The following is a 49,420-nucleotide window of genomic DNA, read 5'->3' as shown; positions in this document are numbered from 1 at the left end:
AGTTTGCCAAGTTAATTCATGCCAGTGCTTACGATGAAGCCAGCAGTATTGCCCGGAAACAAATCGAAGACGGAGCTTCTGTCATCGACATCAATATGGACGATGCCATGCTGGACAGCGCTAAAGAAATGGCTACTTTTATCCGTATCATCAGCAATGACCCTGACATTTCCAAAGCTGCCCTGATGATCGATTCTTCCGACTGGAATACTTTACTTGCCGGTTTAAAGAATGCACAAGGAAAATGTATTGTCAATTCGATCAGCTTAAAAGAAGGAGAAAAAGAATTTTTAAAAAAAGCTGCTGAAATCAAGCGACTGGGAGCTGCGGTGGTAGTCATGGCATTTGACGAAAAAGGCCAGGCCGTAACTTACGAACGCAAAATTGTAATCTGTCAAAGAGCTTATCACCTTCTGACGGAAAAAGCGGGGTTTACGCCTGAAAATATTATTTTCGATGTGAATATTCTGGCTGTCGGCACAGGTATGGAAGAACACAGCAATTATGCAGTCGACTTTCTCCGGGCAGTCGAATGGATAAAAAAACATCTTCCCGGCAGTTCTACTTCCGGAGGAGTTTCTAACCTTTCCTTCTCTTTCCGGGGAAACAATCCGGTCAGGGAAGCCATGCACTCCGTATTTCTATATCATGCAATTGCTGCCGGTCTGGATATGGCTATCGTCAATCCGGCCCTCTTACAGGTTTACGACGATATACCTCCACAGCTTCTCCAGGCCGTCGAAGATGTCATACTGAATAAAAATCCGGAAGCGACAGAACGCCTCATAGAGCTGGCGGAAAAGATGAAAGCTTACAAAGCTGAAGGGAAAACGGTCAAAAATGAAAGTTGGAGAGACCAGCCTTTGGAAGAGAGACTTATTTATGCACTGGTAAAAGGGATTAAAGACCATCTGACCGAAGACGTGACGGAAGCGCTGGAACATTACTCTTCCCCCGTAGAGATTATAGAAGGTCCCCTGATGAAGGGCATGGATAAAGTAGGCACATTGTTTGGAGAAGGCAAAATGTTTCTTCCCCAGGTTGTCAAATCAGCCCGCATCATGAAAGAAGCTGTTTCCGTTTTACAACCCGGGATAGAAAGCAGTAATTCCTTACCTCCCGGCTCCGTGCGGAAACATAAAATTGTTCTGGCCACAGCGAAAGGAGATGTACACGATATCGGAAAGAATATTGTCCATATTGTCCTCAGTTGTAATAATATGGAAGTAATCGATCTGGGAGTTATGGTTGACAATCAGCGGATACTTGAAGCTGCCCGGCAATACCAGGCTGATATCATTGGCGTAAGCGGTTTGATTACTCCTTCTTTAGCAGAAATGGAAGATCTATGCCGCTTGCTGGAAAAAGCCCAGCTAAAAATTCCTCTCTTTGTCGGAGGAGCCACCACCTCCGGAGTACATACGGCTGTAAAATTAGCCCCCCTTTACAGCGGCGGGGTGATTCACGGCGGAGATGCTTCGAGGACTGCCGGTCTGATCAAAAGGCTTTTACAAAAACCGGACAATTATTTGCAAGAGTTACAGAGGGAACAGGAAAAAATACGGCAACTATACTACGAGGCTCATACTCCTATAATTCCCTATCCGGAAGCACAGGCATCAGCTCCCCGGTTCGCTCCGGAAAGTTATCTTTTGCCCGGGACTTTCGGAGAGCACAATTTACGGGCTCATCATCTGGACCTTCGCGAACTGGCCGACCGGATTGACTGGACTCCATTTTTCCATTTCTGGGGATTCAAGGGTAAATTTCCGGAAATTCTCTATACCAACGAAGAAGCTGACCGTACCTATCAGGCCGCCTTGGAAATGTTGGGGCAGATTATCGCCGGAAATGAATTTGAAGCTTCGATTGTCGTCAAATTCTTCAATGCCCGTTCGGAAAATAACCAGATCCTATTGGAAAACGGATATCATTTCCCCATGCTGAGGCAGCAAATACGAAATACTGAATATCTGTCCCTAGCAGATTATATAAACCCGGATCCGGCATTTAAAAGTACGGTCGGAATTTTCTGCCTGAAAGTCTCGGATACACATACATGTACAAACTGCCACGATTTCGCCCAGCTTCTCCGGGAAAGCTTATGTGCCCGCTTTACAGAAGCATTGGCCGAATGGATGCAGGAACAATTATCGGAAGGAACGCATATGATCCGCCCGGCTTTCGGCTACCCCGCCTGCCCCGACCATTCGCTGAAAAAAGAAGCTTTTCAAATATTGAATGCGACAGCGGATATCGGAGTAGAATTGACTTCTTCGTATGCTATTATTCCCACGACCAGTCTTTGTGGAATGCTAATCGCACATCCACAAGCTCATTACTTTAATATCAGTAAAATCAGTGAGGAACAATTGGACGTCTATTGCCGTCAAAGGGGATTTACAAGGGAAGAAGGGAAACGCCTTTTAGGTCCTCTTATAGACCATTAATTTTTTTCAAACAACAGATCTTCTGAACCGAAAATACTGTAATTGCAATCTCATGAAAATAACCGATATATTAAACCGTAAAGAAAAACCATTTGCTACTTTTGAGCTTGTGCCACCGCTCAAAGGAAGCGATATCAATAAATTATACAAAGCCATCGATCCCTTGATGGATTTTACACCTCCATTTATAAATATCACATTCCACCGGGATGAAACTGAATTCCGTCAAAAAGAAAACGGTTCTTTTGAAAAAATAACAGTTACCAAACGTCCCGGTTCGGTTGCCATTGCAGCAGCTATTATGAAGCGTTACCAGATAGAGGTAGTCCCTCACCTTATATGCGGGGGAGCTTCAAAATACAAATTGGAAAACGACCTGATCGACTTGAATTTTCTGGATATATCCAACGTAATGGCCTTGAGGGGAGATGCCATTCCCGGTCAGAAATATTTTATCCCGGAACCAGACGGACACAAATACAGCTGCGATCTGGTGAGACAAATTCACAATATGAATCAGGGAAAATATTTGGACGAAACGCTGACAAACGCAATTGCGACCAATTTTTGTATCGGCGTTGCCGCTTATCCCGAAAAACATTACGAAGCTCCTAATCCGGAAACCGATATTTTGCATTTAAAACAGAAAGTAGATGCCGGAGCGGATTATATCGTCACCCAAATGTTTTTCGATAATAACCGCTTTTTCCACTTCGTCGATAATTGCCGTGCTGCCGGAATAACGATTCCTATTATTCCCGGTCTTAAACCGATATCGACGCCTGCCCATATCGAAATGCTCCCCCGGGCTTTCCGCATTGATTTACCCGAAGCGCTCATGAAAGAAATACGGAAATGCAAAGACAGTCAGGAAATATATCAGGTCGGAATTGAATGGTGCACGATGCAAAGCAAAGACTTACTGGCACATGGCGCTCCTGCCATTCACTATTATACCATGGGGAAAGCCGATAATATCCGGACAATTTTAAAACGAGTATTCTGATGGACATTTACGATTATATCATCCTGATTATTCTAGGATTCGCCGCCGGCTTTATCAACATCTTCGCCGGAGGAGGATCAATGCTGGTCGTCCCTTTTCTCATTTTTCTGGGACTTCCGGCAAATATCGCCAATGCAACGAACCGGATTGCCATTTTATTACAAAACACCGTATCTGTATTTACTTTCCAGCAAAAGAAAATTTTAAATCTGAGGACAGACTACAAACTTTTATTCCCTGTCCTGCTGGGAAGTATAGCCGGTGCTTTTGCAGCGGTAGATATCCAAAAAGAAATATTGGAAAAAATTATAGGAGGATTATTGATTGTTATGTTCTTTATGATATGGATAAACCCAAACGCCTGGATTCGGGCTAATGCCGAAAAAGCCCATAATAAACATCCCTTTTTGCGTTTTCTTATCTTTTTTGCCATCGGTTTCTACGGCGGTTTTATCCAGATCGGAGTGGGGTTTTTCCTTTTAGCCGGCCTGGTACTCGGATGCGGTTTCGATTTACTGAAAGCCAATGCCGTAAAAATATTTTTGGTTCTTTCCTATACTGTAATTGCTTTAATTATCTTTATTTTTTACGACCTGATTGACTGGAAAGCCGGCTTAATACTTGCCTGTGGCAATATGGGAGGAGCCTGGGTAGGTACCCGTCTCAGTATTAAATGGGGAGCCACCTACATCCGCTATATTTTATTGGCCGCCTTGCTTTTAGTCGCCCTGAAACTTTTCGGCTTATTTTAATATTTATTTTTCTTTGTTTTATATACAAACATCGTCCGGATAAACCTTTTAAAATTGATTTTAATCTTTCTCCATTGCTCAGCTCATTTTCCTGCACTTTCTGATTCAACCGCTATCCTAAAATTATTCTATTTTAATTTTTTCTATTTTTTTAATTTAATTTTAATTTATATTTTTGATAACCCATTTTTAAATCTCCTTATATGAGAATTGCGTTTTATTTATTGCTAAATTTATTTTTTTTCCCTGATCTTCTTTTGGGACAAGTCTATCTGGATCCGGAAAAGTCCATTGAAGAAAGAGTTGAAGACGCTTTGTCCCGCCTGACATTACCGGAAAAAGTAGCGATGTGTCATGCCCAGTCGAAATTCAGTTCTCCGGGGGTACCCCGTTTGGGTATTCCGGAAGTATGGACCAGCGACGGTCCGCACGGTATCCGGGCTGAAGTTTTTTGGGATGAATGGTACAATGCGGGATGGACAAACGATTCTTGTATTGCTTTCCCTGCCTTGACCTGTCTGGCAGCCACCTGGAATCCAGAAATGTCGGCTCTCTATGGGAAATCCATAGGAGAAGAAGCCCGTTACCGGAATAAAAATGTCCTTTTGGGACCGGGAGTCAACATTTACCGCACCCCTTTAAACGGCCGGAATTTTGAATACATGGGAGAGGATCCGTATCTGGCTTCTGTATTGGTAGTTCCTTATATCCAAGAAGTTCAGAAAAACGGAGTTGCTGCCTGTGTAAAACATTTTGCACTCAACAACCAGGAAAAAGACCGGGGGCATATTAATGTAAAAGTGGATGACAGGGCTTTACATGAAATTTATCTTCCAGCCTTTAAAGCAGCCGTACAAAAAGGGAAAGCCTGGGCTATCATGGGAGCTTATAATCAATACAAAAACCAACACTGTTGTCACAATCAATATCTCTTAAACGATATTTTAAAAGGAGAATGGGGATTCGACGGAGTCGTCATTTCAGATTGGGGAGGTGTTCACGATACCCGCCAAGCAATTGAAAACGGCCTGGATATGGAATTCGGGACCTGGACTGACGGGATGCAAGCGAATCTCAATAATGCCTATGATCTTTATTATTTGGCGCAGCCTTATCTGCACGCCTTGACTACCGGAGCGGGCAAGGAAGAAATCCTGAATGATAAAGTCAGACGGATCCTCCGGCTAATTTTCCGGACAACAATGGCTCCCAATCGTCCCTGGGGGAGCTTCGGAACAGCAGAACATGCTGCGGCCGGGCGTCGCATTGCCGAAGAAGGTATCGTTCTTTTAAAAAACGATAATTCACTCCTCCCCCTCTGTTTTGCCGAAGTACACAAAATTGCAGTGATCGGAGAAAATGCAGTAAAAAAAATGACAATCGGCGGAGGGAGTTCTTCCCTTAAAGTGAAATATGAAATTTCTCCTCTCCAGGGATTACAAAAACAAATCGGTACCCAAGCGGAGATTCATTTCAGCCTGGGATATGCCAGTCCCCGGAAAACCAGTAAAGATCCGATGGGGGAAATTCAACAGACCGAAACCGGAAGCAGCCCGGAAGAACTCCGACAACAAGCCATCGAAACAGCTAAAGAGGCCGATATCGTACTCTTTTTCGGAGGATTAAACAAAAACAGTTTTCAGGACAGTGAAGGCCGGGACCGTCAAAATTTATCCCTCCCTTACGGACAAGATACCCTTATCGCTGCTTTGGCTCAGGCAAATCCCCGTTTAGTAGTTATCCTGATCAGCGGAAATGCCGTTGCCATGCCCTGGGTAGAAACAGTACCGGCAATCGTTCAGGCCTGGTACGGGGGTACTGAAGCAGGAAATGCCATCTCGGCCATACTGACAGGAGAAGTTAATCCCTCGGGAAAATTACCCTTTACCTTTCCTGTCAGGCTTGAAGATAATGCAGCTCATGCCTGCGGAGAATATCCGGGTAACGGAAAAGATGTCGAATACAAAGAAAGTCTGTTCGTAGGATACCGCTATGCAGATAAACAAAAACGGCCTCCCTTATTTTCTTTCGGTCACGGACTCAGCTACACAACCTTCGGATATGGAAAAATGACGGCCGATAAAAAGATTATCCATCCTGAAGAAACCATCACGTTTTCAATAAAAATAAAAAATACGGGCGCACGTGCAGGTTCGGAGATCGTACAACTTTATATCAGCGATAAAAAATCCAGTTTACCACGCCCGAAGAAAGAATTGAAAGGTTTTCAAAAAGTACACCTGAATCCCGGAGAAGAAAAAACGCTGAGTTTTACCATCGACCAAGAAGCCCTCCGTTTTTATGACGATATTCAACAAAAGTGGATCACAGAGCCGGGGAAATTCGAAGCCCTGCTAGGAGCTTCTTCCACAGACATTAAAGACCGGCTGACATTTGAATTGAAACATTAAATGTTTGTAAAATATAATTATAAGGCTGCATAAACCTGAATCAGAAATATACAAAGCTCTATCCTTAAACAAAAAAGAATAAGCCGTTTAAAACAGATAAGAACAGCTGAATTCTATTGTTCGTTTATGTATGTCCCTGATTCGCTGAGGAAATGAACGGTATAAAAAGGGTATTGTCATAAAGAAATTTTTTAAACATACCATCTCCATTTTTTATATCCTCTATTTTTGCCTTAATCTTATTCATCCGGTAATAAAATCCGATCGTCTTTATAAGGATTTTGTTCCAATAAAAATACATCGTATGCTTCTTCATTTTTGATTAATCCGTATATATCAAAATGAAAACTAAACAAAATATAATAAATCCAATTCAGCATATCTTTCGAAAACCGGCAAATAACCCGATTTTCTAAATAACGAATCAGATTTTTTAGAAACCAGCCGTAATTACCACCATCATCTAAAATATTCAATTCCCTGGTAATAAAAGAATAAATGTATTTTATAGGGATCATACTTTTCCCGTTAATTATACATTCCCGGGTAAGATACTCTAAAGGATAAAGCAAAAGTCTATAGTTCTTATCCGTATAAGCCACTTCTCTCACCTCTTCCCCTCTCTTCAAAAGATACGTAACTTTCCCTAATTCACTGATAAAGAAAGGATGTTCGGGATCACAAATATCTATTGCTCTTACCTGATAACGGTAATAGAACATTAAAATACTCTTTGTCATAAATAAATTTCGGTTCAGGAAATAAGATCACACACAATCGTATTTCCTTTGTAATACACAAATCGTAACAAAGCTAGGGCTTATCTTTTAATATCCTTCCTTCTTTCATCCAATTTCTAAACAGCCTATATGTTAAAATACATTTCAATAAACAAATAAATATTAAAATAATCGCTATCTATTAAATAAATATTCTGTTTCACAGGAAAATGTACGGATATACTCAAGAGATATTTAGTTATAAATTCATTATTTTAATAAATTACGACTAAATTTGTTAGAAATCAACAATCCTAATTTCAATTGATAAAAATCATTCAGTACGGCTAAACTTTTTTGATTTCTATTACTACTTAAACCCAATTACTATGAAAAAATTATTTCTGTTCACACTGGTATTCGCATATTGTTTGCTGGCGGGCTCCTGTAAAGACGATGATTCTTCTGCAGATCCTCCTTTTACTCCCCAAAATTACCAATTTACAAAAGCGTATGGTGTTCTGCATCCTTCTTCGTCTACCGGGCAGCCAGAAAATTTACAACTTATCCTCTCCAATACCGGCGGTCATTCGATAGAAGACTACACCGGTCCGGGAGAATACCTTTCCCTTTATTTAATTGTGGCCGATGTAGCCGTATCCGATCAGCAAATACTGTTTCCTTCAGGCACTTATACCTTATCTGAAGATCCGGCGAAAGCGATGACGGTCTGGAAATCAGCAGCCAGTTTTTTTACTCTTTTGGATGCTTCCAACTACAAAACGTCTTATACCTTGACAGAGGGATCCGTCAGTATTACCGAAACGGCAGGCAGATATTCGGTAAGCGGTCGTTTTAAGGGATATGAAGCCCCGGAATTTACATTTAAATTTGAAGGTATTATATCCTCTTTTCCCCCAGAAACGACCACTCAAATGGAATTGACAGACGCTACTGCCGAATACAATAATAAATATGCGGACGAAGCAAAGTTTAATTATACCGTTACACTCAGTAATGCGAACGGACAGAAGGTAAATTTTGAAATCACAACTTCCCGTTCCGACTATTTCACTCATATACCGGACGGAGAATATAATTTCACGAAGACGCCTGATCAGGCAGGAGGCCTGATCCAATCTTCTAATAGTTACTATACCTTAACCCGTGACGGTATACCCTATTCGATCGAAGCAGGGAGTATCCGCATTACTTCAGTCACGAACGGTTATTCCGTCAGCGGAACCCTTAGCAATGAACAACAGGAAGAAATAAAATTTGAATATTCAGGAAAACTTCCCATAAACCGGGCTTCCCTTTCCTTTACGGACGGAGAGTTATTTATTGACGGACAATGTAACGGCTTAACCTATTACGATTATTATTTAATGATTAATCCGGGAGAATTCAAGTCTGCCGGAGAAAAAATGAACCTTTACTTTACTGGTGACATCGACTACTTTTACCAATATTTGCCGGTAAGAACAGGAGAATACACGGTTTATACAGGAAAATTACCTTTGTCCCCGGGCCAGGTAATAAATGATCTTGATCTCTCGGATACCGGAGTGATTTTCGGCGATCAGGAGGGTAATGAAACCCTGTATGCACTTACAGAAGGTAGTATGAAGGTCACCGCCTCGGAAATGGACGCACAGCAAAACATGACTCTGGTTTTCAATGCCCAATTCCAAGCACAATCCCAAACAGACAATGAAGTAATGGAAGTATCTGTTTCCTATACAGGACTTCTACATCCGCAGATTGACGGATCAGGTTATTGGTACGGCTATCTGGCCCATCCTTATTCAAAACTACAAAATGATCTGAATATGTCTAATTTTGCGGACGCAATATATAAAGATTTCGGTACCGGTTATTTTTATTACGAAGGACAACCCAAAAATGCCGGTTATGTACAAATATGGTTTAAAACCCCGGAAGCAGAGTTCGAAGAATGGTACGACGACTCAACTGATCCCAGCCATTATTTTATGACTATCGGCCTGAATCTATCAGGAGAACTGCCTGCAGAGGGAATTCCGACAGGTACTTATACCTACGATAAAGACTGGACATTCGCACCCGGAACTTTTATGCCCGGCAATAAGATTGAAGGGTATAGTAATAAATCCTATGGTTCGACTATTTTTAACGCTCCTTATACCGTGGATATAGCATTCGGTTGTGGTCCTGATAATGAAGGGGGTACAATCAAAATCGAAAAATCCGGAGAAATATACCAAATTACAGTAGACACTTACGATGACCAAGGTCCAGCAGCCCGGAAAATCCATGCTTCCTATACCGGCAAAATAATAAGCGAGAGCGAATGGTATGCAAATTCTGCTTCTCTGGGTTATAGGTTACCTCGGTTGGGATCCGGATCGCCCCTGCTCAAAGGAAATACAGGGAAAACAGGGAAAAAATTCCATTCGAAAACAGAATAAGATAGAAAATGCAAAAAAACCGCAGTTTGGCTGCGGTTTTTTATCTTTTAACCCTGAAAGTGTGCCCGAAACAAGATTTGAACTTGCACGGCCTAACGGCCACTACCCCCTCAAAGTAGCGTGTCTACCAATTCCACCATCCGGGCTTCTGATTTGCAATATTCCAACGTGCCCAAAACAGGACTCGAACCTGCACATCCGTAAGGACACTAGTCCCTGAAACTAGCGCGTCTACCAATTTCGCCATTTGGGCTTTTATTTTGCGATGCAAAGATACAAATATTTGCATTAACGCCAAATTTACCCCTACTGAAATTATAATTTTTTTAAAAGTTTATTTCACTCAGAATTCAAAAATCTGTAATAATCTCATTGGCAGCATCCAGGACATTATTTTCAAAACTATCCAGATAAATCTGGGTTGTTTTTTCAGAATCATGTCCCAATCCTTCACTGATAACAGCAATGGGTATTCCGGAACGTTTTGCTATAGAAGCCCAGGAATGGCGTGCAACATAAGTTGTCAACGGAAAATGAAAATGCAATGTATTTCCAATTAGTTTCAAACGGCGGTTTACTTCCCGGTAAGCATTTTTATATTGATGATATTCGTTTTTTCCGGGATACTGTATTAAAGGGAAAATATAACTCATCCGGTCGGATAAATCATTGTATTTACAAATGATTTCCCGGGCCTTTTCTGTTATTTTTATATTCAGTTTCTGCGCTGTTTTCTGGCGGGAATAATACAAACGATCCCCCAAAATATTAGATACCTTCAAAAAAGCAATGTCTTTAAAAGACATGCCCCGCATATAAAAACTGAACAAAAAAATATCCCGGGCTAATTCCAAACGGGAAGAAGCAGAAATATTTAACTTTCGGATAGCTGCTATTTCTTCTTTATAAATAGCCCGTTTCATGGTTTTTTCTTTCCGGATCGTTATTTTTTTAAAAGGGTAATATTCTTCAGCTACTATTCCATCCCGGATCGCCCGGTTATAAACCGAACGAATGGTACGAAGGTAAATGGAAACGGTGTTCACTTTACACCCTTTTTGCTGCAGGTAAATCTCAAAATTTTTTATAAAACTGTAATTTACTTCTTCAAAGGTAAGATCCTGTTTTTTATTAAAATGCTGAAGTACCCCCATTGTTCCCCTATAAACATTGGAATTTCCGTTTTTTCCTAATTTTTCCAAAGAATCGGCAATGTCCCGTATATAGTCGTATACATAGACGCCTGAACTAACATGCCGATACGATTTTACCACATCTTCCAAGGTATATTCCTGCCCCATAACAGTAAAATCCAACAAAATTTTTTTGACCTTTAAAACTTCGCTTTCTATATAAAAATTACATTTCTGCCGTTCTATCTCCTCTTCCACAGTTCCCCGTTTTTCATTCAGCAATGATTTTTTAAAATTCCAATCTTCCCATTTTACCTTGCGTGCCAGGGGAATAAAACAATGTTTACGTCCCCGTACAAGCTTTATGACAACAGGGCATTCACTCCTATAATTCATTTTCTGTCTATCCAGCATTACTTTTAATGTTACCATAAACACAATTTTACCAGGTTAAAACTCAAGTGTGACAGGGAAATTATTTTTACATTCCCTTTATTTCATATCATATAAAACATCCTTCCCCGCATACAGCTCACTGTCTACAAAAATAATCATAAAAATACATAAGAAATTTTTTCAGGGACGCCACCTACGGGAAAAACGCTGTCTCTTTACAAAAGCGCAGGATCTATTAAAGGAAAAAATGCTGAGAAAAGACCTTATTTTCCTGTCGTACGTATCCCCCGCACACCTAAAAGTATCCAATAAAAAAACCGCTGTATTACAGCGGTCCAGAGGAAATTTAACTTACATAAAAGTTGTCCCACCAGGATTCGAACCTGGACTGACAGAACCAAAATCTGCTGTGCTGCCATTACACAATGGGACAATCATTTTGTCAAAGACGGTGCAAATGTAAAACTTTTTCCATTTACAGCAAAAAAAAGCACAAAAATTCAATCAAAATAATTATTTTCGTGCTTCGTAATTTTGGTATAAAGTTTTCAGGGAAAAACAATAAACTATTTTATGTAAGGGAAAACAATTTAAATTATAAAAATCAATTTCTTGCAAATGTATAAAATCAAAAATCATCCTCATTTAAGTTTTCAGCTCGTAAACAATATTACAGGCTGGATTACATTTGTCATCGCCAGCATCACCTATATACTCACAGTGGAACCGACTGCCAGCTTATGGGATTGCGGCGAATTTATCACGACATCTGTGGGTTTACAGGTAGGGCATCCTCCCGGAGCTCCCCTCTTTATGATTATATCCCGCTTATTCGCAATATTCGCACCCAGCCCGGAAAAACAGGCTGTAATGATCAATTACATGTCGGCCTTAGCTTCCGGTTTTACAATTCTTTTCCTTTTCTGGACAATCAGCCATTTAGCCCGGAAACTCATCCTGAAAAAGGGTGAAGAATGTACGTTGGGCCAATTATTAGCCATCATGGGAGCTGCTTTAGTCGGTGCGCTTACTTATACTTATACGGATACATTCTGGTTTTCTGCGGTTGAAGGAGAAGTATACGCCCTTTCTTCCCTATTCACGGCGGTTGTTTTCTGGGCCATACTGAAATGGGAAAATATTGCTTTCGAGCCTTATGCCAACCGTTGGCTGATTTTAATTGCTTACCTGATCGGGCTTTCCATAGGGGTACATCTGTTAAATTTACTGGCTATTCCGGCTATTGTATTTGTATATTATTTCAAAAAATATACCCCTACCCGGGAAGGAATTATTAAAACCGGAATTTTATCCTTTATCATATTGGGATTTGTCAATTTCCTACTCATCCCGGGGGTAGTGAAAATTGCCGGCTGGTTTGAGCTTTTGTTTGTAAACGGCTTAAAACTGCCTTTCAATACAGGAGTCATTATCTATGCTCTCTTATTGATCGGAGGGCTGATATTCGGTATCCGCTATACTTTGAAGAAACAAAAAACTGTTTTAAATACAATCTTCACCTGTTTTATCGTTATGATGATCGGGTATTCTTCCTATGCGATGGTGGTTATCCGCTCCATCAGCAACCCACCGATCGATGAAAACAGTCCTGACAACGTATTTGCCCTTTTGTCCTACCTGAACCGGGATCAATACGGAGAAAATCCCCTGATCTACGGCCAGTATTACAACGCTCCGCTGATCGCAATTGAAGACGGGGCTCCGGTATATTATCAAAACAAGGCAACCGGACAATACGACAAAATACGCCATCAAGCCAAATACAAATACGATAGCCGTTTTTGTACCATATTTCCTCGTATGTACAGTGGACAGCGGCCATATTTCGCCCAGGAATACGAAGCCTGGGGAGGAAAACCCAGCGGACCTGTATATTATGTAAATAACGAACCGATTCAAAGACCCAGTTTTATAAACAATTTAAGGTATTTCTTTTCCTATCAGTTAGGACATATGTACTGGCGGTATTTTATGTGGAATTTTTCCGGTCGCCAGAATGACATCCAGGGATTCGGAGACCTGCGCTACGGAAACTGGATCACAGGCATCAAATTCTTAGACGAATTACGGCTTGGGAACCAATCGGATATACCGGATACATTAAAAGCCGAAAAAGCCTTGAATAAATATTATATGTTGCCGTTCTTATTGGGCTTACTGGGCATGTTTTACCAGTACCGGAAAGGGAAAGGAGGTAAACAAGATTTCTGGGTAGTGATGTTGTTATTTATCATGACCGGCATTGCGATTATTATTTTCCTGAACCAAACGCCCCGGGAACCCCGGGAACGGGACTATGCTTATGCCGGTTCCTTCTACGCTTATACCATTTGGATTGGACTGGGGGCACTGGCATTATGGGAATTTGCAAAAAAATATATGAAACCGGCCGGTGCAGCAGTATTAGTTACAGCGGTCTGCCTGGTAGCCGTCCCCGTCAATATGGCCGCGCAAAACTGGGATGATCACAGCCGGAGCGGCAGATATGCCACAATCGCACATGCAAAGAACTACCTGAATTCCTGTGCTCCTAATGCCATTCTCTTCACTTATGGAGATAATGATACTTTCCCGCTATGGTACGCGCAGGAAGTAGAAGGAGTAAGAAGAGATATCCGAATTGTAAACCTGAGTCTTCTGGCGGGAGGTTGGTATATTGACCAAATAGCCCGTAAAGCGTACGAAGGAGATCCTGTACCGATTTCGCTGACCAACGAACAATACCACGACGGGGTAAGGGACTGGATTTATATACAGGAGCAAATCAAATCGGCTAATATGAAAGATGTAATGTCTTTTGTCGGCAGTGATAATATAAACACCAAACTCAAAACTTCTTCCGGAGAAATACTGGATTACATCCCTACCCGTAATGTATTTTTTACTGTCGATTCCGCTCAGGTGATTGCTAACGGGACGGTGAAAGAAAAAGACGCGGACAAAATCGTCAAACAGTTGAACATCGACCTGAAAGGAAGTGCATTGAATAAATCCCAGCTCATGGTATTAGACATTCTGGCCACCAACAACTGGAAGCGTCCGATATATTTCGGAATTGGCATGGGACCCGAAAGTTATATGGGATTTGAAAAATACTTCCAGTTGGAAGGCGCTGCCTACCGGGTAGTCCCTATCGAAACCAATCCGGAAAACTATTACGATTACGGCAGAATTGATGCTGACATATTGTATGACAATATCATGAATAAATTCGAATGGGGAAATATAAAGGACCCGAAAGTCAATATCGACTATTTTCATGACAATACGATAGCAGTCATGAAATACAGATACACGTTCTTACGTCTGGCAGAAACCTTATTTGAAGAAGGACAGAACGAAAAGGCTATTGCCGTTCTGGACAAGAGTCTGGAAGAAATTCCTTTGTATCAGGTCCCACCCGACAATAGTCTGTTAAATTATGTTCCTCTTTATTACAATTTAGGGCAGACGGAAAAAGCCAATGCTTTAGCGAAAGAACTGGCTATCAATAATTATCAGACGCTGAAATACATTCATTCCCTCTCGCCGGAAGATGCACAGAGGGGAGAAATTTTGCAAGATGAAAAACTCAGTATGAATGTAATCCGTTTCTTATTAGCTTATATTACCCAGGCAGGCCAGACAGAACTGGCGCAGGAAATAAGCAATATGGTGGAAAGCATTTATAATCCGACTGCTATACATCCTTACCGACCCGAAGGTCAAAAAAGTATAGATACCAGCCGGTCGCAATCCTAAAAAATGAACAAAAAGGAGAGGCCGTTAAATAAAAGACGGCCTTCTTCTTTTATTTAATATCAATTAAAATTATGCCATGATTACAACAGATCATATAAAAGAGTTAAAAGAACGTGGTGACGCTCTGAGGAGGTACCTTTGACGTCGACCACAAAAAAATCCAATTAGAAGAAACAGAATTACGCACCCAGGCCCCGGAATTCTGGAACAATCCCAAAGAGGCTGAAAGCGTAATGAAAACGGTACGGGAGCTTAAAAAATGGATCAATGGTTGTGAAGAGGTTTCCCGGGCCGTAGACGACCTGGAAGTTCTTTTTGATTTTGCCAAAGAGGAAGAAGCCACAGAAGAAGAAGTAGAAAAGCAGTACCTCTCGGCCCTCCATCTCATTGAAGACCTGGAGTTAAAAAATATGTTGCGCCAGGAAGCCGATTCGATGAGTTGTGTACTAAAAATCAATTCGGGAGCAGGCGGAACAGAAAGCCAGGACTGGGCTTCCATGTTGATGCGCATGTATATGCGCTGGGCAGAAGCCAATGAATATAAGGTTACGGTCAGTAACTTACAGGAAGGGGACGAAGCGGGTATAAAAACAGTAACCCTGGAAGTAGAAGGAGATTACGCCTATGGTTATCTGAAAGGGGAAAACGGAGTACATCGTCTGGTCAGGGTATCTCCTTTTAATGCCCAAGGGAAACGGATGACTTCTTTTGCCTCTGTATTTGTGACTCCCCTGGTCGACGACAGTATTGAAGTCGAGATCAATCAAGCGGATATCTCCTGGGATACATTCCGTTCCGGAGGGGCCGGGGGGCAAAATGTAAACAAAGTTGAAACCGGAGTGCGGTTGAGATACAATTATAAAGATCCGGACACGGGAGAAACAAAGGAAATCCTCATCGAAAATACAGAAACCCGTTCCCAATTGGACAACCGCCAGAATGCAATGCGCCTTTTACGTTCGATGTTATATGATATGGCCTTGCAGAGGAGATTGGCAGAACAACACAAGATAGAAAGTAACAAAAAGAAAATCGAATGGGGATCTCAGATTCGCAGCTATGTTTTCGACGACCGGCGGGTAAAAGATCACCGGACCAACTATCAAACGTCCAATGTACAAGCTGTAATGGACGGAGAGATCAATGATTTCATCAAGGCATACCTGATGGAATTCGGAGGCAGTGAAAATTAGAAAGTTGAGGACACTGATTACGACGGGTAGCGGAAGGCGGAACACGACTCAAACCGATGAAAAGAACGGACGTTTCAGACGACAATCATTTGTCAATTCTCTGTATTTCTTCTCACGAGTGAGTCGCCGGAAAAGCATTCTATCAGATAAATTATATTAAAAGGAGAGGTTTTACCACTCTCCTTTTATTTCTTTTCGTTTACCAAAATTCCGTTCAATTTATCCCGGGGAATATACACTTGTGCATATCCGCATGAATAGGGACCCAATACATATTGCGGATAAGTGAAACAAATCGATTCAGGGGTAATATTTACAGCTGTAAATCCATTGGTCAAAGTCGGTTTTTCGGTAAAGCATCCCCCTTCATTTTTGAAATTTTCAGCCAACAAGTTATTAATTTCGCGGGCCTGCCTAAAATCCAGCATTTCTTGGGGAGATACGAAAGCATGCTTTTTCATATTATAATTCAGTGCATAAAAATCCGTCATTCCATGGGCACCTCCTGTAAAAGAATAAGCTGACAAACGGATACTGATATAATCCTCATTGGCCAGGAATACGGTATCCCTCACATATAATTCATAAGGGAAAAGAGGACGGTCCATTGTATCTCTCCCGAAAGTGGCAAAAAAGGTATCAGCCTGCACTTTTATATTCTGTTGTAAACTATCGATCAGGGACTGAACTTTTGCATTCACAGCTTCACAGCCTTTCTCTGCTTCAGCATTTGCGGAGGAGAAGTAGGCTTTTTCAACATTAATATTCCATTTTTGTGTCTGATCGACATATTTATCTGTTTGGGTGTCAATTTTAACCTGTTGTTTACAACCTCCCAGAAGGCCCAGCAACCCGAATAGTATACAATAAATTGTTTTCATAATTTCTTTTTTAAAAAGGTTATACGTACCTTTTTCTGAAAAGTTTATTTCTGACACATATTTACAAAATACCGATGAAAAGATGAATCTTCCGTCAATTCCGGATGAAAAGAAGTAACCAGCATATTCTGCTGACGGGCAGCAACAATATTCCCATCCAGAAGACACATTACGTTTACCCCTTCCCCGACTTTTTCAATATAGGGGGCCCGTATAAAGACAAGAGGGATTGGGTTTTCGCTGAGCCCGGGAATAACTACCTGCGTATCAAAGCTATCAATTTGTGTCCCGTAAGCATTTCTTCTTACAGCTATATCCATAACGGCCAGGTGGGTTACCGAATCATTTACCAGCTCTTTTGCCAATAAAATCATCCCTGCACAAGTTCCCCATACGGGAAACCCGGCTTCAATTTTTTTACGCAAAGGTTCCATCATTCCCGTACGTATCAACAACTTACCAATCGTTGTACTTTCTCCTCCCGGTAAAATTAACCCATTCAGGTCCTCCAATTGTTCTATATAACGTACATCTACGGCTTCCTGCCCGAGCTTATGTATATGCTGTTCGTGTTCTAAAAAAGCTCCCTGAAATCCTAATATACCAATTTTCATATTCAAAATCCTGTCATTAAAAAAAGAGTGCCGAAGCACTCTTTTTTACCATCCTCTTTCAGCGTATTTATCTTCAAGTGTTTTTATTTCCAAACCCGACATAGCTTCTCCCAAGTTTTCGGAAAGTTCAGCCAGTTTCACCGGATCATTAAAATACGTAACCGCCTGTACAATAGCCCTCGCTCTCTTCTCCGGATCACCTGATTTGAAAATACCGGACCCTACAAATACTCCTTCAGATCCCAATTGCATCATTAAAGCAGCATCTGCAGGAGTAGCTATACCACCAGCAGCAAAATTAACGACAGGCAATTTTCCATTTTCATGGACATACTTTATCAACTCATAAGGTGCTCCGAATTCTTTTGCCAGACTCATCAGTTCTTCTGCCGGAGCATTTTTTACCCTCCGCATTTCATCCGTAATCTGACGCATGTGGGTTACAGCCTCTACGACATTTCCCGTACCGGCTTCACCTTTCGTACGGATCATAGCAGCCCCTTCTCCAATACGTCTCAATGCTTCTCCCAGATTTCTGGCACCGCAGACAAAAGGTACTTTAAAAGCCGTTTTCTCTACGTGATAAAGCTCATCAGCAGGAGTCAAAACTTCACTCTCATCGATAAAATCGATACCAATCGCTTCCAATATCTGAGCTTCTACAAAATGTCCGATTCTTACTTTAGCCATCACCGGAATAGAAACCGCTTTCTGTATTTCTTTAATCATTTGTGGATCTGACATTCTGGCTACGCCTCCATCCCGGCGAATATCAGCCGGAACCCGTTCCAGAGCCATTACAGCACATGCCCCTGCCGCTTCGGCAATTTTTGCCTGTTCTGCATTTGTAACATCCATAATCACCCCTCCTTTTAACATCTGAGCGAGGTTTTTGTTCAATTCATACTTTCCCATGAGGTTATATTTTAATAAAATTAATATATAAACAGTAGCAAAGTCCGTCAATCATAAATAACAGACTTTCCTTTAAAATCAAATGCTCATCTGCCCTTTAAAATCAATCTAAACCTATTCTACGAAATTTTTACCCCGCTCTGATTTTAGCCCGGAACAGTTTTAAGATCAAAATACTTTGCTCTTTTTTACTTACACATTGTAAGATAAAAGTACTTAAATCCCAAAAATTGTTCACAAAGATATGAATTTACTTTAAGAAAAAAGAGAAAAGAAAGAAAAGTACGAAGTAAAGTGAAAAGAATTTATTAACAAAAAAAGGGGTTCTTATATTATTACTGTTCCCCAGCTACTTCCAGTAACCGGGGGAACAATATGAGCTTAACAGGAGAATTTATTTAAAATATTTTCTCCCCTCACGAATTCAATTTAACCTACGGGCTCCATCGCTGATTTTTACCGGATATATCTTCGGTTCCTTCCCGAATTTTTCCTTAAACTTAGCAATAGCCGTTTCGATAAAATGATCGTATTTGTCTTCGGGCACCAGGTTGATGGTACATCCTCCAAATCCGCCACCCATAATACGGGAACCAGTAACCCCGCATTCTTTGGCAACATCGTTCAGGAAATCCAATTCTACCGTACTCACTTCATACAATTTACTCATCCCCTGATGAGTAGCATATACATTTTTCCCCACTGTTTCGTAATCTCCTTCTTTCAAAGCTTCACAAGTGTCTACCAAACGCTGATTTTCCTGAATAGCATAAGTCGCACGCATATAATCTTCCTCGCTGATTTTGGTTTTCACCTCTTCCAGCATTTGCAGATCAGCATCTCCCAATAGTTTTACATGAGGATGATTTACGGCAATGGCTGCCGCTGCCCTTTCACAGGATTGACGGCGCTTATTGTAAGGAGAATCAACCAACTCGTGTTTTGTAACAGAATCAACCAGAACAACCTTATAACCCTTCGGATTAAAAGGCACATATTCATATTCCATGGTACTGCAGTCCAAGCGGATTAAATTTCCTTCTTTTCCGAAAATTGAAGCAAACTGGTCCATAATCCCACAATTTACACCACAATAATTATGCTCTGTCTTCTGCCCAATCAATACGAGTTCTTTTTTATCGAAACTGCAGTTGAATAATTCATTCAGCGCAAAACCGAAGGTACTTTCCAAAGCGGCAGAAGAAGAAAGCCCTGCTCCCAGAGGGACATCTCCTGAAAATACCGTATCAAAACCTCCCAGTCTCGCTCCCCTTTTCTGCATTTCGCGGCATACGCCAAAAATATAATGGGCCCAGGAAGCTGCCGGTTTATCTTCTTCGTTTAATCCGAATTCAGCATAGTCTTGTAAATCCAAAGCATAGGCCCTGACTTTATCGGTACCATTCGGTTTGATCTCAGCTAAAATTCCCTTATCGATAGCCCCAGGAAGCACACAGCCTCCGTTATAATCGGTATGTTCTCCAATCAGGTTAATCCGTCCCGGAGAAAAATATAACAAACCTTCTGTATTGAATTTTTCTTTAAATGTCTTTCTTACTGCTGCTGTGTCCATAATTTTATTTTTTCTTTAGTGTTATCAAATTTTATCATTCTACCGGAATATCCTTGTTTACATTCTTCGAACCGATTAATGCATAATACAACAGATATACCAAAGCCCCGAATATTACCCAATAACTGGTCATATAAGAAGTTTTGTCGGCAACGAACCCTTGTAGCAAAGGCAATAATCCGCCTCCACATACCATTACCATGAAAATACCAGAAGCCGCTTCCGTAAATTTACCCAAGCCTTCTACTGCCAGGTTAAAAATACCACCCCACATCACAGAGGTACATAAACCGCATAATACCAGAAACATAATACTCATCGGAATTTCTGCCATGCCAAAAGAAATATCTGCCTGGAATACCGGCATTTTTACGGTATAGGAGATCGGAATAAAGATGGCAATCAATGTCAAAACAATTCCTAAAATTGAAACAAAAGTAAGCATCGCCTTACTGGAAACCTTCGCACCAATGGAAGCCCCAATCAAACGGCCTACCAGCATCAGGAACCAATAGGTACCCACTACAGATCCGGCTGTCGTCGTATTTATACCCAAACCACCTTCTGCCGCACTACCTGTCATAAAAGGATTTATAAACATCTGAATACCCACTTCCACACCTACGTACAAAAAGATAGCTATCGCTCCCAAAACGAAGTGCCGAAAAGATAAAGCACTGTGTTCGCTCTTCTTTGCCACTTTTTCTCCAACCATCTGCCGGGGTTCCGGAATTTTCACCATTGAAAGTACAATGAAAGCTAAAGCAAAAATCCCCATAGCCAGGAATAAGGCCGGATTCGCATCCTGAATTGTAGCCTTCTCTACATTACTGCCGATCAGATATCCTACCAATACAGGTACAATAGTGGCATTCAAAGAATTAAAAGATCCTCCGACCTGTATCAACTGGTTTCCTTTATTTCCACCACCTCCCAATGTATTCAACATCGGATTGACAACCGTATTCAACATACACATGGAAAAACCGGCAACAAAAGCTCCGATCAGGTAAATAACAAAACTTCCGGCAATTCCTGAAACATATTGAATCCCAACACCGACAAAACCTACTACAATAGCAGCCAATGCTGTCTTTTTGTAACCGATTCTCTGCAACAGGATTCCGGCCGGAATTCCCATAAAAGCATAAGCGATAAAATTTGCCGCATAACCCAATGATGCCATAAAATTAGAAGCACCAAACTGGCTTTTAACAATTACGCCCATCGGATTCTGTAAACCCGTTACAAAAGAGATCATACCAAAGAGTAAGATCATCATCAAAATAGGCAAGGTGTAATTTTTCTTCTCTTGAATCATGATTTTTAATTTAGATATTAATGATATTATTTTTCCACACCGAATTTATAAATGCACTTTTGAGTATATATTTCACCCGGGCGTAACACGACCGACGGGAAATGAGGCTTATTCGGACTATCGGGGAAATGCTGTGTTTCCAAACAAATGGCACTCCGTTCCGGATAAGTAGCCCCATATTTCCCTTCAAAACCTCCCAGCCAATTGCCTGTATAAAGTTGAACACCCGGCTCAGTTGTATAGACTTCCAGCGTACGTCCGCTCTTCGGATCGACGACTTTGGCAGCAAAAGAAAGCTCTCGGGCTTCTCTTTTATTCAAAACATAACAATGATCATAACCTTTTCCAAAAACCAATTGCTCAAAAGGTTCCTCTATACGTTCCCCGATTACATGCGGTGTACGGAAATCCATAGGGGTCCCGGCTACTGCAGCAATTTCTCCCGTAGGAATGGAAACCTTATCCATAGGCGTATAATAATCAGCATTAATGGTCAACAGTTGATCGCAGATTGCAGGGGTCGGGTTCGCATTACCTGCTAAATTAAAAAAAGAATGCTGGGTCAGGTTGATTATCGTTTTTTTATCCGTCATAGCCTGATAGGAGATCTCTAAAGCATTGTCGTTACTCAGGTGATAAATCACTTCTACCGACAAATTTCCGGGAAATCCTTCTTCTCCGTCCACCGATAAATAATTCAACTTTAACGTTTGCGCATTCAGTTGTTCTGCATCCCAAACGACTGCGTTGAAACCGTTCAACCCACCGTGGAGTGTATTCGGACCATTATTGACGGCCAAAGTATACTCCCTTCCCTCTAAAGTAAATTTTCCATTAGCAATCCGGTTCCCGTAGCGGCCCACCAAAGACCCCAAATAAGGCTCAGGGGTCTGCCGGTAATCCTGTAAACTGCCATGCCCTAATACAACATCGGCATATTCGCCATTTTTATCCGGAACCATTACCGCTACGACAAAACCGCCGTAATTCGTTACAGCGATCTCTACTCCATTTTTATTTTTTAAAATGAACAAGTGAGTAACTTTACCGTTCACTTCCGCCTGAAAAGCTTTGGGATCCAACTTTATCAAGCCATCCGACAAAGAATTGTTGTGTGTCATTATCTCAAATTTTAAATAGTATCCATTTCCCGACATATATGTATCCCTTGTGTCGTGCAGCATAATCTCCTTTCCCTCCTTTTAACCGACGACACAATGTATATTTCTTAACACATTTACATATCCTTGCAAAAATAATCCGTTTTTAAAGAATAACAAATAAAAAAGAAACCTTTCGACCTCTTTAAATCAATATTATTCCATAAATCTCTCTTTTTCTCAAAAGCATAGTGGCAATAAACGGCAAAGACTGATAGGCGGCAATGGTAGCAATTATAAACGCGGTAATAACCTCCGGGCCGGCCCCGGTGCCTCCTCCGGCAGAAAATTCTAATAAATTTTATATACAGGACGTAAGAGTATTAATAGCCTATTACTGCATAAGGTGCATATCAAAGGAAGCAACTATCTAAATCTCTTTCGATACCTGGACGGAGATATCCCCATACAGCTGGTGAACACCCGCACAAAATGGGGCAAATCGTTGAACCCGACCATATAGCATATTTCCGACACCTGTTTCTGCGAATGTTTCAGCAGTCCGCAAGCGGTGTTCAACCGATACCCGGTGACGAACTGCGAAAAGGTCATTCCCTTGCACCGCTTGAAATAAGAGCAGAACGCTGAACGGTTCATGCCCACTTCAGCAGCAATGTCGTCTAAAGGGATGGTATGGACGTAATGCGCCATAACGTATGCGCAGATCTGCTGCATACGCCTCACATCCCGCTCGATACGTACCGGCTTGCCGGCAAAAGTATGGTCCGATGAAGTAAAAATAATGGGCAGCAAGCGAAACATCGCGCTCAAGCGGCCCAATTCGTCCATGCCGTTCATTTCAGATAGTATTTTACGAATAATACGGGAACTTTCCGGCCCGAATTTCAGCGCATCGGCCGGGAACAGGATACCAGCCAATCGGTTCCGCAATTCGGGAAATACCTCCATGCACCGTTCCACCAGCGAATGACTGAAAGCCACCATCAGATAACGGATACACCCGTCGGTATCCGCCGAATCCGGTGCATACTCCCAGCGGTGGAACATGGAGGGAGGTATCAATGCTACATCGCCTGCCGCAAAAGGCTGTAACGTATCGCCCGCCATCCGGTTTCCGCATCCGTGTACGACATAATACAATTCCCACGCCTCGTGTCTGTGCAGTTTTGCTTCAATGGCGGTTCCGACCCGTTGGTCTATATAGAAAAACGAATGATTCTCCACTTCAGGTAATTCATAAGGAATAGCAGTGTCTTCCATAAAAAAAGCTCAATTTATTGAATTGCAAATATACGACAAATATATAAGACAATAACACAAATGCACAACAACAACAGGGTGTAACTTTGTAACTGAAAACCAGAAGTATAACTTAAAAACGTATTGTTATGGATTTCTATGAAGTATTAGAGAAAAGAAGAACCATCCGTGATTTTTCCGATAAGGAAGTCCCGGACGAAGTGTTGGAAAAGATTTTGTCCGCTGCTTTCAAAGCTCCGACCAACGACCATTTGCGCCAGTTTGAGTTCATTGTGGTAAGAGGAAAGGAAAATATCTCACCCATCATCTCACCCGTGGCGGGAAATACCAAAAATATTCAGCAGGCAGGGCTTGAAGCTGCTGCAAATGAAATGGACAAGGACGAACACGCCATGTTCGTCAGCGCCCTACCCAAACAACAACGGATGCTCCTCCAGAGCAACTGTCTTGTCCTGCCGTTTTTCCGGCAAAAGGATTACCCGCTATGCAAACCGGCAGATCAAAGTTCACTGAACTATTTTGCTTCCGCATGGGCTGCGGTTGAGAATATGTTACTGGCAGCGACAGCGGAGGGGCTGGCATGTGCGTTCCGCATCCCCATAGGTAACGAACCGGGACACGTAAAGCAGCTCGTCCATGCGCCCGAAGAATACGAATTCACCTGCTTCCTCGCCATCGGTTACCCGGCTGAAAATGCACACATCTGCAAGCAAAAAGAGATTCGGACAGAGGATAGAATTCATAAGAATGTTTGGTAGTTATGGTAAAAATAGGAACGTCAGCCACCCCGATTTCTCCGACGAGATTCGGGAAAAATTCAATCTGTATAAGCAAGACGACGATAAAAAAGAAATAAACCGACAATGTGAATAATAATGCGGACGGGTTCCCCCCGTCCGCATTTTCTGTAATTTATAATTCCTGTTTTTGCAACCTCCGAAAAAAGCGTAACAATCGCACAGAGGTGTTGGGAATACATGCAAAACGTGACAAGCCAGAACAATTGTACTTTTGTCAAAACATAAACCTTCTTATTTCAAAGTCATATTTTATGGCTTATCTTCCATAACTTATTTCTATCCGGCAATTTTTGCGAAAAAAATGATTTATTTTCCCCCTGGGATCTTAAAATAAAAAGCAATAAATATTTAAAAATTACAAATATGTTTTCAACCGTTTTACACAACGGGCTTCTTTCAATTTTCGGATAGCTTTTGATTTTACCTGCCGTACCCGTTCGCTTGTCAGAGCTAATTTCGCTCCGATTTCTTCCAAAGACATTGCAATATAACCGTTTAATCCATAATACATGCTGACTATGGTTGCCTCTCTTTCAGTCAGTACAGATAAAGAACGCTCAATGTCTTTTTTCAAAGAATCATGATTTAGCCCAGCTTCCGGTGCAGCCATGACATTTTCGGCAGGGATGTAAATATCGTACAAATTAATGGATTCCTCTCCCGACGCCAATGGAGCATCCATTGAAATCGGTTTATTCGCAATCTTCATATTTTCCTTCACATCCTCCGGGGAAATATCCATTTTTTCAGCAATTTCTTCTGCCGTAGGTTCCCGCTGATATTCCTGCTCCAATAAAGTATAATATTTATTTACTTTATTTATCGTACTGATTTTATTTAAAGGTAAACGAATCAGACGGGCATTCTCAGCAATAGCCTGTAATATCGACTGACGAATCCACCACACGGCATAAGAAATAAATTTAAACCCTTTAGTTTCATCAAAACATTCAGCAGCTTTAATCAGCCCCAAATTTCCCTCATTTATCAGGTCCCCTAAAGTTAAACCATGATTCTGATACTGTTTTGCTACAGATACGACGAAACGTAAATTACTCAATACTAATCGTTCCCGAGCTTCACGGCTTCCTTTTTTGATCTGCTTGGCCAAACGTGCCTCTTCATCCGGATTCAACACATGAATCTTCCCAATCTCTTGTAAATATTTTTCTATAGCATAAGATTCACGTCCTGTTATCTGCTTCGTTATTTTAAGTTGTCTCATAGCTGTACATTCTGTTTAATTAATAAATTTACTCACGAGAAACAGAATTACTGTCCGGGATATCAATAATCACGGTGTATACGAAAAAAGAAGTAAAAAGTTTCAAAAAAATGATTGCAAAAAAACCATCAGGATCCAATCGGAGAAATTTAGTCCTGAAAAAAAGTTTCTTTTCTTTGGAGTAATTAAAAAATTCCATACTTTTGCAATCCAAAGTTTGAAAATAATATCCAAAAAATAAGTGCAATGAAACGTACATTTCAACCATCCAACAGAAAGAAAAGAAACAAACATGGTTTCAGAGAGAGAATGTCTACGGCAGGCGGCAGAGCTGTTTTAGCCAAAAGAAGAGCTAAAGGAAGAAAAAAATTAACGATTTCCGATGAACACAGACATAAGGCATAATCCTTATGAAAGAATATAAAGCTGTCTCCGGACAGCTTTTTTTCTCTATACGAACGGCTCTCCTTTCTTTCCTTATTGGTTCAGCGTCCGGTAACTTATAGTAGCAAGGACGAATCAGGCAAACGAAAATTTGCCTAAACTTTCCTGAAATAAAACGGGGAAAAGATAAAAAATCAAAATAATTAAAGAAACGGCTCACTCTTAAAAAGGTTTCTCGTATTTTACCAGAATCAAAAAGTATGCTATTTTTATTACCACATAAATAATTTAATTTTGTGGTACGAACTTTTAGAGAAAGGGATGGATAAAAAACTAGAAAAAAAATGGGAAAATATCAGCGAGTTGCTGTCACAAGTAGGATCGAATTTAAATATTCTGGAAGAAGAAGTCGATATTAAAGTCCAAAAAGAATATTTTAATCTGGCAAAAATGTTATCTACAAATGCCAGTAAATATCAAATACTCTGTACACAATACCTGGAGCAAATAAATGACTTATACGACGAGACTTTACCGTTGGATAAGAAAAAGGAAATGCTGGTGATACTGGCTACTCTCGACGACGTTTCCGTATACCGGGCTATCGAATCCTTCTCCAAGTCAGACGGCCCTTTACAAAAATGGGCAATCATCGCCTTACAGCAATCCCGTATGTTAATACAATCCGGACTGTTGGATGATCCGGGCATTTTTATCTCGACAGGTCTGGGAGGACAAGGTTCCCTATTGCGTTATTTCTGTGTTTTCCTCCATCGTACAGACGAAAAATTAGAAGAGTTCCAGCAAAGGATTGTCCGGGATGAAATTGAGACAGCCCTCTCACCACTCAAAGGAATAATCGAACAAATTGATTTCTTTGAAAGTTACTCTACCTCCATACTTCTACTGCCTTTGAACACCGACTTGAAAAAAACCTTTGAAACGATCATTAATGAATGTAACCTGTACGGAAATTTTTTACACGAAAATATGATCATTACCAACGTAAAAAAATTGTCCGAACAAGAAATCCTGACGATATTACATAAAAAAGATTAATTGACTTTTCCTTCCTCTACGCGCTTAGCCATAACAAATCTCCGGAATTATCCCCTTCCTTTTCGCACTCCTGTTCTATTTTAGTTCTGCTTTTCCACCACACTTATTATTAAATTTCGTAAATTTGAGATTAGGAAACTCTTACAGCAGATCAGGACAGAAAGAGGCAAACGGCGTAGTAAATTTTTTAGTTTTCTGTTCTCATTTAAAAAGTCGTGGCTGTATACAATAATCCGGGAATCTGTATTCCCCTTTAATAAAAATATTCGTATTTAGTATTTCTTTCCCAAGACTCCGGTCCTGTGCGCTCAAAGACATTTGTACAAAGGCAAATGTATCCGTTCTCCCTCAGTTTTAAGCTGAAAATTGAATTGAGTTATTTTACCGTTGATAAATCTGCAATCCGATGAAAGCTTTTTTATTCTCCTTACTTTGTCTCTTCTGCCCCCTGTTATCACTTCTTGCCCAGGATTTATCAGATATAGAAAAATTACTGGAATCGAACGATATTCTCCGTTCAGAAGACGGATACGAAGAAATGGTTTATACCCTGGTACAACTCCGGAACGGCCCTTTAAACCTCAATACGGCCAGTTTTGATTCTTTGAAAATGTTGTTTTTTCTTTCAGACAGCCAAATCGACCGTATTCTCCGTTTCCGCAAAAAATACGGGGTATTTCTTTCCCCAAACGAATTATTACTGGTAGGAGGTATCGGGAAAAAAGACCTGGAAAACATTTCTCCTTTTATTTCCCTGGGAGAAGCAACCGTCAGAAAGCGTTTACAAGCCATCCGGCAAAACACCTCCCAGGAAATACTGGCTAAAATCCATTCAACCTTTCCCTTTCAGGAAGGTTACAAATCATATCCCCCCTCTGCATTTAAAAGTGAAACCCAATACGTAAAAAAACAAGCGTCTCGTTTCAGAGGTATCCCGTGGGGAACACTTGTAAAATATAAAATCAGAACAGGAGATCACTGGCAAGCCGGACTGACTCTGGAAAACGATCCGGGAGAAGCTTATTTCACCAGATATCAAAAGGCAGGATTCGACTTTCTTTCAGCCCATATCTGTGTTACAACCTCCCATTTTTTTCGAAAAATTATTCTGGGAGATTACCGGATCCAATGGGGACAAGGACTTACCGCCTGGAGCGGATTTTCTTCCGGGAAATCGTCCATCGCCCTGGGAAATGAAAAATCCGGAAAAGGTGTTATTCCTTACACTTCTACAGACGAAAACAATTTTTTAAGGGGAATCGCCTGCTCCCTGCAACCATTGCAATCACTTCAAACAGATTTATTTTTTTCGTTAAAAAAAACAGATGGAAATATTGCCGACTTAAGCCATACCGAAAATGAAGATATACTGACCGCATCTCTGTATGAATCCGGCTACCACAGAAACCTCACCGAAAATAAAAAAAAACATCAACTAAAAGAATGGACTACCGGTCTGTCCCTTCACTGGAATAATATTGCCTTCCGTACGGGAGTGAACGTCCTGTATTATAATTTTCAACCTCCCTTCACGAGAGGGAAACAAGTCTATCAGCAATTTAACGATAAGGGGAAAAACCGCTTTTTAGCCAGCATAGATTATAAAACAAACTTCAGAAATATCTATTTCTTCGGAGAAACAGCCTTTTCTGACCAACAGGCATGGGCAACTGTAAACGGATTGCGTTTCAATCTGTACAGGAATGCTTCAATGTGTGTGATATACAGACGTTATGACAAAAATTACACCTCCCGTTATGCGCAAGGATTCGGAGAATATTCCACTACTTCTAACGAAGAAGGCTTCTATGCCGGTCTGGACATTTCACCCCTTAAAAATCTGAAAATCAATACTTATTTCGATTGGTTCCGCTATTTTAGTCCTCGCTATAATGCCTATGTTCCGGATGAGGGACAGGAATTCTTATTCGACTTAAATTATATACATTCCGACTTTGAACATTCTTTCCGTTTCAAAACGGAGCGGAAACCCGAAAATTTAAAATATACCGGAATCTATACCGTTTTAAGAATAAAAAATGAAATCCGGTATCAGCTGGTTTACAGGCCTCGCAAAAAACTCGAATTGCAGACACGAATCGATTTAACTTTTTACCACAAGGCTTCTTCCCGGGAAAAAGGTTATCTGGTCCATCAGGACATTACTTTTACTTCCGGAAAAGAGAAATTTAAATCCCAGTTCCGCCTAGCTTATTTTGATACCGAATCGTATAACAGCCGTATTTACAGTTATGAAAATAATGTACTCTATGGTTATTCTTTCCCTGCTTACTACGGAAGGGGATTCCGCACTTATCTGAATCTGAACTGGAAACCCCATCGGATGCTGACAGTTTATTTAAAAACCGGATTTACTTATTATCCGGATTGGGATACAATCAGCTCATCCGTAACCCGGGTGGAAGATAATAAACTGTTTGACCTGGCAATGCAGATCCGTATCCATCTGTGATCTTCAAAAGGATAAATTTTCCGATAAACAGACGCCTCCTGCACATTCGTCGGAAAAACCGCCGTGCTGACGGATAAACCTCAAGTTCTCCTTTCAGCACAGCGGTTATCAATTTCTGTGAGGAAGTATTAAAAAGACTGCTTTCGCCCCTCCCTTCAGCGGTTCAAAATCAATTGGTCTTAAAAGCATACTCCACCTGAGCCAATTCTTTATTCGCATCTACAATTTTCTTTTTCAGCGATTCCTTGTAAGAAAGGATTTTTTCTTTCAATTTTCCATCTTCCACCGCTAAGATCTGTGCAGCTAAAATACCAGCATTCATAGCTCCGTTGATAGCAACTGTAGCAACAGGGATACCCGGAGGCATCTGAACAATAGCTAATAGCGCATCCATACCTTCTATGGAAGATTTTATCGGCACACCGATAACAGGAAGCGGAGTCATCGCTGCAATGACTCCCGGCAAATGAGCTGCCATTCCGGCTCCCGCAATAATTACCTGAATCCCTCTTTTCGCAGCATTTTTGGCAAAATTTTCTACCTCTGCAGGGGTTCTGTGAGCAGATAGGGCATTCATTTCAAAAGGAATACAAAAACTGTTCAAAACTTCGGCCGCCTTTTCCATTACCGGCAAATCCGAAGTACTTCCCATAATAATACTAACTTTTGGTGTCATTATTCTCAGATTTTAAATATGATCTTTTTACGTTTCTCTGCCTTTCATCCTCTTCCCTATCCTGATAGTAACCTTCTGCCTTATTTTCAGGACATGTTTCACTCCCTTCCGTCAAAGACAAGAGTAAAGCGGTAATTCCGTGCTTCACAACAATGTAAACGTTATTTCTGATCTTTCTGCCGAAATATACCGTAAAAACATTACTTTTGCACAAAGTAAATAAAAAAAAACAAATCTAAGGTTCCAACAAGAGATAAACAGCATACAGCGATGAAAAAAGTAAAATTACACGACAAAGAATTTGAACTGCTCATTGATGCGGCAACAATCGATCAGGCCATTGCTAAAGTTGCAGATAAAATAAACAGTGATCTGAAAGATACACAACCGTTGTTTCTCAGTATACTGAACGGTTCGTTTATGTTTACTTCCGACCTTTTAAAACAAATTACTGTACCGGGAACCGAAATTTGTTTTATGAAAATTGCTTCCTATGCAGGAACTTCATCTACAGGGAAAATTAAAGAATTGATCGGGTGTAATGTAAATCTGGCTGGCCGGACGATTGTCATACTGGAAGATATGATCGATTCCGGCAGGTCTATGACTTACTTAATCGAATATCTTCAAGAAAAAAGGCCGAAGGCCATTAAAATAGCCACCATGTTTTATAAACCGAAAGCCCTGACCTACGATATAAAAGTGGATTATTGTGCCCTGGAACTTGAAAACGATTTTGTCGTAGGAAGAGGTCTGGATTATGACGGTCTGGGACGCAATTATCCGGATTTATACATTTTAAGTAATCCGGAATAAAACCGGCGCAAAAAACAAAAAACTTTACCGCATCATTTAAATAAAAATTGAATTTTATGGCTTCAACAAACTTCATTGACTATGTAAAAATATTCTGCCGCAGTGGCGCTGGTGGTAAAGGTTCTGCCCATCTGCACCGGGATAAGATGACAGCCAAAGGAGGTCCAGACGGAGGGGACGGAGGAAGAGGAGGCCATGTTATTCTCAGAGGGAACCGGAATTACTGGACCTTAATCCACCTCAAATACCAGCGCCATGTGTTTGCCGGAGACGGGGAAGGAGGCAGCGAATCCCGTTGCAGCGGTGCCGACGGGGAAGATAAAATCATCGATGTCCCTCTGGGAACGGTTGCCCGGGATGCTGATACGGGAGAAATAATAAGCGAGATCACAGAAGACAATAGCGAAAAAATCCTGGTTAAAGGAGGACGCGGAGGTTTAGGGAACTGGAATTTCAAATCCGCGACCAATCAGACCCCCCGCTATGCCCAACCGGGAGAACCCCGCATAGAACGCACCGTCATCCTGGAATTAAAAGTGCTGGCAGATGTGGGATTAGTTGGTTTCCCCAACGCAGGCAAATCTACTTTACTCTCTGTCGTATCTGCAGCCAAACCGGAGATTGCCAATTATCCTTTTACCACTTTAGTACCCAACCTGGGTATCGTTAGTTACCGTGAGAACCAGTCTTTTGTCATGGCCGATATACCCGGGATCATTGAGGGAGCCCACCTTGGCAAAGGGTTGGGTATACGCTTTCTGCGCCATATTGAACGCAATTCTGTACTTTTATTTATGATTCCGGTAGACTCCCCGGATATCCATCAGGAATACAAAATTCTATTGAACGAATTGAAGGAATACAATCCGGAATTACTGGATAAAAAAAGAGTGCTGGCTATTACGAAATGCGATTGCGCCGATGCCGAATTAATGGCGGAAATGGAATCGGATTTACCGGATCTGCCTTACGTTTTTATTTCTTCCGTTACCGGAGAAGGTATTACTGCACTGAAAGATGCTTTGTGGAAAATACTAAATGCTTAGGTTCCGAACTCCCAATCGGTCATTCGGAACCTGTACAAGATTATTTATGTCTGTTTCTCAAAACGGCAATCACATCTTCCAGCCCATATCCTTTTGCAATCAGCAGAACCAGATAGTGATACATCAGATCAGCCGCCTCATTTAAAAATAAAATTTCATTGTCATCCTTTGCTTCAATCACCAACTCCACCGCTTCCTCCCCTACTTTCTGTGCCACTTTATTTATCCCATATGAGATTAAACGGGCCGTATAGGATTCTTCCGGAGAATTATCTTTCCTCTTCTTCAGATATTCCTGCAGATAAAAAAGAAAATCCGGATGCTCATTCGTCTCTCCCCAACAAGTATCTTCCCCGGTATGACAAACAGGACCAGCAGGTTCCACCTTCAGTAGTAATGAATCGTTATCACAATCGGATAAAATTTCCTTCAAGTATAAAAAATGACCGCTTTCTTCTCCCTTAGTCCACAAACACTGTCGCGAACGGCTGTAAAAACATACTTTTCCGCATGCCAGGGTTTTCTCTAAAGATTCCCTATTCATATAGGCCTGCATCAATACCCTTCCCGTTTCTGAATCCTGTATAATAGCCGGAATTAATCCCTTTTCGTCAAATTTCAATATCTCTGTTTTCATGTATTTATCATTTTAGTCCACCTGAAACTTTTTTACCTTTATTAATTCTTTTAATGATACTGTCGATACCATACTTTCATATCCTCTTATATTCATAGCGTTATCTGACAATTATTCCTTTTCTCTTCAAATAATCTTTTACTTCTTTAATCCCAATTTCCCCGTAATGAAAAATACCAGCAGCAAGGGCTGCATCAGCTTTTCCATATTGAAAAACACGGTAAAAATCTTCCACCCGGCCAGCTCCGCCAGAAGCAATCACCGGAATTCCGGCCTTCTCTCCTATCTTTGCCAAAGCTTCACAAGCGAAACCTTTATGCGTACCATCATGGTTCATGGAAGTAAAAAGGAGCTCCCCTCCTCCCCTTTCCTCTGCTTCCAGTGCCCAGGAAAAAAGCTCCCTGGACGTCCGTACTCTTCCGCCCCTGCTGTAAACATTCCACCTGCCTCCCTCCTCCCTTGCGTCTATCGCCACTACAATACACTGTTTTCCAAACGAATAAGCCAAACGATCAATCAAATCCGGATCAGCTAATACCGAAGAGTTAACTGATATTTTATCTGCCCCTTTTTTCAGCAAGGCTTCCACATCTTTTTCGGACGTAATTCCTCCTCCTACCGTAAAAGGAATAGTAATCTCTCGACCCACTTTCTCTACCCAGTCCAACATCGTCTTTCTCCTATCGTTACTGGCCGTAATATCCAAAAAAACCAATTCATCTGCCCCTTCTTCCGAATATTTTTTACCCAATTCCACCACATCTCCGGCATCTCTTAAATCCAAAAAATGTACTCCTTTTACTGTTCTGCCATTCATAACATCCAAACAGGGAATAATACGCTTCGCTAACATATAACACTTTTTTAACCGGTTTTGCTTTAAAAATTACGCTCTCTTTCCTCCTGTTTAAAACCGGCAGGAAAGATCTGAAAAAGTGATTTTATTCTCATAAATAGCTTTTCCAATGACTGCTCCATAGAGTTCCAACTGAGCCAAATGCCTTAAATCCTCTACCCCAGAGACCCCTCCGGAAGCAATCAGATTCAAAAAAGGATATCGCCTTTGTAAGTCCGCATATAAAGTAAGGGCAGCTCCCCTTAACATCCCATCTCTGGCAATATCGGTACACATCAGGTATTTTATCTGTTCTTTGTATCTATCCACCAGCTGAAAAATAGTTGTATCCGTCACTTTCTTCCAGCCTTGAATACATACTTTGGTATTCCAGATATCCGCACCGATAATAATGCTATCCTTACCGTATAAACGGATCCATTCCGACACTTTCTCTACGTCAGTCTGCGCCATACTTCCTATACAAACGAAAGCCGCTCCGGCATCAAACACTTTTTTAAGGTCTTCATCCGATTTTATTCCTCCTCCGAAATCAACAGCCAAACCCGTTTTTTTACAGATTTGTTCCAAAATCCGGATATTGACCACCCGGGTAGATTTAGCTCCGTCCAGATCCACCAAATGCAAACGCTTTATTCCCAAAGCCTCAAATTTCTTAGCGATTTCCAGCGGCGCTTCCGGATATATCTTACATTGGCTGTAATTTCCCTGCATCAAACGGACACATTTTCCATCGATAATATCTATTGCCGGTATAATTTCCATATTTCTACTCCTATTATTGGTTTATAAAATTCCTCAATATTTTCTCTCCGGCCCGGGAGGACTTTTCCGGATGAAACTGACAACCATAAAAATTGTTTCTGGCAACAGCTGCTGAAAAGCTTTCTCCGTAATCACAACGGGCAATACAATATTCATTTTCGGGAACAGCATAAGAATGTACAAAATACATCCGTTCTCCCTCAGCTATATCCTCAAATAAAGCCGTTTTCAACCCTTCTATTGTATTCCACCCCATATGCGGTACTTTCTCAATCCCACTGAATTTCTTTACTCTAACCGGAAAAATTCCTAAACCCGGCGTATCTTCCTCTTCTGTATAGCTACACATCAATTGCATTCCCAAACAGATTCCTAAAACGGGCATTTCCAATTGAGGGAGCAGTATATCAAGTCCGTTTCCGCGTATTTTTTCCATAGCAGCAGAAGCTTGCCCCACACCTGGAAAAATAACCCGGTCTGCAGTCCGGATCACTGCAGCCGCTGTGCTGACTACCGTTTCATATCCCAGTCTGCGTATAGCCGACTGAACAGAGTATACATTTCCTGCTCCGTAATCGATTATGACAATTTTCATTTCCTTGCGTTTTAAATAATTCCCTTGGACGAAGGGATAACCGTACTGGTCTGGCGTATAGCCATCCGCAGCGAACGGGCAAAAGCTTTAAAAATAGCCTCAATCAGATGATGGGCATTTCCGCCCGTAGCTTCAATATGTAAATTGCATTTGCTACTTTCACAAAATGATGCAAAAAAATGCCGGGTCATTTCTGTTGGAAAATCTCCCACATATTCCCGCGTAAAATCAGCTTTCCACATCAGACACACCCGCCCTCCGAAATCCAGCAAGACCTCTGCTCTCGATTCGTCCATTGGCAAGGCAAATCCATATCGCTCTATCCCTCTTTTACTGCCTAAAGCTTCCCGGAAACAAGTTCCCAAAACAATAGCAGTATCTTCTATGGTATGGTGTTCGTCCACTTTCAAATCTCCTTTCACTTGCAACACCAGATCCACTCCGCCATGTCGGGCAATCTGCTCCAGCATATGATCGAAAAAAGCAATACCGGTGTCGATTTCGGCTTTCCCGCTCCCGTTTAAATCCAATTCCGCACATACGTAAGTTTCTGAAGTCCGACGCTCAACTTTTGTCCTGCGGCACCCTTTTCTCAAAAAAACCAGCACCTCCTGCCAGGACTTCGCACAACATACAACCGGTAATTCAGTAAACGGCTCTTCCCCTATATAAATCCCCCGGATTCCCATATTTGCAGCCAACTGCATATCGGATAAGCGGTCTCCAATCACATAGGAGTTTTCCCGGTCCAACAGTTCATTCAGGTATTTTTCCACCATTCCGGGGGCCGGTTTCCGCCGGTCAGAATGTTCCTCCGGCAAACTTGTATCGATTAATATTTCGTCAAAACAAACCCCTTCTCCTTCCAAGGTCTTTAGCATCAATTGCTGATAGGGCAAAAAATCCTCCAGCGGAAAAGCAGAAGTTCCCAATCCGTCCTGATTACTTACCATTACCAACCGATAGTCCGTTTTTTCTGCAAGTTCCCGCAATGCTCCGATAACCCCGGGCATAAATTCAAATTTTTCCAGACAATCGATCTGATAATCGGCAGGAGGCTCCCGTAATACGGTACCATCCCGGTCTATAAATAAGATTTTTTTCTTCAACATATTCCTGTCCTTTTTACTGATTTCCACTCAGCCAGCAGAGTTAATAAACGGTCGTTTTCTTCCGGAATTCCCACACTGATACGAAGTCCCCCTCTAATCAAAGGCGGCATATTCCGCTGCCGGACAATTATTTTTCGCCGCAGTAAGAAATCATACAGCTCCCTGAAATCCGCCAAGGTCACCAATATAAAGTTCGCCTCAGAAGGATATACAGATTCAAATAAATCCAATTGACTGAAAGCCCGGAATAAACGTTCCCTCTCCGTTTTTATGACCATCCGTTTTTCATCAAACTCCTCTCTTTTTTTCAAAACGTCCAATGCAGTACGCTGAGCGAGAATGCCCACATTATAGGGAGTCTTTACCCGGTTCAAAATTTCGATAAGAACCGGACAACCATATCCGATTCCCAAACGTAATCCAGCCATTCCCCACGCTTTAGATAAAGTCTGTAATACAAATAAATTTTCATACTTTCCTAATAAAGAGAGAGCTGAAGGAGAATCTGCAAAGTCAATATAAGCTTCATCTACCACCACCAAACCCTTGAATTTTCCGCATATTTTTTCAATTTCCTTTAAAGGGATAATATTCCCCAACGGATTATTCGGCGTACATAAAAAAATTATTTTCGTAAAAAAATCCGTCTGCTTTTCCGCCTCTTCCCCATCCGGCTGCAAATCCGCCCGGAGATTGATTTTCCTGACTCCAACCTCATTAATAGCTGCACTCACTTCATACATCGAATAGCCGGGGGAAAAGACAATCACATTGTCTTTCCCGGGCTGACAGAAGCAGCGGATAAGCAAATCGATAATTTCATCACTTCCGTTACCAAGAATTATCTGCGATTCCTTCACCTGCTTATATTTTGCTAACACCTCTTTAACTGCCCGCTGAAAAGGATCAGGATAACGGTTAAAACCATTGTCAAACGGATTTTCATTAGCATCTAAAAAAATGGCTTTCCCCCCCGTATATTCCTGCCGGGCGCAGGAATAAGGCTGCAAAAGCCGGATATTTTTCCGGATAAGTTTCTGAATATTCATCATTTTTTCTGTTCTGTTCCGACGTTATTAATTCTTATCTGCACTGCATTTTTATGAGCATATAAGTGTTCCTGTTCTGCCATTGTCATAATGACAGGGGCCAGATACCGAAGTCCTTCCTCACCAATCTCCTGAAAGCTGATTTTCTTCAGAAAAGCATCCACATTGATACCGCTATAAGCTTTAGCAAAAGCACCCGTCGGTAAGGTATGATTTGTACCGGAAGCATAATCTCCGACGCTCTCCGGAGAATAGTTTCCCAAAAAAACAGATCCGGCATTCCGAATGTCAGCAATATAATCCCGGCAATTTTCCACACTTAACAACAGATGTTCGGGAGCATATTCATTTACAAACCGCATACACATTTCCGGAGTCTCTAAAACGACAAAACGCGCATTTGCCCAGGCAGCCCGGGCAATTTCACAACGAGGCAACATTTCCATCTGCCGTTCTGTTTCCCGTTCCACTTTTTCCAGCAAATCTGGACACCAGGTCACTAATACGACCTGACTGTCTTTCCCATGCTCTGCCTGCGACAATAAATCGGCTGCAAGAAATTCGGGCCGGGCTGTACTGTCGGCAACGATTAAAACTTCTGAAGGACCGGCCGGCATATCCATAGCTACCCCATAATTTCCGGCAAAACGCTTTGCTGCAGTAACATACTGATTCCCGGGACCCAATATTTTAGAAACGCGGGGGATACTTTCAGTTCCTAAAGTCAATGCTGCTACGGCCTGAATTCCCCCTACTTTATAAATAGCAGTCGCCCCGCAATACCGCGCAGCCCATAAAATAGCCGGATGCACCTTCCCTTCCGGGCCGGGAGGAGTACAGATCACAATTTCCCGGCAGCCGGCTATCCGCGCCGGGATAACTAACATCAATACTGTAGAAAACAAAGGAGCACTTCCCCCGGGAATATATAATCCGACCCGTTCGATTCCTCTCACCTCCTGCCAACACCTGAAGCCTTTCCCACTTTCATATTCACAACTACCGGGCAATTGTTTTAAATGAAAAGCTTCTATATTCCGGGCCGCTTCCCGGATAGCATCCTTCAAAGCCATGCCGACTTCCTCCTCCGCCTCCGTTATTTCTTCCTCACTTACTCTAAAATTTCCTATTCTAACCCGGTCAAAATACCAGGTGTATTTCACCAAAGCTTTATCCCCTTCCTTCTGTACTTCCGTAAAGATATCACGGCATATATTCTCTAAATCCCCTTGTCCAAGCTGCGGACGGGCAGTTATCTTTCCCCAATCCTGTAAACGCGGGTTTATCCATTTTTCCATCTCTTTGTCTTTTACTGTAATTATAAAACCATTTTTTCTATCGGAATAATTAATATTCCTTCAGCACCTGCTTTTTTTAAACTCCCGATGACTTCCCAGAATTTAGTTTCATTTACTACGGAATGAACAGATACCCATCCCGGTTCTTTTAAAGGCATCACGGTAGGACTCTTCATTCCCGGTAACAAAGCACAGATCCGGTCTAAAGCCGGTTCCGGTGCATTCAACAATATATATTTGCTATTTTTGGCAGCCAACACGGCTTTTATCCGAAAAACCAACTGATCCAGTAATGCCCGTTTCTCTCCCTCTAAATAAGGATTAGCGGCCAATATGGCTTCAGACTCAAAGATTTTATACACTTCCTTTAAACCATTCTTGAAAAGAGTACTTCCGGAACTTACCAAATCGCAAATCGCATCAGCCAAACCAATATTGGGAGCAATTTCAACAGAACCGGATATCTCATGGATCTCCGCCTCAATCCCATTCTCCGTTAAAAAATCCTTCAAAGAATTCGGATAAGAAGTAGCTATCTTTTTCCCCTGTAAATCAGTCAGACCTGAAAATACCGCATTCTTAGGAACAGCAATCGACAAACGGCAACGGGAAAAACCTAAATCCAATATATGCATGATCCCTGTCTTTTTCTCTTTCTCTGTATTATCCCCGATAATGGCTACATCCGCCACCCCATCTTTTACATACTGGGGAATATCCGAATTCCGCAAATACAATACCTCCAATTGAAAATTAGAAGCCTGTGCCATCAACTGATCTTTTCCATTATTAACCGATATTCCACACTCCTTTAGTAAAGTCAGGGAATCCTCGTTTAACCGACCCGATTTTTGAATTGCAATTTTAAGATTTGTCATAAGGTTCGTTTTTAATTGAAAGCCGAACCTGAACCAGAAAGGTAATAAAAAAGCCCGCCTGATCCAGGCGAGCTTATTATACTTTAAAATGAATTACGGCATAACGGCATCATCTCACCTGAAAACAGTGATGGCAATGATGATGGTTATGATGTAATACTATTTTATACATGATTTTTCTCTTTAAGCGCAACAAATATAAAAGTAAAAATCCGCTATCCAAAATATTATTGAAAAATGTTACATTTTTAACAAAATCGCTTTCTTTGTTTATTTTTCAGACATTTCTTTCCATTTCTTCCGAATAGAAATTTACTGAATATACAAATTTCCGTTTCTGATCTCTAAATTCACTTTTCCGGAATGTTTTTTATCTCCCACAAAACCCGTCTCTACTACTACGTTTTTCTCAGAAGTAGGCTGTTGGCTAAGTTGAAAATCGGAAGGCAAATCCATTTTTAATCCCTTATTGTGTTTCAGTTCCAAATTATAACCCGCACCTTCCATGAAAGTTAGACCGACCTTGGTATAATTAGTTGTCAATTGAACAAGTGAGAAATCAGCATGAATATTCCGGACATTTATTTCACCAAACCGCATTTTCATACTCAATTCGTTCCCGATATCCTGAATTTCATATTTTGTAGAACTGGAAGTGCCTGCCATATCTTCAATTTCCCCCAATCTCAATTCTCCGTCCCGGGATGTTATATTCAATTTTGCCACTTCCTCTATAGTTCCACTACATTTTTCCAGGTTCAGTTTCGCTTCTTTTGCTTTCTCTATTTTCAAATCACAGTCTTTGAATTGTCCGTTCAAAGAACTGACTTCAGCCACAACAAAATTCCCTCCACTTTGCTGAATTTGTAATATCCCCCCTTTCATCCTGCCAATTTGAAAATTTCCACTTTTTATATCTATAGCCAGATCTCCCTCAAAATTATCTATAAATACATTTCCCTCCGTATTCACAATCCTCAGTTTTATTCCATAGGGCAATACGACTTTATAAACGATATTTATCTCTAATCCGGAAAGCAACTGCTTAAAAAACATATCTTTTCCAAAAGTGGTTTCCACATTTAAAAAATTTCCGGACACGACGTCTTCGATATTGATATATTCTATAAATTCATCCGCTTTACTCTTATTCTTAGCTGTTACGCTGATTGTAGCTGTAACGTTGATTTGAACCGCCTTCTTTTGTTCCACATCAATCTGTCCGTAACGATTCGACAAAACCACCTCTGTAATACTGGCCTTATCAAAGTTTTTCTGATACTCTTTTTTACTGGTTTGGGCATACAGCGTCATTCCCGCAAATATCATCCCTAAAATAAGTAAAGTTGTTTTCATAAGCCTGGTTATTTTATATAAGTTTAGTTTTTCTCTTCCTCTTCCATTTTTTTATACCGGGCAGCCAGATAGGCTATCATATTGCTGAACGTCCCCATTGCCTGCTCTGTCTGAACAGAAATTTCCTTTTTCTCCAGGCGCAACATCAATATTCCATACAAAGCGTTCAGAGCCAATTCCACATCTCCGACGGTTTCATCTACTCCTGATTTTGCCCGGAATTCAACCAAATTAGCGGCTGCCTGCGTTACAATCTGTTGATAACGCATATCCCGGGCTTCGTGTAAAAGGAAAAAATGCAATTCGTTCAACTCATTTACAGTATTTTTCAAGACTTGAATATGACCGCTCTTTTCCACTTTCTCCAGGCGCATCATTTCGATGAGATTCTCATACCAATCGTACATTTCCTGAGCCGTTGACTGATCCACCTGATAACGGCTGATCAACTTTTCATTTACCTGTTGTATATCCAGCCCAAGTGCCCGCAACATAGCTTCCAATTGCCACATATACAGGATATATTCAGCTATATTAGTCTTTTTTTTCTCTCTTGCGATTAGCATGGCCCTGAACTTTTAATCCTCACCTCCGTTTTTCATTCTGTCTATCATTCTCCGGTCCCGTTTCGTTGGTCGCCCACTCCCCCTTTCCCGGTACTCAAATCCGTAAGCTTTGGCGGCATTCAATAAATCGAACTGTTCCTGTGGCGTTATATCTTCTACAAAATTTACAGCCAATTGAGCAGACATCCTCTTATCTGTAAGCTGCTTCACCCGGTATTGCCGTTCAATCGGAGCCAACCTTACCCTGACGACTTCCCCCAAGCGGACTTCCCTGGAAGCCTTCACTGCTACATCCCCTATTCTCACATGCCCTTTGGTACAAGCTTCCGCTGCCAGAGAACGGGTTTTAAAAATCCGGACGGCCCACAACCATTTGTCTATCCTAATTTTATCCCCTTCCAACATAAACTTTACCTATATTTTTCAGCTCATTCTGATTCTATAATTTTCTTTCCATTGAAGGAAGTCATTGTTTTAGATAATCCCAATAATACAAAGCTACTAATAATTTCTTTACAACAATCCAACAATTTCCCCATATATTTCATTTCCTCTTCCCTCCATTCTCCTAAAACATAATCGATCTGTTGCCCTCTTGCAAATTCATTCCCAATACCAAAACGTAAACGGGCATAATTTGTTGTTCCCAAGCAGTCATTAATGCTCTTCAATCCGTTGTGTCCCCCATCACTTCCCTGCCCCCTCAGCCTTAACGTCCCAAAAGGTAAAGCCAGGTCATCCACCAAAACAAGCAAATCTTCCAAAGCAATTTTTTCTTTCTGCATCCAATAACTGACAGCTTTGCCACTCAGATTCATATAGGTGCCGGGCTTTAACAATATCAAGGGACGCCCTTTCAATTTAACCTCTGCCACCGCTCCGTAACGCCTATCTTCAAAAACAGTATTGGACGCCTTTGCAAAAGCGTCCAATACATTAAATCCGATATTATGTCGCGTATCCTGATATTCCGGGCCGATATTACCCAACCCCACAATTAGATACTTCATATTTTACTTTTAAACTATTTTTTATCAGTAGATTCTACAGACTTAGATGCCCTTGTTACTTTTACCTGTGCAATAACTACTTCTTTCGCATTTACTATTTCAAAATTATCGAAAGACAACTCTTTCACCTTAATTGATTTTCCTAATCCTAAGGTAGTTACATCCAATTCTACTTCTCCCGGTAAATTTGCAGGCAAAGCTTTTACTTTCAATTTCCGGATCACCTGAACTAATTTACCTCCAGCTTGTACACCCTCTGCAAAACCATTTAACCTCACCGGAACTTCCATGATAACCGGTTTTTCAGCAGAAATCTGATAAAAATCAATGTGCAGAATACGATCTGTTACCGGATGAAACTGAATTTCACGCATAACGGCATCGTAGGAATTTCCATCTACTGTAACTTTTACAAGATACACTAAAGGAGTGTAAATCAATTTAGATAAATCTTTCTCTACAACAGAAAAATGAACATTCTCTTTTCCGCCATACAATACACACGGAACTTTGTTCTCTTCCCTCAATACTTTTGTTGCCTTTTTGCCTAAATCAGTTCTTAATTCTCCTTTTAATTCAAATACTTGCATAATACTTTCTATTACGTGCTACTCAAAAACAAATTTAAACCCCGGGGACCTAAGCCAATTTGTTTTCCCATTGCACCTATTTTTATTATTCCCCGTACAAAATCAGTGGGCAAAGATATAAATTCTATTACAAAGAGAAAAGTATTGTACTGAATTTTTCCAAGCGGATGCATTTCAATTTTATATTGCCTTATAAAACAGGAAGGCTCCCCGGGACAGTATTATCGTATGTGTGTGTGTTGGGAAAGATACTGCCTCACCGGGAGAGCCCCTGTTTTTCGTTGTTACGTATCTTATCAGAAGGTGTTGCGGGGTTTAATAACTATTAAACCTCTATAATTTTTTTTCAATTCTCAATAAAACTGCTGAAAACTTTTTTTCTTTCAAATATTGGTTTTAATTTTGCCCATTATTAATCAATAAAATTTAAAAAAATGGCTTACGTAATATCTGATGATTGTATTTCTTGTGGTACATGTGAAGGAGAATGCCCGGTAGGAGCAATCTCAATGGGTGCTGATCACTATCAAATTGACCCGGATGCTTGTACAGAATGTGGCACTTGCGCTGGAGTTTGCCCGGTGGAAGCTATTAAACAAGCCTAAAAATAAAAAGCGACTATGGTTAGTCGCTTTTTTTAATGAATGTCTTTCCTTTTTTCCCGATTTCAGGAATATCTTCTATTTTAGGACAAAATCCATCCGAATATCATGAGGTTCTGTAGGAACTTTTTCTACGAACTGAAAGGTAAAACACAGACCGATTTTATAAGCATTACAATTCTGTAAAATTTTATCGTAATATCCCTTCCCCCGCCCTAAACGATTTCCGTCCCCATCAAAAGCCATACCGGGAACGAGTATTAAATCAATACGATTAAAATCCGTAAACAGTTTCCCTACCGGTTCGGGTATTGCATAGCCCTCCCCGGGACATAATTTTTCCTCCCCGTCAAAGTAACGTAATTCCAATTCATCTCCTTTGACACAAGGCAATAAAAAGGTCTTTTCCCGGGCCCAACGCTTTATAAATGCATGAGTACACAACTCATCCCCTAACGACCAATAGGCTAAAATTGTTGTCGCTTGCTGAAAATGTTCATTCTGCTCCAATTTTTTCCATACCTCAGCAGACATCAGCTTTTTTTCCTCTGCTGTATACTTCTTTTTCAGTTCGCGTATATACTTTCTCAATTCTTTTTTCTCCATTTCATCTGAATTTAATCCTCAGCATTCTATTTTTTATACGGAAATTCTGTTCCAAACTGCTGTACACCCCCTCTTTTTAACTATACAGCCGCTCCCTTAAATAACCAATCAACATTAATCATCGGATTCCAGAATTGTAATAATTTCAATCAAAGCAGATCACAGAAATCTAAAAAGCCGATAAACTTCCCTATTTTTCTCCTCCCCTTTAACTGTATCCTTTTCACCCTTTATTCGCTCACGCCTTTAAACATTTGAACAATAACACACATATACATTTACCCTCTCATCCCATATTATTCACCTGTTCCAGCTTTTCTTTATCGATAATTTTTATTTTTTTCCCCTCCAGTTCTACGATTCCTTCACTGGCGAAATGGGAAAGGGTACGGATAGCGTTGGCGGTAGTCATATTGGATAAATTGGCCAGATCTTCCCTTGTCAAACATACTTTTAATGTTGCATTATCTGTTTCATAACCATAAGTATCTTTTAATACCAGTAAAGCTTCTGCCAAACGTCCCCGTATATGTTTCTGGGTAAGGGTCACGGTACGACGGTTGGAAAAACCAAGATCTGTGGCGAGAGCACGGATAATATTCATGGCAAACTCTGGATTTGTCCGGACAATATCAAATATCAATTCTGTTCTGATACGGCAGACAATCGAATCTTCCAGAGCCTCTGCGGATGCAATATGCATTTCCTCCGCAAAAAAAGCCCTGTAACCAATAAACCCGATAGGCTTTGCCATCCGGACGATCTGCTGCCGTCCACCAATACCGTCTTTAAAAATTTTGACTTTCCCGCTTACAAGGCATAACAACCCGATTGGCATCCGGCCTTCCAGATAAATCAAATCCCCCTTTTTATAAGAAATACAAATGGTCGTTTCCGTAATTTGCTGTTTTACCTTTTTGTCGAGCTCCGACAGCAAAGAATGAGGGCTTTCAATACATATCTGACATAAATTATAATGGAGATCAGGATCGTTGATAATTTGCATAATTAACTATTTAAAAAGGTACTCTCCTACCACGACCGAAAGCTTTTTTACTCACTTTCAGTATAGGCGGACATTGATTTCTTTTATATTCATTCCGGTCTACTAAACGAATAATCTTATCGGCAATTTCCCGCTGATACCCCCTTCCGCAAATCTCTTCTAAAGACAAATTCTCCTCTATATATAATTTTAAAATAGAATCCAGTTGAGCATAATCCGGAAGAGAATCCTGATCTTTCTGATTCGGGCGTAATTCAGCAGAAGGAGCTTTATTTATCGTATTCTCCGGAATAAGGATTTTTTTCCGGTTGATGTCTTTAGCCAATTTGTATATATCCGTTTTGTAAACATCCCCTATTACTCCTAAAGAACCGCACATATCCCCGTAAAGCGTCCCGTATCCCACCGCCACTTCACTCTTATTGGATGTATTCAATGCAATATATCCGAATTTATTAGACATTGCCATAACCAAAGCCCCCCGAATACGAGCCTGCAAATTCTCTTCCGTAACATTGAAAGGCTTATCTCCAAAAACCGGAGAAAGGAGGTGCAAATACCGGTCGTATATGTCTTTTATCGGTAATACCTGATGGGAAATCCCCAGATTTCGGGCTAAATCATAAGCATCTTTCAAGGAATGATCCGTAGAATAAATGGAAGGCATCAGAAGTCCCGTCACATTCTCCGGTCCAATGGCTTCCGCAGCCAAAGCCGCTACAATAGCAGAATCAATTCCTCCTGAAAGTCCCAAAACAGCATGCGTAAATCCATTTTTTTCAAAAAAATCCCGGATACCGTACACCAAAGCCCGATGAATCAAAGTAATATCAGCGTCCTTATTCTCCTGTAGAGCAGGCAAAGTCCCCATTTTATTTGTATCTATTATTTGAAAATCCGTCTCAAATTCTTTTAAATGAATAACGTATTTACCTTTATAATTATATCCCAAAGAATTACCATCCAATAAAATCGAAGTTGCTCCTCCTACCATATTTACTGCCAGTATATTTTTGGAATATTTGCCGGAGAGATTTCTTAAAATCTCCTGCCGGTATGCCAAACTGTCTGTAGTAAAAGGCGTAATGCCCAGATAAAGAACAATATTATCCGGCTTCTCTATAAAATCCGATTCATATTCATCAAAAAGAATCCGTATTCTCTGATTTTTATAAATAACCGGCATATTTTCCTCTCCCGCAACAAAATACCGGCTCTCTTCAAATACATCGTAATCACTCAATATGGTCTTATGCACTCCATCTCTCACTTCTCCATCCTGAATAAAATAAGCAGAGTTATACATAATTCCACTTTTTAGATCCAGATTAGGAGCCCCAATAATAGCCGCTATAGTCTCACACGCTGCAGCTAATTGATCTACTACTAAACGGCATTCATTAACAAACGCTTCTCTCTCCAGTAAATCCTGAGGAAAAGGACCACAAATTGACAACTCCGGAAACACAATTAAATCGGCTTGCATCTGCTGAGCTCTTTTAATAGCATCTAACATGATTCCGTAATTTTTCCGGATATTTCCTGTAGTATAATTGAGTTGAGGAATAGCAATGCGCATAAATTTATCTGATTTAATCATTATTTATAAAAAAACTCTGATTAATTATGTGAATCAATCACTTAAATCTTCTGAGTTCCTAACTTTTCTCTGTGGTAAAATTACGATTTTTAGATTTAAAACGAGTAAAAAGGATAAAGAAGTTTAAAAACGCTTCCTTTTTCCTGACTGGTAAGTGATTGATTAAAGGATTAACGATATCTGGTGCCGGATTAAAGTGCTTCTGAGCACTTGCTGACAAATGGTCCTTCGGTTCGGATCAGGAATTGAATCGGAAACGTTAGTTCTTTTAACCAGCAAAACATCAGCCAGTCCCCCTGGGAAACAACCATCCGGAATCTTTTCCCCAGGATTTAAATCTAAATCCAGCTATCCGGCCAAGCAGCTTTAAAACAAATAAGTTTAAAAACGACTAAATCTGTAATAGGGGTATAAGTATCGGTAATTTATCTACAGCAGAACCGGATAATACAGCTTATTTTTGTATCAAAGAAAAATAAAGGCTATTTCCTTCATCAGGATAGAAAAATGAAAATAAATTGTTTTTCTGTATTTATAACTATGATTATGATGTCCGGAACAAATGTTAACGCCCCGAACGCCCCTGAGGCAAAGAAAGTATTAGTGGCTTATTTCTCTTGGTCGGGAAATACACGTATTATCGCAAATCAGATTAAAGAGATAACCGGAGGAGAACTTTTCTATCACCCGGGGACGGGGGTAGGTGCTAAAAAATTATTCTGTAATTATTATTTTAAAGTTTACAAGATAAAAATTAAAGTATTTCTTCCGGCTTTCCTGTAGAAGCCTTACAGATCCCAACCGCAATTACGGATTAGGGATGCCCGGGTATCTATTACTATCAGAAAAAAACTATCTTTGTTTTCAAACAAATAAAAGAAGGAAATGAGGGACAAAAAGATTTTGAATATCGAAACAATTTCCGGATACAACCAAATGCTGGGAATTGAAACATTCCACCCGTTAGCCAGTGTCATAGACATGTCAAAAGTGCAGCCGATGCATCACACACGGCATATTTTCGGATTTTATGCTATTTTCCTCAAAGAAGTTAAATGCGGAGATCTGATTTACGGACGTCAGCATTACGACTATCAGGAAGGAACACTTGTTTGTATTGCTCCGGGGCAGGTGTTCGGCAAAGAAGATAAAGGTGAAATATTCCAGCCCAAAGGATGGGCATTGGTTTTCCATCCCGATTTAATCCGCGGCACTTCACTCAGCCAGCACATGAAAGAATATTCTTTCTTTTCCTACGAATCGAACGAAGCCCTTCATCTTTCGGAACGCGAGCGGGAAATGGTTATCGAATGCTTCACGAAAATCCAACATGAATTGGAACATGCCATCGACCGTCACAGCAAACGGCTTATTGCCATCAATATCGAAATGTTGCTCGATTACTGTCTGCGCTTTTACGAACGGCAGTTTATCACACGTTCGGAAGTCAACCGGGACGTATTGACCCGTTTTGAACGACTGTTGGATGACTATCTTAACGGAGAATACATACAGCAGGAAGGACTGCCCACAGTGAAATATTGTGCGGGAGAACTCTGTCTTTCCCCCAACTATTTCGGCGATCTGGTGAAAAAAGAAACCGGCAAGACGGCTCAGGAGTACATCCAGTTTAAACTGATAAACGTTGCCAAAGAACGTGTTCTTCAGCCGGATAAAACAATCAGTCAGGTTGCTTATGAACTGGGGTTCCAGTATCCCCAGCATTTCACCCGGCTTTTTAAGAAACTGACAGGCTACACCCCTCAAGCATACAGAACGGTTAGTTAGAATTCATTTATTTGTTCCTATCTTTCCCTCCTTGAAACACCTATTCTAAGCGATATACAGGTGTTTCTGTGGATATATTGCCTTTCCATTCAAATCCTCTATTCGTTCTTTTGTTTTAAACAAACAAATACGATCAGTATTTTTGCAGTGGAGAGGCAACAGGAATCATTCAAGTAAAAGCAAACATTCCAATTGTACTTCTAAGGGAATTATCATTTTTCTATAAATTACTACCAATAATAAAAAGGAAATACCACATAAATAAACATTAAAACAGAACTCCTCTATTTAAATACAGAGAAAAAATTAAAGTGACCGTCTATAAGAAAAAAGCAGTCATGATTTTCATCATAACTGCTCTCTAAATTCGGCATCTACCTACTCTCCCACCTGTGCGGCAGTACCATCGGCGTGAAAGGGCTTAACTTCTCTGTTCGGGATGGGAAGAGGTGGGTCCCCTTTGCTATAGACACCTGTTAATATTTTTCAATTCTACGATTACGTACCATTGAACACGCTTGTTCAGTAATCCTTAGTTTGGTAGCGAGAGGCGGGCTTGAACCGCCGACCTCATGATTATGAATCATGCGCTCTAACCAGCTGAGCTACCTCGCCCTTTTGACATTCTACCGGAAAGTAAACAGATATATAATTCACTATAATGAAGCTA

General features: G+C 40.9%; 43 protein-coding genes, 4 tRNA genes and 1 rRNA gene. 16 read left to right on the top strand and 32 right to left on the bottom strand.

Annotated features, from left to right (window positions below; genetic code table 11):
- The 4 genes from Q0465_RS13025 to Q0465_RS13010 form a co-directional block, all read left to right on the top strand.
- Positions 1 to 2,450: vitamin B12 dependent-methionine synthase activation domain-containing protein (locus Q0465_RS13025; protein WP_298616799.1), on the top strand; the 2,450-nt coding region annotated here is incomplete at its 5' end.
- 52 nt (positions 2,451 to 2,502) lie between these two features.
- Positions 2,503 to 3,456 (top strand): methylenetetrahydrofolate reductase [NAD(P)H], encoded by a 954-nt coding sequence (gene metF, locus Q0465_RS13020; protein ID WP_298616798.1) that lies wholly within the window; start codon positions 2,503 to 2,505, stop codon positions 3,454 to 3,456.
- Positions 3,456 to 4,208 (top strand): sulfite exporter TauE/SafE family protein, encoded by a 753-nt coding sequence (locus Q0465_RS13015; RefSeq protein WP_298616797.1) that lies wholly within the window; start codon positions 3,456 to 3,458, stop codon positions 4,206 to 4,208. The genes metF and Q0465_RS13015 overlap by 1 nt, the downstream gene beginning before the upstream one ends.
- A gap of 203 nt (positions 4,209 to 4,411) precedes the next feature.
- Positions 4,412 to 6,619 (top strand): glycoside hydrolase family 3 C-terminal domain-containing protein, encoded by a 2,208-nt coding sequence (locus Q0465_RS13010; protein WP_298616796.1) that lies wholly within the window; start codon positions 4,412 to 4,414, stop codon positions 6,617 to 6,619.
- 239 nt (positions 6,620 to 6,858) lie between these two features.
- Here the strand turns inward: Q0465_RS13010 and Q0465_RS13005 are convergent, their stop codons facing one another.
- Positions 6,859 to 7,359 (bottom strand): hypothetical protein, encoded by a 501-nt coding sequence (locus Q0465_RS13005; protein WP_298616795.1) that lies wholly within the window; start codon positions 7,357 to 7,359, stop codon positions 6,859 to 6,861.
- A 368-nt stretch (positions 7,360 to 7,727) separates the two neighbouring features.
- On the opposite strand from Q0465_RS13005, the gene Q0465_RS13000 reads away from it, so the two are divergent.
- Positions 7,728 to 9,788 (top strand): hypothetical protein, encoded by a 2,061-nt coding sequence (locus Q0465_RS13000; RefSeq protein WP_298616794.1) that lies wholly within the window; start codon positions 7,728 to 7,730, stop codon positions 9,786 to 9,788.
- 62 nt (positions 9,789 to 9,850) lie between these two features.
- Here Q0465_RS13000 and Q0465_RS12995 read toward each other — a convergent pair.
- The 4 genes from Q0465_RS12995 to Q0465_RS12980 all read right to left on the bottom strand — a co-directional run bounded on the left by Q0465_RS12995 (position 9,851) and on the right by Q0465_RS12980 (position 11,750).
- A tRNA-Leu gene (locus tag Q0465_RS12995) sits at positions 9,851 to 9,934 on the bottom strand.
- Between the two features lie 23 nt (positions 9,935 to 9,957).
- Positions 9,958 to 10,041: transfer RNA gene (locus Q0465_RS12990), tRNA-Leu, on the bottom strand.
- Positions 10,042 to 10,138: 97 nt separating this feature from the next.
- Positions 10,139 to 11,353: a site-specific integrase gene (locus Q0465_RS12985; protein WP_298616793.1), complete on the bottom strand. Its 1,215-nt coding sequence runs from the start codon at positions 11,351 to 11,353 to the stop codon at positions 10,139 to 10,141.
- A gap of 326 nt (positions 11,354 to 11,679) precedes the next feature.
- A tRNA-Gln gene (locus Q0465_RS12980) sits at positions 11,680 to 11,750 on the bottom strand.
- Between the two features lie 185 nt (positions 11,751 to 11,935).
- On the opposite strand from Q0465_RS12980, the gene Q0465_RS12975 reads away from it, so the two are divergent.
- Positions 11,936 to 15,079, top strand: coding sequence for a DUF2723 domain-containing protein (locus Q0465_RS12975; protein ID WP_298616792.1), 3,144 nt, complete (start codon positions 11,936 to 11,938; stop codon positions 15,077 to 15,079).
- 76 nt (positions 15,080 to 15,155) lie between these two features.
- A protein-coding gene (gene prfB / locus Q0465_RS12970; protein ID WP_298616791.1) for a peptide chain release factor 2 occupies positions 15,156 to 16,272 on the top strand; the annotation gives its coding sequence in 2 pieces (ribosomal slippage) (positions 15,156 to 15,218 and positions 15,220 to 16,272; 1,116 coding nt in all).
- Positions 16,273 to 16,457: 185 nt separating this feature from the next.
- Here the strand turns inward: prfB and Q0465_RS12965 are convergent.
- From Q0465_RS12965 to Q0465_RS12935, 7 genes are all read right to left on the bottom strand, one after another.
- Positions 16,458 to 17,153, bottom strand: coding sequence for a DUF4163 domain-containing protein (locus Q0465_RS12965; RefSeq protein WP_298616790.1), 696 nt, complete (start codon positions 17,151 to 17,153; stop codon positions 16,458 to 16,460).
- A gap of 44 nt (positions 17,154 to 17,197) precedes the next feature.
- Positions 17,198 to 17,767: a pyridoxal 5'-phosphate synthase glutaminase subunit PdxT gene (gene pdxT, locus Q0465_RS12960; RefSeq protein WP_298616801.1), complete on the bottom strand. Its 570-nt coding sequence runs from the start codon at positions 17,765 to 17,767 to the stop codon at positions 17,198 to 17,200.
- Positions 17,768 to 17,812: 45 nt separating this feature from the next.
- Entirely contained in the window at positions 17,813 to 18,682 is an 870-nt protein-coding gene (pdxS, locus tag Q0465_RS12955; RefSeq protein WP_298616789.1) for a pyridoxal 5'-phosphate synthase lyase subunit PdxS, read from the bottom strand.
- 424 nt (positions 18,683 to 19,106) lie between these two features.
- On the bottom strand, positions 19,107 to 20,255 hold the full coding sequence (gene galK, locus Q0465_RS12950; protein WP_298616788.1) for a galactokinase: 1,149 nt from the start codon (positions 20,253 to 20,255) through the stop codon (positions 19,107 to 19,109).
- 34 nt (positions 20,256 to 20,289) lie between these two features.
- Positions 20,290 to 21,576, bottom strand: a complete 1,287-nt coding sequence (locus Q0465_RS12945) for an MFS transporter (protein ID WP_298616787.1) — start codon at positions 21,574 to 21,576, stop codon at positions 20,290 to 20,292.
- Positions 21,577 to 21,602: 26 nt separating this feature from the next.
- Positions 21,603 to 22,697, bottom strand: a complete 1,095-nt coding sequence (locus tag Q0465_RS12940) for an aldose epimerase family protein (protein WP_298616786.1) — start codon at positions 22,695 to 22,697, stop codon at positions 21,603 to 21,605.
- A gap of 405 nt (positions 22,698 to 23,102) precedes the next feature.
- Positions 23,103 to 23,957 (bottom strand): AraC family transcriptional regulator, encoded by an 855-nt coding sequence (locus tag Q0465_RS12935; protein WP_298616785.1) that lies wholly within the window; start codon positions 23,955 to 23,957, stop codon positions 23,103 to 23,105.
- 128 nt (positions 23,958 to 24,085) lie between these two features.
- On the opposite strand from Q0465_RS12935, the gene Q0465_RS12930 reads away from it, so the two are divergent.
- Positions 24,086 to 24,715: a nitroreductase family protein gene (locus Q0465_RS12930; RefSeq protein WP_298616784.1), complete on the top strand. Its 630-nt coding sequence runs from the start codon at positions 24,086 to 24,088 to the stop codon at positions 24,713 to 24,715.
- A 397-nt stretch (positions 24,716 to 25,112) separates the two neighbouring features.
- On the opposite strand, the gene Q0465_RS12925 is transcribed toward Q0465_RS12930, so the two are convergent.
- Positions 25,113 to 25,982, bottom strand: coding sequence for an RNA polymerase sigma factor RpoD/SigA (locus tag Q0465_RS12925; protein ID WP_298616783.1), 870 nt, complete (start codon positions 25,980 to 25,982; stop codon positions 25,113 to 25,115).
- Between the two features lie 246 nt (positions 25,983 to 26,228).
- Here Q0465_RS12925 and rpmH point away from each other — a divergent pair, with 246 nt between their 5' ends.
- From rpmH to Q0465_RS12910, 3 genes are all read left to right on the top strand, one after another.
- Positions 26,229 to 26,387, top strand: a complete 159-nt coding sequence (gene rpmH / locus Q0465_RS12920) for a 50S ribosomal protein L34 (RefSeq protein WP_298616782.1) — start codon at positions 26,229 to 26,231, stop codon at positions 26,385 to 26,387.
- A gap of 273 nt (positions 26,388 to 26,660) precedes the next feature.
- Positions 26,661 to 27,425: a hypothetical protein gene (locus Q0465_RS12915; protein ID WP_298616781.1), complete on the top strand. Its 765-nt coding sequence runs from the start codon at positions 26,661 to 26,663 to the stop codon at positions 27,423 to 27,425.
- A gap of 406 nt (positions 27,426 to 27,831) precedes the next feature.
- Positions 27,832 to 29,898 (top strand): helix-hairpin-helix domain-containing protein, encoded by a 2,067-nt coding sequence (locus Q0465_RS12910; protein ID WP_298616780.1) that lies wholly within the window; start codon positions 27,832 to 27,834, stop codon positions 29,896 to 29,898.
- A 169-nt stretch (positions 29,899 to 30,067) separates the two neighbouring features.
- On the opposite strand, the gene purE is transcribed toward Q0465_RS12910, so the two are convergent.
- Positions 30,068 to 30,574: a 5-(carboxyamino)imidazole ribonucleotide mutase gene (gene purE, locus Q0465_RS12905; protein WP_298616779.1), complete on the bottom strand. Its 507-nt coding sequence runs from the start codon at positions 30,572 to 30,574 to the stop codon at positions 30,068 to 30,070.
- Between the two features lie 270 nt (positions 30,575 to 30,844).
- Between purE and Q0465_RS12900 the strand changes: the two genes are divergently transcribed.
- Positions 30,845 to 31,390, top strand: a complete 546-nt coding sequence (locus Q0465_RS12900; RefSeq protein ID WP_298616778.1) for a phosphoribosyltransferase — start codon at positions 30,845 to 30,847, stop codon at positions 31,388 to 31,390.
- 56 nt (positions 31,391 to 31,446) lie between these two features.
- Positions 31,447 to 32,436, top strand: coding sequence for a GTPase ObgE (gene obgE / locus Q0465_RS12895; protein WP_298616777.1), 990 nt, complete (start codon positions 31,447 to 31,449; stop codon positions 32,434 to 32,436).
- A 40-nt stretch (positions 32,437 to 32,476) separates the two neighbouring features.
- Here the strand turns inward: obgE and hisIE are convergent, their stop codons facing one another.
- From hisIE to Q0465_RS12830, 13 genes are all read right to left on the bottom strand, one after another.
- Positions 32,477 to 33,073, bottom strand: a complete 597-nt coding sequence (gene hisIE, locus Q0465_RS12890) for a bifunctional phosphoribosyl-AMP cyclohydrolase/phosphoribosyl-ATP diphosphatase HisIE (RefSeq protein ID WP_298616776.1) — start codon at positions 33,071 to 33,073, stop codon at positions 32,477 to 32,479.
- 100 nt (positions 33,074 to 33,173) lie between these two features.
- Entirely contained in the window at positions 33,174 to 33,926 is a 753-nt protein-coding gene (hisF, locus tag Q0465_RS12885; protein WP_298616775.1) for an imidazole glycerol phosphate synthase subunit HisF, read from the bottom strand.
- A 54-nt stretch (positions 33,927 to 33,980) separates the two neighbouring features.
- A complete protein-coding gene (gene hisA / locus Q0465_RS12880) occupies positions 33,981 to 34,694 on the bottom strand; it encodes a 1-(5-phosphoribosyl)-5-[(5-phosphoribosylamino)methylideneamino]imidazole-4-carboxamide isomerase (protein ID WP_298616774.1) in 714 nt (237 codons plus the stop codon).
- 13 nt (positions 34,695 to 34,707) lie between these two features.
- Positions 34,708 to 35,289 (bottom strand): imidazole glycerol phosphate synthase subunit HisH, encoded by a 582-nt coding sequence (hisH, locus tag Q0465_RS12875; protein ID WP_298616773.1) that lies wholly within the window; start codon positions 35,287 to 35,289, stop codon positions 34,708 to 34,710.
- Between the two features lie 11 nt (positions 35,290 to 35,300).
- Positions 35,301 to 36,398: a bifunctional histidinol-phosphatase/imidazoleglycerol-phosphate dehydratase HisB gene (gene hisB / locus Q0465_RS12870; RefSeq protein WP_298616800.1), complete on the bottom strand. Its 1,098-nt coding sequence runs from the start codon at positions 36,396 to 36,398 to the stop codon at positions 35,301 to 35,303.
- On the bottom strand, positions 36,395 to 37,453 hold the full coding sequence (gene hisC / locus Q0465_RS12865; protein WP_298616772.1) for a histidinol-phosphate transaminase: 1,059 nt from the start codon (positions 37,451 to 37,453) through the stop codon (positions 36,395 to 36,397). Before hisC ends, hisB begins: the two co-directional genes overlap by 4 nt.
- On the bottom strand, positions 37,450 to 38,748 hold the full coding sequence (gene hisD / locus Q0465_RS12860) for a histidinol dehydrogenase (RefSeq protein ID WP_298616771.1): 1,299 nt from the start codon (positions 38,746 to 38,748) through the stop codon (positions 37,450 to 37,452). Before hisD ends, hisC begins: the two co-directional genes overlap by 4 nt.
- Positions 38,749 to 38,768: 20 nt before the next feature.
- Entirely contained in the window at positions 38,769 to 39,626 is an 858-nt protein-coding gene (hisG, locus tag Q0465_RS12855; RefSeq protein WP_298616770.1) for an ATP phosphoribosyltransferase, read from the bottom strand.
- Between the two features lie 312 nt (positions 39,627 to 39,938).
- Positions 39,939 to 40,982 carry a hypothetical protein gene (locus Q0465_RS12850; RefSeq protein ID WP_298616769.1) on the bottom strand — a complete coding sequence of 348 codons (1,044 nt, stop codon included), beginning with the start codon at positions 40,980 to 40,982 and terminating at the stop codon, positions 39,939 to 39,941.
- 23 nt (positions 40,983 to 41,005) lie between these two features.
- A complete protein-coding gene (locus tag Q0465_RS12845; RefSeq protein ID WP_298616768.1) occupies positions 41,006 to 41,548 on the bottom strand; it encodes a DUF4924 family protein in 543 nt (180 codons plus the stop codon).
- A 12-nt stretch (positions 41,549 to 41,560) separates the two neighbouring features.
- Positions 41,561 to 41,953: an RNA-binding S4 domain-containing protein gene (locus tag Q0465_RS12840; RefSeq protein WP_298616767.1), complete on the bottom strand. Its 393-nt coding sequence runs from the start codon at positions 41,951 to 41,953 to the stop codon at positions 41,561 to 41,563.
- Between the two features lie 23 nt (positions 41,954 to 41,976).
- Positions 41,977 to 42,558: an aminoacyl-tRNA hydrolase gene (gene pth, locus Q0465_RS12835; RefSeq protein WP_298616766.1), complete on the bottom strand. Its 582-nt coding sequence runs from the start codon at positions 42,556 to 42,558 to the stop codon at positions 41,977 to 41,979.
- A 14-nt stretch (positions 42,559 to 42,572) separates the two neighbouring features.
- Entirely contained in the window at positions 42,573 to 43,148 is a 576-nt protein-coding gene (locus Q0465_RS12830; protein ID WP_298616765.1) for a 50S ribosomal protein L25/general stress protein Ctc, read from the bottom strand.
- Between the two features lie 434 nt (positions 43,149 to 43,582).
- Here Q0465_RS12830 and Q0465_RS12825 point away from each other — a divergent pair, with 434 nt between their 5' ends.
- Entirely contained in the window at positions 43,583 to 43,753 is a 171-nt protein-coding gene (locus Q0465_RS12825) for a 4Fe-4S binding protein (RefSeq protein WP_009136856.1), read from the top strand.
- Between the two features lie 75 nt (positions 43,754 to 43,828).
- On the opposite strand, the gene Q0465_RS12820 is transcribed toward Q0465_RS12825, so the two are convergent.
- The 3 genes from Q0465_RS12820 to Q0465_RS12810 form a co-directional block, all read right to left on the bottom strand.
- Positions 43,829 to 44,356 (bottom strand): 5-formyltetrahydrofolate cyclo-ligase, encoded by a 528-nt coding sequence (locus Q0465_RS12820; RefSeq protein WP_298616764.1) that lies wholly within the window; start codon positions 44,354 to 44,356, stop codon positions 43,829 to 43,831.
- Positions 44,357 to 44,642: 286 nt separating this feature from the next.
- Positions 44,643 to 45,362, bottom strand: a complete 720-nt coding sequence (locus Q0465_RS12815) for a Crp/Fnr family transcriptional regulator (protein ID WP_298616763.1) — start codon at positions 45,360 to 45,362, stop codon at positions 44,643 to 44,645.
- Positions 45,363 to 45,372: 10 nt separating this feature from the next.
- Positions 45,373 to 46,941, bottom strand: a complete 1,569-nt coding sequence (locus Q0465_RS12810; RefSeq protein WP_298616762.1) for an NAD+ synthase — start codon at positions 46,939 to 46,941, stop codon at positions 45,373 to 45,375.
- Between the two features lie 528 nt (positions 46,942 to 47,469).
- On the opposite strand from Q0465_RS12810, the gene Q0465_RS12805 reads away from it, so the two are divergent.
- On the top strand, positions 47,470 to 47,745 hold the full coding sequence (locus Q0465_RS12805) for a hypothetical protein (RefSeq protein WP_298616761.1): 276 nt from the start codon (positions 47,470 to 47,472) through the stop codon (positions 47,743 to 47,745).
- Positions 47,746 to 47,847: 102 nt separating this feature from the next.
- Positions 47,848 to 48,750, top strand: a complete 903-nt coding sequence (locus tag Q0465_RS12800) for an AraC family transcriptional regulator (RefSeq protein ID WP_298616760.1) — start codon at positions 47,848 to 47,850, stop codon at positions 48,748 to 48,750.
- Between the two features lie 365 nt (positions 48,751 to 49,115).
- Here Q0465_RS12800 and rrf read toward each other — a convergent pair.
- Both rrf and Q0465_RS12790 read right to left on the bottom strand, forming a co-directional pair.
- Positions 49,116 to 49,227, bottom strand: a 5S ribosomal RNA gene (gene rrf / locus Q0465_RS12795).
- 61 nt (positions 49,228 to 49,288) lie between these two features.
- Positions 49,289 to 49,365, bottom strand: a tRNA-Met gene (locus Q0465_RS12790).
- Positions 49,366 to 49,420: the final 55 nt, after the last annotated feature.

The sequence above is a fragment of the uncultured Odoribacter sp. genome, from assembly GCF_937966165.1.
In the GTDB taxonomy this organism is placed as follows: Bacteria; Bacteroidota; Bacteroidia; order Bacteroidales; family Marinifilaceae; genus Culturomica.
The sequence above is the reverse complement of the archived record's forward strand: the minus strand, read 5'-3'. Positions and strand labels throughout refer to the sequence as shown.

Bases quoted from the DNA above. Each gene is read 5' to 3' on its own strand.
- hisC (WP_298616772.1), bottom strand. From the start codon at position 37,453: ATGATGAATATTCAGAAACTTATCCGGAAAAATATCCGGCTTTTGCAG.
- Q0465_RS13010 (WP_298616796.1), top strand. From the start codon at position 4,412: ATGAGAATTGCGTTTTATTTATTGCTAAATTTATTTTTTTTCCCTGAT.
- Q0465_RS12975 (WP_298616792.1), top strand. From the start codon at position 11,936: ATGTATAAAATCAAAAATCATCCTCATTTAAGTTTTCAGCTCGTAAAC.
- hisIE (WP_298616776.1), bottom strand. From the start codon at position 33,073: ATGAAAACAGAGATATTGAAATTTGACGAAAAGGGATTAATTCCGGCT.
- hisA (WP_298616774.1), bottom strand. From the start codon at position 34,694: ATGGAAATTATACCGGCAATAGATATTATCGATGGAAAATGTGTCCGT.
- Q0465_RS13000 (WP_298616794.1), top strand. From the start codon at position 7,728: ATGAAAAAATTATTTCTGTTCACACTGGTATTCGCATATTGTTTGCTG.
- Q0465_RS13015 (WP_298616797.1), top strand. From the start codon at position 3,456: ATGGACATTTACGATTATATCATCCTGATTATTCTAGGATTCGCCGCC.
- Q0465_RS12820 (WP_298616764.1), bottom strand. From the start codon at position 44,356: ATGGAGAAAAAAGAATTGAGAAAGTATATACGCGAACTGAAAAAGAAG.
- hisD (WP_298616771.1), bottom strand. From the start codon at position 38,748: ATGGAAAAATGGATAAACCCGCGTTTACAGGATTGGGGAAAGATAACT.
- Q0465_RS12830 (WP_298616765.1), bottom strand. From the start codon at position 43,148: ATGCAAGTATTTGAATTAAAAGGAGAATTAAGAACTGATTTAGGCAAA.
- pdxT (WP_298616801.1), bottom strand. From the start codon at position 17,767: ATGAAAATTGGTATATTAGGATTTCAGGGAGCTTTTTTAGAACACGAA.
- Q0465_RS12930 (WP_298616784.1), top strand. From the start codon at position 24,086: ATGGATTTCTATGAAGTATTAGAGAAAAGAAGAACCATCCGTGATTTT.
- pdxS (WP_298616789.1), bottom strand. From the start codon at position 18,682: ATGGGAAAGTATGAATTGAACAAAAACCTCGCTCAGATGTTAAAAGGA.
- Q0465_RS12945 (WP_298616787.1), bottom strand. From the start codon at position 21,576: ATGATTCAAGAGAAGAAAAATTACACCTTGCCTATTTTGATGATGATC.
- purE (WP_298616779.1), bottom strand. From the start codon at position 30,574: ATGACACCAAAAGTTAGTATTATTATGGGAAGTACTTCGGATTTGCCG.
- hisH (WP_298616773.1), bottom strand. From the start codon at position 35,289: ATGAAAATTGTCATAATCGATTACGGAGCAGGAAATGTATACTCTGTT.
- rpmH (WP_298616782.1), top strand. From the start codon at position 26,229: ATGAAACGTACATTTCAACCATCCAACAGAAAGAAAAGAAACAAACAT.
- Q0465_RS12965 (WP_298616790.1), bottom strand. From the start codon at position 17,153: ATGAAAACAATTTATTGTATACTATTCGGGTTGCTGGGCCTTCTGGGA.
- Q0465_RS12800 (WP_298616760.1), top strand. From the start codon at position 47,848: ATGAGGGACAAAAAGATTTTGAATATCGAAACAATTTCCGGATACAAC.
- Q0465_RS12940 (WP_298616786.1), bottom strand. From the start codon at position 22,697: ATGACACACAACAATTCTTTGTCGGATGGCTTGATAAAGTTGGATCCC.
- Q0465_RS12815 (WP_298616763.1), bottom strand. From the start codon at position 45,362: ATGCAAATTATCAACGATCCTGATCTCCATTATAATTTATGTCAGATA.
- pth (WP_298616766.1), bottom strand. From the start codon at position 42,558: ATGAAGTATCTAATTGTGGGGTTGGGTAATATCGGCCCGGAATATCAG.
- Q0465_RS12925 (WP_298616783.1), bottom strand. From the start codon at position 25,982: ATGAGACAACTTAAAATAACGAAGCAGATAACAGGACGTGAATCTTAT.
- hisF (WP_298616775.1), bottom strand. From the start codon at position 33,926: ATGTTAGCGAAGCGTATTATTCCCTGTTTGGATGTTATGAATGGCAGA.
- galK (WP_298616788.1), bottom strand. From the start codon at position 20,255: ATGGACACAGCAGCAGTAAGAAAGACATTTAAAGAAAAATTCAATACA.
- Q0465_RS12985 (WP_298616793.1), bottom strand. From the start codon at position 11,353: ATGGTAACATTAAAAGTAATGCTGGATAGACAGAAAATGAATTATAGG.
- Q0465_RS12810 (WP_298616762.1), bottom strand. From the start codon at position 46,941: ATGCGCATTGCTATTCCTCAACTCAATTATACTACAGGAAATATCCGG.
- obgE (WP_298616777.1), top strand. From the start codon at position 31,447: ATGGCTTCAACAAACTTCATTGACTATGTAAAAATATTCTGCCGCAGT.
- Q0465_RS12935 (WP_298616785.1), bottom strand. From the start codon at position 23,957: ATGGAAGACACTGCTATTCCTTATGAATTACCTGAAGTGGAGAATCAT.
- hisG (WP_298616770.1), bottom strand. From the start codon at position 39,626: ATGACAAATCTTAAAATTGCAATTCAAAAATCGGGTCGGTTAAACGAG.
- Q0465_RS12900 (WP_298616778.1), top strand. From the start codon at position 30,845: ATGAAAAAAGTAAAATTACACGACAAAGAATTTGAACTGCTCATTGAT.
- Q0465_RS12850 (WP_298616769.1), bottom strand. From the start codon at position 40,982: ATGAAAACAACTTTACTTATTTTAGGGATGATATTTGCGGGAATGACG.
- Q0465_RS12825 (WP_009136856.1), top strand. From the start codon at position 43,583: ATGGCTTACGTAATATCTGATGATTGTATTTCTTGTGGTACATGTGAA.
- Q0465_RS12840 (WP_298616767.1), bottom strand. From the start codon at position 41,953: ATGTTGGAAGGGGATAAAATTAGGATAGACAAATGGTTGTGGGCCGTC.
- Q0465_RS12845 (WP_298616768.1), bottom strand. From the start codon at position 41,548: ATGCTAATCGCAAGAGAGAAAAAAAAGACTAATATAGCTGAATATATC.
- metF (WP_298616798.1), top strand. From the start codon at position 2,503: ATGAAAATAACCGATATATTAAACCGTAAAGAAAAACCATTTGCTACT.
- Q0465_RS13005 (WP_298616795.1), bottom strand. From the start codon at position 7,359: ATGACAAAGAGTATTTTAATGTTCTATTACCGTTATCAGGTAAGAGCA.
- Q0465_RS12910 (WP_298616780.1), top strand. From the start codon at position 27,832: ATGAAAGCTTTTTTATTCTCCTTACTTTGTCTCTTCTGCCCCCTGTTA.
- Q0465_RS12805 (WP_298616761.1), top strand. From the start codon at position 47,470: ATGAAAATAAATTGTTTTTCTGTATTTATAACTATGATTATGATGTCC.